Origin of the sequence: Pseudomonas sp. VI4.1 (assembly GCF_002029345.1) — a bacterium.
Lineage (GTDB): Bacteria > Pseudomonadota > Gammaproteobacteria > Pseudomonadales > Pseudomonadaceae > Aquipseudomonas.
In genome coordinates this window covers 1-54,507 of record NZ_MULM01000141.1, presented here as the reverse complement: position 1 = coordinate 54,507, position 54,507 = coordinate 1, and the positions used below count along the sequence as shown (strand labels likewise).

The window sequence follows — 54,507 nt, the reverse complement described above, 5'->3', positions numbered from 1 at the left end:
GGAGCTGGCTTGCCAGCGAAAGCGGTGTGTCAGTCGCCATTGATATTGAATGTGCCGCCGCCTTCGCTGGCAAGCCAGCTCCTACAGGGGGTTTGCATTCAACCGACAGATCCCGGCAGCAGGTCATTCCGTCCACCACCGCTACTGGACCCGCACTCCTTGGCATATGATGCCCGCCCAGGAACTGTAGGAGCGAGCTTGCTCGCGATGGACTTCAGAACACCGCGTATACCCGGTAAACACGCGTTTTCGTTGACGACCATCGCGAGCAAGCTCGGTCCTACAGTATTAGCGTCATCGCCCGCCTTCGGCGCGGTCAGGAGCCCAGATGCAGCTCAAACACAAAATCGTCGCGCTCGGTATCCTGCCGCTGGTCCTGGCGATCGCCGTCATCTGCGCCCTGGTCATCTCCCTGAACCGCCAACTGGGCGATCAACAGGCGCAACTGATCGAAGACAGCATCCTGGCCAGCAAGCGCGCCGAACTGAAAAACTACGTCGAAATGGCGCAGAGCCTGATCGAGCCGCTGTACGACGACGGCCATGGCGACGCCCGGGCCCAGCAGCAAGTGCTGGAAGAGCTGCGCAAGCTCAGCTTCGGCGTCAACGGCTATTTCTTCGTCTACGACCGCGAAGGTCGCAGCCTGATGCACGCGCGCCAGTCCGATCTGGTCGGCAAGGACTTGTGGGACATGAAAGACCCCCACGGCCTGCCGGTGATCCAGGCGCTGCTCAACAGTGCGCAATCGGGCGAAGGCTTCCAGCGCTACGCCTGGAACAAACCCTCCTCCGGCCAGGTCACCGACAAGCTCGCCTACGTAGTCATGCTCGATCGCTGGGGCTGGATGCTCGGCACCGGCATCTACCTGGAAGACGTCGAACGCGCCACCCAGCAAGCCCGCGACGAAGTGGCCATGGGCATCCGCAAGACCATGCTGGCCATTGCCGCCGTGGCCCTGGTGGCGGTGCTGTTGGTGTTCGCCAGCGGCATGACCCTCAACGTCAGCGAGCACCGACTGGCCGACAAGAAACTGCAGCGCCTGACCCAGCGCATCGTCAGCCTGCAGGAAGAAGAGCGATCCCGGGTGTCCCGTGAACTGCACGACGGCATCAGCCAGGTCCTGGTCTCCATCAAGTTCCAGTTCGAACTGGCCAGCCATGTGCTGGAGAATGGCCAGGGTGCCGACAAGGGCGTGGGTATTTTAAGAGAAGCCACGCAACGCCTGGGGGATGCGATCGGCGAAGTTCGCAGCCTGTCCCACGACCTGCGCTCATCCTTGCTCGACACCCTGGGCCTGCCGGCGGCGATCGGCCAGCTCGCCGCCGAATTCGAGCTGCGCAGCGGCCTGGTGGTGACCTACGACGACAACGAATTCGCCTGCGACCTGGTCGACGGCGCCGCGGTCTCGCTGTTTCGCATCGTCCAGGAAGGCCTGACCAACATCGAACGCCACGCCCGGGCCCGCAACGTATCCATTACCCTGCACGGCTCGGAAGACGGCGTGCGACTGACGGTGGTCGATGACGGTATCGGCTTCAACGTCGCCCAGGTCGAACGTCGCCACGCCGGCATCGGCCTGCGTAATATCCGCGAACGCGTCGAACATTTTGGCGGCCAGTTCGCCCTGACCTCGACGCCGGGAAGAAGCGAACTGGACGTCCTGCTACCGATGCAAATGCCCGGCACCCAACGCTGAGTCGTGCCCACAACAAGAGTGAATGCCTGCAATGAACCTGCCCTACCCGATCCGCGTCGCCCTGGTCGACGATCACTCCCTGGTCCGCGACGGGATCAAGGCGCTGCTGGCGGTGATGGCGCCCCTGGAAGTGGTGGGCGAAGCCGAGAACGGCGCGGACGCGATCGAAATGGTCGGCCGCTGCCGGCCGGACCTGCTGCTGGTCGACATCAGCCTCAAGGACATGAACGGGCTGGAACTGACGCGGGTGCTGCGCAGCCAGTACCCGGCGCTCAAAGTGCTGATGCTGAGCATGTACGACAATAATGAATACGTGAGCGAGTCCGTGCGCGCCGGGGCCAGCGGCTACGTGCTGAAGAACTCGCCGTCCCGGGAAATCATCGCGGCAATCGAAGCCATCGCCAGCGGCGGTACCTTCTACAGCGCCGAAATCGCCCAGCGGCTGATTGCCGACAAAAGCGCCGACAACGAACTGACGCCCCGTGAGAGCCAGGTGTTGTACAAAATGGTCCAAGGGCTGAACAACAAGGAAATGGCCCGGGAACTGGACATCAGCGTGCGCACCGTGGAAACCCATCGCCTGAGCATCCGGCGCAAACTCAACATTGATAAACCGGCGGCGCTGGTGAAGTACGCGATCGATCATGGAATCATTTCGCGCTAGAAGATCTCGCCGCAAAATCCGGATCGACGCACAAAAACTTGTAGGAGCGGGCTTGCCCGCGAAGCCGGCGGGAAGCCTAACGATGATCTCTCGGCCGCTATCGCCAGCAAGCCGGCTCTTATGGAACAAAGTTTATCTCATTGATTTTTTAGATAAATTATTTGCCGATTTAGCGGCATGTTCTCTGCGCGAAAGCGCAGCCTCTTCGCAGGCTGGGTGGCCTCCCACAGGGCAATGCGTCTGGCCACTATGTTGTGATCGACATAACTCCCTGTGGGAGCGGGCTTGCCCGCGAAGGCGGCACCAGTCAAAACCAATGTTGACTATGAAATTGCTTTCGCGAGCAAGCCCGCTCCGTACATTCACTAGCCGGGTTCTTATTCCCGGTGTGCGTCAACACCTGGCCGAGGGCGTTGTAGGTGAAGGATTCGGCGCTGCCGTCCGGTTGCTGGAGCGCAGCACTTCGCCGTCGGGTTTGCGTTCCAGGGTGGTGGTCTGGTTCAGGGCGTCGGTGACGGCGATCAGGTGGTGGCGGTCGTTGTAGAAATAATAATTTCGAGGTAAGAAGTCTTAATATTTTTCCAGCACCGTGTTTTTTTAAAACTACAACTTCAGTCCGCCACCAAACCTAGTCAATTGTTACCGGCGGCACAACGAACAAAACTAAGCATACATACTGTCGTTAAAGTCAGAATTTTCAAGAAAGATAGACATCCAAGTATCCATAACAGCCCACATATCTATATTTTTATCTGGAAACTCTGGTTTTTCATGCCACCAAATATAAGCCTCATTAGCCGATAATTTCAGCTCAAGAGCTAAATAGTCACCAGCACCGCTTGAAAAAAAGCCCACTAAGCTAGGTAAGCCAGGAATAGTCTCATCACAGAGATCCTCTATAAAGACAAAGTCTTCTGTGCGCGAAGGCCCCATTGTGCAACCGATGTAAAAACCAAAACCGTCGTGCAAATTACAATAAAACCGCTTCAAATCGCCATTCAAATAGGCAAGTTTACCACTCCAGATGCTATCTTCAATCGGAACGCCGCCGATATAAAAGTTAAGCTCATCATCCTCACAATAAACATACAACAAATAAGGCTTATCACTAACAGCCAAAAAGGTTCCCAAAACACATTTATCTAACCAAGAGGTTACCCACGGTAAGTGATCTGCAAATAAACCCCACGCATCGGGAATACGAGAATGTTTGCCATCTACAAAGCCAAAATTTTTCCAAACAACAGGAAAATTAATGTTTTTCGGAACACTCTCAGGAGAAAAATATATATTGTAATCTTCAAGTTCTGCAGCGATTCTTTTTTTAAGATCATCAATATTTTTCATTTAATGCATCCCATTAATAACCTGACAACAAATTGGTAATATGCTGCTGGATCTCAGGTTCCAGCTTGGCAGCTTTGTCAATCATACTAGATCTAAATGCCGGATCAACATCAATCCCACCTTTTTTGTAACTCACCCACTCGCTATTGGATTTAGCCCCCTTTGATGTATTCGCCACCTCATTTAACCCTTGGAAATTTTTTCATAGTTTAGAACCTTAACCTGGCCAGCAAAGGTTAGCTTAGAAAAACCACTCATCTCGATTATTTGCCTTCATTGGCACGATATCATCCGCGTGCGAAATTTAGTCACCTACAAACCTGGGAGGGCTGGATCCTTCATTGGAAGAACTACATCTTTATTTACTGCTTTTCGTATTGTTGCGCTGGGAGTCTTAGCTCTTAGATTTTTATAAAGCTCAGGAGATACTCGTCAGTCTTCGCAGAAAAAATTAGTTTTCTAACAATCTTCACAGCGTCGTCAAGTCACCAGCGTCGCATATCTACTCAACTCATCACAAACTTGTCCAAATGAACAAACCGCCCAACCTCCGGATCATAATACCGAAACATATTGTAGTGCAGCCCCGTCTCGTCGTCGAAATACTGCCCCTGAAACCGCAGGTTCTGCTCAACCTCGTTCACCGCCAGCGTTTCGATGGACCCCCACGCCTTGTACGTCGCCTGCCAGACAATCCGCCCCTCTCGGTCTGTCATCTCCAGCGGCGTACCAATCTGGTCGGTGTGGAAGTAGTAAAGCTTCTGCTCTTCCCCTTCGCTTTGATCAACGCGGGCCAGCGGCGCATAGCTGCCGGGCTCGTAGATGTACAGGTTGCTCTGCCCCGGCTGTTCTTCGCGCAGCATCCTCAGGCCTTGCCAGAGGAAGTTCTTGTGTTCGGTTTTGCCGCCTTTTACTGAGGTTTTACCTACCCGTCGGCCGAGGCTGTCATAGCGATACGTGCCGATACTTTCAAGCTTGCTATTGACCAGCGTCTCCGCTTTGACGAGGCGGTTTTCGCAGTCGTAGCTGAAGGTCTGTAGCGTGGTCAGACCGATGCGTTTCTCGATCAGATTGCCCCACGGGTCGTAGCTGTATTCCTGATCCCGCCACTGCTTGATCCGGTTGTCTTTGACGTGATCAAACTGACTGGTGTTGAAGTTCAGCCGGTTCGCCGCCGCGTCGTACCTGAACTCCTCACTGTCCACCAGCTTGCCCGTGTCACGGCTATGCAGTTGGCCATTGGCTTCGTAACCGTATTTGATCTCGCCGCGCAGTTTGTCCAGCGTGCGGATCAGTTCACCTGCCGGGTCGTATTGGTAACGGCGGTGGATCGGGTTGTAAGCGTGCTCCACCAGCAATTGTGGCGTTTCGCTGCCCAGCACGTGCGACAGCTTGTCAGCCGGAAGCGTTGAGGCAAACTGCCACGACTTGCGGCCCATGGCGTCATAGCCGAAGCAACTGGTAAGTGTGCCTTGTGTGCGATAGACCTCGCGGTGCAGGTCATCGCGTTCCATGTCGCTGATCAGCTGGCCGTCGAGGTTGAGCTGGTGCAGGTGGCCGCTGCCGTAGTACAGGTGGTTCAGGTGCTGGCCGGTGGGCAGGGTCAGCGTGGTCAGGTTGCTCAGTGGATCGTAGTCGTAGGACAGAGTGCCTTGCGGTGTGGTCTCCTTGATCAGGCGGCCCAGCGGGTCGTAGGAAAAATCGAGTTTTTCTGCGCTGACGCCGAGTTTTTTGCCGTTGGCGGTGGGCAGGCGCTCGATGGTGAGCAAGCGGTCTGCGTCGTCGTAGGTGTAGTCCTGGCGAGCGTCGGCGTTGAGCTTGCCCAGCAGTCGGCCGATTGGGTCGCGTTCGAATTCGGTATGCCGTTGTGGTCGTTCGCCGCGCTCGCCGTAGCCGATTTCATCCACCCGCGTCAGGTGCCCGCCGAGGTTGTAGCTGAACCGGCGGGTCAGTTCGCCGGCAGGATCGTATTTACGCAAGATCATCAAAACCAGAGGCCACTTCCCGGCCGACGATACCGCAACGAAACTGATCTGGCTGGCACTGCAAAACATCACTGCCAACTGGGTAGCGCAGCGCACGACTGGAGGATAGCAATGAATCAATTTGCAATTCTTTATGGAGATCGATTTACAAGGTTGAACTGGCTAAAGCGCTTGAACACCAACCCAGTGGTTCAACCCAACTCGTCGAGTTTGTCGCATAGCCATAGAGATTAAACCCACCTAGCAACCCAATCGGATCCAGTCGTAGGCAGCACCTGGAAAGCCCAAGGATCAGCCCACAAGATAAAAAATAGTAGGCAGCTGAGACAAGTTTGGCAGCCGCTCTGCAGCATGAGTTATTAAAGAGCTTAAAGCATGCATAGAAATCGCTGAAATTTATGCGATAGCGCTAATAATCCCGCAAACCTTATAAAATCACCAATCCGAGACAAGGCACTTATTACCTCACCATGACCATTTTCGGTTAACATATAGAATCATCTCGCACATTTTTAAAAACTCAATAGCCTCCCAAAAATAACGTTAGCGTCGCGACCGTCACAAAACTACAGACCAGACTCATACTCCAGTCCCTCAATAAAACCTTCGAAAGATGTCGCGATTATTTTTTGTGCAGCAACTTGATTCGCAGCCATGCTTACATCGGAACGAAAAGTATCAACCGCGTAAAACATGACGGCACCACTCAACAAATCCAAACAAAAGAAATTACCTCCATCATCGACCGCAAACGGAAGTAGCGTATGAGGAATTACTTGGCGCTCACACATAAGCTTGTAGCACCCACCAATGAACTGTGTGTCATCCGGATTTCCCGCCCCATCCGAATATACATTTTTAAAGTCAGCAACCTGCATCGGATCGTAACCATCGTCCGTGATAACCCAACTGCGATTAGGAACACCACCATTACTTACAAAGTAAAGAGCTTTAAATGAATTCGGCAAACTAAAGCCAATATCTTTTTCAAGCCGAGAAATATCTGCAGACTTCAACTGCATACCAGAATGCATCAGAGAAAAATCTTTCATAGAACCACCAATTTTTTAACAAGTTGAACTTGATGTGCTTGGGGCACGCCCCTTTAGCCAGCCTTTAGATTGTGAAATCCCTACTGCATCTTTGCCCCCATAAGCCCCAGATTGTAGACCAAAATGCTTTTCAAATTGAGCTACTGATCCGGTGTGAGGCAGAGAGGCCTCATGCGCAGACCTTGTGACTAGCTGCATAGTTGTTTTTCCTGTAGCTGGATCAAAATCGTCAAGGTGATGCCAAGTGAATTTCCCCTGCGCTTTCACGTCAGCCTCTTTCAACCCTGCCTGTCTATATGCTTCTGTAAAATCTCGTCCTCGAGATCCTTGCATTTGAATAGACACAATGTTTTTTTGATTTCCTGATACCGGAAATAACTCTTTTGAACCCTCAAAGTTAACGCTCTTGAAAGCTAAACCCCAAGGATCAATCCAACTGGTGGAGTTAGGAGCATATTGATATAGATTATCCCCTCCCAACAACCCAATCGGATCCTGCGTAACAAACCGCCCCACCCCCGGATCGTAATACCGAAACGTATTGTAGTGCAGCCCCGTCTCGTCGTCGAAGTACTGCCCCTGAAACCTCAGATTCTGCTCAACCTCGTTCACCGCCAGCGCTTCGATGGAACCCCACGCCTTGTACGTCGCCTGCCAGACAATCCGCCCCTCACGGTCCGTCATCTCCAGCGGCGTACCAATCTGGTCGGTATGGAAGTAATAGAGCTGTTGTTCCCCACCCTCAACCTGATCCACCCGCGCCAACGGCGCATAACTGCCCGGCTCGTAGAGGTACAGACTGCTCTGCCCCGGCGTTTCCTCGCGCAAAAGGCGCAGGCCTTGCCACAAAAAGTGCTTCTGCTCGGTGACGCCGTTGACCGCTGACACCTTGGCCACCCGCCGTCCCAGGCTGTCATAACGATAGGCACCGCTGCTTTCCAGCTTGCCATTCACCAAGGTCTCGGCCTTGACCAGCCGATTTTCGCCGTCATAACTGAACGTTTGCAGCCGGCTCAACCCGCTGCGTTTTTCAACCAGGTTACCCCACGCATCGTAGGTATATTCCTGATCTCGCCACTGCTTGATCCGGTTGTCCTTGACGTGATCAAACTGACTGGTGTTGAAGTTCAGCCGGTTCGCCGCCGCGTCGTAGCGGAATTCTTCGCTGTCCACCAGCTTGCCGGTGTCACGGCTGCGCAGTTGACCATTGGCTTCATAGTCGTACTTGATCTCACCCCGCAGCTTGTCGAGGGTGCGGGTCAGTTCGCCGGCGGGATCGTATTGGTGACGGCGGTGGATCGGGTTATAGGCGTGTTCTACCAATAGTTCAGGCTGGATGCCCGGGTTAAGAATCTGCGAGAGTTTTTCTGCCGGCAACGTCGAGGCGAATTGCCAGGCCTTGCGGCCCATCGCGTCATAGCCAAAACAACTGGTGAGCGTGCCTTGAGTGCGCAGCACTTCGCGGTGCAGGTCGTCGCGCTCCATGTCGCTGATGAGCTGGCCGTCGAGGTTGAGTTGATGCAGGTGGCCGCTGCCGTAGTACAGGTGGTTCAGGTGCTGGCCGGTGGGCAGGGTCAGCGTGGTCAGGTTGCTCAGCGGATCGTAGTCGTAGGACAGAGTGCCTTGCGGCGTGCTCTCCTTGATCAGGCGCCTGAGCAGGTCGTAGGCAAAATCGAGTTTCTCTTCGCTGACGCCGAGTTTCTTGCCGTTGGCGGTGGGCAGGCGCTCGATGGTGAGCAAGCGGTCTGCGTCGTCGTAGGTGTAGTCCTGGCGGGCGTCGGCGTTGAGTTTGGCCAGCAGGCGGCCAATCGCATCGCGCTCAAATTCGGTATGACGCTGTGGCCGTTCGCCGCGCTCGCCGTAACCGATTTCATCCACCCGCGTCAGGTGCCCACCCAGGTTGTAGCTGAACCGGCGGGTCAGGTTGTCGATGCGTTGTTCTTCGATCAACCGATCCGAGGCATCGTAGGCAAAGCGGTAGGCGGCGTTGTTTTCGTTGACCAGTGCGGTCAGGCGAAAGGCCTTGTCGTACTCGTAGCTGAATATGGGCTACGTTGCATAGAGAACTTAGGTGATCAGGAGATGACTGAGACAATGTTGGCAGCATCTCCCTTTATTCAGGCTGTTAAAGATCAACTACTATTTAAAAAACCTCAACCCGGACCAGGAAAATTCAATAGAAACCCAACCTAAAACAACAGAAAAACAACGAAATATTTAGATCGGTCTTATCCAGCAGAGCAGCCACAGCTAAAGAACTGAAGCCTGCCACTTACCAGATCTGTATGTGTCCTTTTTTTTAATTCTCCAAAGATTAGAATCCTTTACCAGCGTAAATCTAAAAACCGCCTCAAGCCCAACAGCCTGCGTTACTATGAAAGAAGCTGAGCTTTCTTTTTGTTGAAGCTCTTCAATGCTATCTCGCTCCGGGTCGTACATTGTAGGATCTCCGCAACCTGGATCATATAATCGGTCCCAACTTTTTCCGTTCTGTATAGAATATTTGCGTAAAAGCACTTCAAGTATTTTTTTATACTTCTCATTGCACTCCGACGTTGGCTGCGCGCTATCGACCAAGGACATCTTTTCTTCGAAAAAACCCTGCTCCCACGACTTCATTTCGGCGAAAAACTCTTCAAGCAGCGCGCGAGGTGTAGTTATTCCACTCATAAGCCCTCCTAGTTAGGGAAAATATTAAACAATACACGCTTACCCATTTGGGAGACCTCGTAAACTATCTCGTCCGGCCGAGTTAAAGACGTATTATAAACAAACTTAATATCTACATCGACAGGCCCTTTCGTGCGAACGAAATTCGCGACATCCTTTTCAAAATCTCTGAACAGCCCTCTATTAATACCTGGCAATTGTGGGAATACGCCGCCTTTCCCGCCGGAACCACCAAGAAGCTTACCTACGATATGACCCGCATCGTCATCAGCTTCACCAAGGCCGCGTGCCCACAACCTTGAGGATTTGTTGGTCGCGGTCCCAGTCCCTAAATCCTTTGCAGTGATAGTGGCGGTTGCTCGCAAAGGTTGGCCCGCGACCCCTCTCGTAACATTTGTAGTGATACACCAGCCAAGTGGATCTATCCACCCATTGGTATTCGGAGCGTAGGCATAAAGATTTTCCCCACCCAACAACCCAATCGGATCCTGCGTAATAAACCGTCCAACCTGCGGATCGTAATACCGAAAAGTATTGTAGTGCAGCCCCGTTTCGTCGTCGAAGTACTGCCCCTGAAACCTCAGATTCTGCTCAACCTCGTTCACCGCCAGCGTTTCGATGGAGCCCCACGCCTTGTACGTCGCTTGCCAGACAATACTTCCGTCAGCGTCGGTCATTTCCAACGGCGTGCCGATCTGGTCGGTATGAAAGTAGTAAAGCCTCTGCTCTTCCCCTTCGCTTTGATCAACGCGGGCCAACGGCGCATAACTGCCCGGCTCGTAGATGTACAGGCTGCTCTGCCCTGGCTGTTCTTCGCGCAGCATCCTCAGGCCTTGCCAGAGAAAGTTTTTGTGCTGGGTTTTGCCGTCGACTGTTGAGGTTTTACCTACCCGTCGGCCCAGGCTGTCGTAGCGATACGTGCCAACACTTTCAAGCTTGCTGTTAACCAGCGTCTCCGCTTTAACAAGGCGGTTTTCACAGTCGTAGCTGAAGGTCTGCAGCGTGGTCAGGCCGATGCGCTTCTCGATCAGATTGCCCCACGGGTCGTAGCTGTATTCCTGATCGCGCCACTGCTTGATGCGGTTGTCTTTGACGTGATCGAACTGACTGGTGCTGAAGTTCAAACGATTGGCCGCGGCGTCGTAGCGGAATTCTTCGCTGTCGACGAGCTGGCCGGTGTCGCGGCTGTGCAACTGGCCGTTGGCTTCGTATTCGTATTTGATTTCGCCGCGCAGTTTGTCGAGGGTGCGGGTCAGTTCGCCGGCCGGGTCGTATTGGTAGCGGCGGTGGATCGGGTTGTAGGCGTGCTCCACCAGCAGACTGGTGTTGATGCCGGGGTTGTGCACCTGCGAAAGCTTTTCTGCCGGTAGCGTCGAGGCGAACTGCCAGGCCTTGCGCCCCATGGCGTCATAGCCGAAGCAACTGGTGAGTTTGCCTTGGGTGCGTAACACCTCGCGGTGCAGGTCATCGCGTTCCATGTCGCTGATGAGCTGGCCGTCGAGGTTGAGTTGGTGCAGGTGGCCGCTGCCGTAGTACAGGTGATTCAGGTGCTGCCCGGTAGGCAACGTCAGCGTGGTCAAGTTGCTGAGCGGATCGTATTCGTAGGCCAGGGCGCCTTGTGGCGTCGTCTCTTTGATCAGGCGACCCAGGATGTCGTATTCGAAGTTCAGTGTTTCTCCGATGACGCCAAGAGTCTTGCCGATTGCACTCGGCAGGCGCTGAATGCTGAGCAGTCGGTCTGCCTCGTCGTAGGCGTAATCCTGACGGGCGTCGCTGTTGACCTTGGCCAGCAAGCGGCCGATGGTGTCGCGCTCAAACTCCGTCGTGCGCTGTGGCCGTTCGGCCCGTTCGCTGTAGCCGGTTTCCTCAACCTGAGTCAGATGCCCACCCACGTTGAAGGCGAAACGTCGGGTCAGGTTGTCGATGCGTTGTTCTTCGATCAACCGATCCGAGGCATCGTAGGCAAAGCGGTAGGCGGCGTTGTTTTCGTTGACCAACGCGGTCAGGCGGATGGCCTTGTCGTACTCGTAGCTGATCCGCTGGCCCTTGGCGTCCTGACGGCTGGCGGGCAGGCCTCGCGCGGTTCTCAACAGCCGCGTGGTCTGGCCTTTGCCGTCGGTGTGCGTCAGCACCTGGCCAAGGGCGTTGTAGGTAAAAGTCTCAGCCGTGCCGTCCGGATAGTCGATGCGCAGCACTTCGCCTTCGGGTTTGCGTTGCAGCGTGGTGGTCTGTTTCAGGGCATCGGTGACGGCCTCCAGATGATGGCGCTCGTCGTAGCGGTAATACGTGCTTTTGCCCGAGCAGTCCTGAAAGCGCTCGACCTGGGCCAGGGTGTTCCACCACAGGTATTTCGACTTTTGCGTGGCATCGATGATGGTGTGCGGCAGGCCGTCGTCGCTGTTGAGGTATTCGGTGGTATGTCCCAGTGCGTCAACCTCGGCAATTAGATTACCTTTGTTGTCGTACTGCGCTTTCCACTTACTACCGTCCGGGTATTCGACCTGCTTGACCAGCGTGGTCAGGTGATGATGCTGGTACCGGGTCTTCCGCCCGAGCGGGTCGGTCTCCTCCACCAGCCGAGAGTATTGGTCATATTTGAGCGTGATCACATTGCCGTCAGGCAACGTCAGCCCTGTCATGTTGCCGCTGGTATCTAGATCAATCCGGTAGCGCTCGCCGCCAAAGTCGGTACTGGCCACCACCCGAAAAAAGGCGTCGTAGTGCACCTCGGACTCACGCCCCAGCACGTCGGTCACCCACGTGGTGCGGGCGTTGAAGTCGTAGCGGAAATGGAAGTGCTCGCCATCGCTGGTCCAGTGTTCGACCACACGCGGCTGACCGTCGATGGTTTGCCAGCGATAGTTACAGCTCAGGCCCAAGGCATTGCTGTGGCGACTCATGACGCCATCGCTGTAGGCGAAACTGCGCACAGAATCGCCGTTACGATTGACCACTTCGATCAGTTGGCCGAATTCGTCGTAACGGTACTGCACCAATGTTTCCACGGCGACGTTGGCAACGATGCGCTTGACCTCGCTTAGACGACCTAGCGCAGGTTCGTAATGCAGGTGGACGCGCTGCTCGCCGGTGGCGGTAATATCAGTCAGCGTGCCGTCAACGGTGCGGGTGAAATGCAGGTAATGACCGAGGGCGTTTTCGATGCGTTGCAGCGGGACGTTGATGTTGTCGTCCGGCACTTCGCCGAAGTAGAAGAAGATGTTGTCGAGGGTTTGCAGAAGGTAGTGGCCACCTTCGGTACGCACCAGATACACCTGCTCGTGAGGATTATAAATTCGCTCGCCGGGTTCCAGCGTCACAAACGGCACACTGCGGCCCTGGTTATCCGTGAGGTAGAGAAAATCCCCACGCCGACGCAGGCTTTGCTCCCACGGCAGTACCCAGCCGCGGCCGAGTACGCTGTCGACAGTCAGGTCGCTGGCGTAGAAACGAGACCACTCGATGGGCATCAGGCCAGGTAAGGCAAAGTCGACTTCATCAATAAGGAGTTTGCGGCCCTTAGTGGTATCGACAGGGTTACCGTACAAACCACCCAAGACTTTGTCAGCAACGGGCGCGACTCCGAAGCGAATGATTGCATCGCCCGCAATCACGCCGCTCATGAATTGCAACGCGCAACGGGCAGAGCCAATCAGGCCCTTCTGAAGTCCCATTTTGTAGATATTGACGAGAGCCCGTGCGCCCCCGGCGACAGCCATCAGGATATCAACGGTATATCGCAGCCAGGCCGGAACTTCGTCATCGACCGGCAAGTAGGCATAGGTACCACCACCAATAATGACGTTATCGGAGCCAGATGCGATCTTTGCTCCACAGGTCAGCTTGTCGCCTTTACGTGCGGCACCAAACCCGTTGATGAACACATTGGCCGAGCCTTCAGCGACCTGAACGGTAGGTGAGTGTTTCTCACAGGCAGCAATGCTGCCATCAGCGTAAGCGGCGGCGCGGCTATTGATGAAGACGTTGGGCGATGCAGTTTCGATCTGCCCCGCTGGCGAGCTAAAGGCTTTGCCAAGTTTCTCCCCTAGCATGACGATACCTCCCCCCAGCAGGCCGGCAGCCATACCCAGCAGGAAACCGCCCACGCCGCACGTTGCAAAAGTAATTGCCACATACGCTACCAGAGCGATACCAACCACCGCCCCTAGCAGGAAGCCAGCCAAAGCGCTGGTGTGCTCAACTCCATCGTATAGCCGCGCCGCCTCGAACATGGTTTTTTACTCCTGTTCGCTGTCAGCAGTCGGGGCTGGCGTCACATTACGCGGTTCAAAACTGGCAAGCACATCGCTCCAGTTACGATTCTGTTCGGCAGTGAAATCTGCCTGGCTGGTACAGGCGAACACCAACACGCGCCCCGGGCCAATGATGAATGCCGCCTGGCGCTGATAAATGGGCCGTTTATCATTGAGGTAATACGCTTCGATCTGCACGCCGGGAATCGGCTGAGAGGCTGATAGCGATACTGTCTTCTGCTCGAGTACGGTATACCCCCGCAGTTTGGAAGCGAGCAGTTTCAACTGCCTTTTTAGGTAGGCGCTGAGGTCTTCGCCGGGCAGATGAGCGTCCCGGGACAATGTAATGCTGAGAGGGCCAGGCACCGTGTTGCCGAACACAAACATGTTCACGGTGCGGTCTTGAAAACCTTCTGGCAGCGTGAAACTTCCTTCTTGCAGGTGGTAGTCCATTGTCAAATTCTGTCCTGTCTTAAAATGAGAGCTGTCTTTAGCGCGGAGAAAGGCCGGAGAGCATGTCATCGAAATCCAGAAGCCACCCAGCCAGTGCGGGCTTATCTGGATCAATCACGCAGGACACACCCAGCCATTGCCGCTCATTTCTGCCGGCAAGTGGCACCATCGCGCCGATCAGTCGGCCATGACGCTCTTCATGGCCAACTCTAAAAGTGAAATCCAGGGTCATTGCCGGGTTGCCCGCCAGCGAACTTTCACGCTGACGGACGACGCGCATCTCGAGATAACGTTGCTGTAACTCCTCACAAGCCTCAGCGAAGCCCTGAGCCAGGGTCCGCTCTTCCGGCACAGAGCGACGCTGTACTGAAATGGCAATCTCTTCACCATCCAAATGGGCGATCGCAGAGATATCACTAAAAGCCAAGCCTTCCGGAAAGGCAAAATTGAAGCCGCCAAAATTGAAACTGCTGGGTATGTCCTGCAGCGGGGCTGGCGGTGCCACCTCGATCACTTCAATGACAGGCTCGGCTGCGGCCTGTTCGAGTGCAATGCGCTCAGCCTCTTCCTGCGCCAGACGCTTCTCTGAAATACGATCGTAAATACTGGTTCTTTTTATCATCCCGCTGCCTCAGTCATTGACTCTGACCGGCGCGCCGGTGATTTGAGTCGTGCCCGTACTCACTGTGGTGATGATGTTGCCTCTGATCTCAATACCGGCCGGCGTGATGGTGATGCTGCTTTCACCCACAGTTAGTGAGATCTTCTCCATGGCCGTAACTTGTACAAATTGCTTATCCACCTCGATGGTTAGCGATCCTTCCTTCACGGTCAGCAAAGTATCTTTGACGATGGTTTTGGTGTGCTTGCCATCGACCGTGATCGTCCGGTTATTGCCGACCTTGTGCGTCTCATCGAGCTCAATCTCGGTATCCATGTTGCGCTCGGCGTGCATGATCACTTGCTCAGCGCCGGCCTTGTCTTCGAAGCGGAAGAAGTTCGCCGTACCGCCATCGCCTTTCATCGACCGGGTCAAGAAACCACTCTGGGTCTTGTTCGCCGGCAACGACCACGGCGGCATGTTCTGGCTGTTGTAGAGGCTGCCCATGATCAGCGGGCGGTCGGGGTTGCCGTCGAGGAATACCACGACGACTTCGTCGCCTACACGAGGAATCTGCATGCTGCCGAAACCGCCGCTGGCACCGGATTGGGCGACGCGCACCCAGCAGGAGCTTTTATCGTTGAACTCGCCGTAGCGGTCCCAGTGGAACTGCACTTTCACGCGGCCCATTTCGTCGGTGTATATTTCTTCGCCGGGCGGGCCGACGATGATGGCGGTTTGTGGGCCGGAAATCGCAGGCTTGAGCAGGTCCATCTGTGGACGGAATTTGATCTTTTTCCGCACACAATAAAATTTATTACCGTAGCCAGCCTGACTTCCCGAGGTGTAATTGTTGCTGCCGCGGTGCTCGATGTTCAACACCAGGAACTGCCTGTCATCGGCAGAGCCAGCGTCATGCTCGTAATGCTGCGTCAGCTCAAACGTATGGCCTGGGCGCATAGCGCGACAGTTGCTTGAGCCGACAAATGTCTTGCCTTTGAGCTCCAGCGCCTCAATGCGGTTACGCACCAGAAGTTCGCCATCTCCATACGTGCCGTGGGTGTACTGCCCCATGTAATCGAAGATTTCATACGACGGAACATCGCCTTGTTGATTGAGGCTGTTCATCGTGACGGGAATCCGATTTCCCGGCTGTCGATAATCGAAGGTTTGCACCGAGATCTTTCCGGCCTGGAACTCCCGGGCGGAACTCCAGTGAGTGATGGAGTCAGAGTTTTCGGTCACTGATCCTGTGTGGAAGCGCACTTGCGGCTGCTCAGGCAGCGGCGTCAGAACGCTGGAGTCGTCCATGATGATGAGCGTGTGGCTGTCGGCCGTGTGCTCGAAGTAGAAGAACAACCCTTCTTGCTCAAGCAGCCGCATGACGAAGTGACTGTCGCTTTCGCGGTACTGAGTGATATAGCTGTGTGGCTTGAGTGTACGGCTGACGCGGAACTCGTATTTCGCGAGACCTTCATAGCGACCAAAGACCTTCCTGATCACCTGCTCTACGGTTTGATCCTGATAGATTTGAGAGTCATACCGCTGCGCAATCAAGCTCAACCATGAACCCACATAGGCTGAGTAGCGCGACATGCCGCCATTGCTGCAGTTGTTCCCGAAGCTCAGCACATGGCCGTTGATATAACGGCTACCGCCGGTGGCGAGTTCGATTTCAATCGTCGCAGCCTGCCCGATGGCGGACTTGAGTTTTACGCTTGCGTCCTCGGAAATCAGATCCAGCTGAAACCCGAAATCAGTCGATAAACCTTCACTCCCGGCAAAGGATTCAAGCAGCAACTCCTGGCCGCCCTTGAGGGCCATGGTCAGCTTGAACAGGCGCCTGTTCTGCGCCGACTACAGTGAGGAAAGATCCATCGCTTCAACTACTCCTTAAACCGGTAACACGTCATCAGGCTTGGGCGGCCTGCACGTAGTGATCATCGAAAATCAGACACCCGGCGACTTGCACCAGGAAGCGACCCACTTGAACAATCTGCTCAACCACCAACGACTGCGCGCTTCGCGAATTTCGTCGATTTGCATGAAGGTGTAGGGGGTGGGCATGGTTTTTTCTTGGATGCGGAGGGTGCGCAGGCCTCTGATTATGTGGCGTGCGTAGAATAATATTGTGACGGAAACAGCTAGCATCCCAAACAGGCCAACCATACCGGTAGTGAGGAAGCCGGCTGTTTTGGTAAAAATACTCGCCGCCAAGGTGGTTGCGCCAGCCACCAAAAGAGGGCTATATGCGGCCGATGTTTTTTGCTTGTTTTGCGGACGTGGCTGCACCTTGATTCCATCATATTCGAATGGATGAAATGACGATTTGCCATTTGCCAAGACCAAATATGTTAGCAATGTGACGCCCATTGGAAAAAGCCCTACCATGAGGGCAGCAATACTTGTCTTTCCCCAGAAACTTGCACCAATCACATAAGCTGCCGTACAGGCCATATAGGAAAATGCGCTTACGACCGCAACAAGTATCGAAGTCAAATAAAAAGTAATTCTCTCACATACATAGACAAGATATATAGTACACATGAATGCAAGCAACGACATGATAAAAAATGCCTGCCAAAAATACTTTAAATTTGAAGGCCCAAATACCATAAAAAAAACCAAGAACCCAAAAAAACCCCAACTAATTCTCTTAATATTCTGGGAGTCGATCATTAATTATCCTCAATCTTCAACGCGTCGCCGACCGTCTTCATCGATTGCCTTCCTGCTGAGCTGACAAAATCAGGCACCCGTCGACTTGCGCCAGGAAGCGACCCACTTGAACAATCTGCTTAACCACCAACGACTGCGCGCTTCGCGAATTTCGTCGATTTGCATGAAGGTGTAGGGGGTGGGCATGGTTTTTTCTTGGATGCGGAGGGTGCGCAGGCCTCTGATTATATGGCGTGCGTGGAACAATAACGCGACCGAGAAAGCCAGCAGCCCAAACATCGCAACCATCCCAGCAGTGAGGGTGCCGGCTGCTTTGGTAAAAATACTTGCTGCCAAAGTGGTTGCGCCAGCCACCAAGAGAGGGCTATACGCGGTCGATGGTTTTTGCTTTTCTTGCGGACGGGGCTGCACCTTGATTCCATCATATTCGAATGGATGAAAGGACGATTTGCCATTTGCCAGGACCAAATACGTCAACGACACGATTCCTATTGGAACAGGCCACATCATGAGGGTAGCAATACTTGTCTTACCCCAGAACCTCGCAGCGACCAAATAAGCCGAGGTGGAGGCTAACAAACAGAAGAGGCTTACGACCGTAATGAGTATCGAAGTCATGTACAGAGTAAATTTTTCACACGCATAGACAAGATACAAGGTCCATATAAATGCAGATAAAGACACGACGAAATATGCAGGCCAAAAATACTTAAACCCGGAAGGACCAAAGGCGAACAACAAAACAAAAAGACCGAATAAAAACCATGTAAATTTTTTGAGCTTATCTGAGTCAATCATTATGGATTCTCAATCTTCATCGCGTTGCCAATCACATTATCCACCCCGAACTCAACCATCGCCCACGGCACCACCAAACCTGCAACGAATCCAACGGATACTACCACAACTAATGGCGCTGCTGGAACCGCAAACAGAGCAGCGGCGCCTGCCAAGGCGTACCCGGAACCGACGCCTACAGCAGCCGATACGATATTAGTGGGCTGGCTGTAAACAGACTTATTATAGAACTCTGTACCCGTAGTTGAACTTGAATAATCCAGAAATGCTTGCGGACCTACAGCCAGAGCAGCACCAACAGAATCCCCCCCCATGAACTTCAACATGCCGGTAGCGCCATTCGCATGCAGATGTGCACGTTGAGTCAATGCCGCCTTGGTATTTCCGACAGAGATATGAGCGACAGACGGCCCAACCTCACCAAGTATCTTATAGTGTCGCGCTACAGCAGTTACAGGAATCTCGAAAAACAACTGACCTTTCTTGGAGATTATTCTAATACTGCCTTTGAACGTTTTACTAGCTGACTGAGCGCCGGGAGCTCCTCTACTATTGGCCCAAGCATTTAGCTTTGATTTCTGCTCAGCAGTTAGATCTAGTAGATCAGTTACCTTTCTGGCCCTGGCTGCTGCCATAACGCCGCCTGCAGCAGTTGCAGTAGTCCCTGGCAAGTTACCTCCCGAAAACATCAGAGGTCCAATTACTGGAATTTTTGCGGCGGCCTGTTGCAGGGCTTGCAGCGCTTCAACCGATACATTAGTGGCGGACTTCAGTTTCTGCAGGAGCTCGCGGAGCAGCAAAGCAGCACTTCTGAATTCATCAGGGCTCATCTGCTCGTCGCGAGATGACAGTTGATGCACCAGATACACAGCAGCTGTGTAATTATCAGTCGGGTATTCTCCGGCGAGGCGGCCTGGCTGCATGTAAAAATCCATGGCCGACCCGCCTGCACACCCCTGTTGACCGCTCCCGAGCAAGCCGGGCTGCCTGCGTTCACACCGCAGGCTGGCTGAGGTGGGAGGTGTCAGAAAGTTACTCATGCGTGCTCCTTCACTGTCTGCCTGCTCAGATTCTGAACCGCGGCATTAATCGAACCAGTCGTGCTCCATAATTCGCACCCACGACACAGATCGGTATCTTGCAACAGCCTATATTACTGATACCGCGCTACGATACTTGCGAAACAGCATCAATTAGATACCACTGCCAAAATTTTCGACGTAACTCAGCATCACCATCCTCTGCCAAGCCTCCAGCGAACGCCGATGCGACCAAATAACTAGGTTCAAAAGCGGCGGGATCTAGGTCGCGATCATTTCGCCCGTCGGCTGGATCAAAATCATACTTACTTGCTGCTGTGATCACTGTGTTGGCAGCTGCATGCCCCACAAACATTGCTGGGTATTCATCAAGTTCATAATCTTGATCCTCAACTACTGCCACATAAAATTCATCCCGCACACTCATCGCCTTTTCTTCGGATAGCGCTCCTTTTGCCAGAGCAAGAGCCATAGACAATATACTAGCTACTTCTTCAACCCCCCCAAACTTTCGAACCCAAAAAAGTGAACCATGCTCTACACAAAGAGCATCAAGCCTGGTGAGAGTGAAACGTCGTTCCTCTTCAACCTGGCCTTCAGTGATTGTCTCCCACAACAGCTTTCTTAGCGGTAACAATAATTCACCAGATAGAGACCCTCTCACCTCATCTAAAAGAACTTTAATCAACATCTCAGATTTTTCGTTCATTCCGACCTCAAAATTGTCTCAACAGTACCGTCAGGTTTAAAAATTCGAATGGCTTTTGGATCAGCAACCGTTTGCTCGGCATTTTTAAACTGTGCCAGCTTTGAAAAATAACCTTGGCAGCCATTACACATAGGCTTGGATACTCCTACCGGATGATCCGGGCTCGCTAGAGACATTTGCTTTTCTGCATGAGAGGAAAAATACTGGCCTTCATAGTCTCTATCATATGGATGAGATTTAACCTCATGGCCAATTTCTACGGATTTAGCTTTTACTTGTTCTGCAGAAACCTTTTCATACCCTTTCGGCTTCTTGTTACCCCAGCCGCTTAGAGTTTTTTTATCATTAGAGGATACAGTCTTTACCTTATATTCTTTACCCTGCGGTAGTTCTGCTTTGGCTTGAGACGCACGGCCTAATGCACCCTCTGATTCGGCAATGTTAGCAACTCTAGTCGCACCTGTCGGAACAATCTTCACATTTCCAAGATTCGACCCCACCCACTGAACCTTAATCTCATACCGCGCATCCAACCATTTACCGCCCTTCGCCCCCAGGCCGCCCCCAAGCAACGCACCACCAAACGCCATCAACTTCTGCTCATCAGAGCCTTCACCATACAGCTTGCCGCCAGCCCAATTACCTACGAGACCACCTGCAACACCGCCTACAAGCCCGGCAACTACAATGACCGGACTGGCCAGCACAAACGCACTAGCCAAACCCACCACCAATACCGCCCGCTCAAGCCAGGCTGGCACTTCTGGGCTAATGGCGCCTGTTGTCTCAGTACCTCCTCCGATAAACACGTTACCGGATCCGGCGCTGATCTTGGCATCGCAAACAGTTTTGTCACCCACCCGTGCAGCGGGCAGGCCGTTGATATAAACCGAGTCACTGCCCTGGGCCAGAATCTGAGGGGCAGACCCATGCTGATCACACGTCGCAGTATCAACATGCGCCCTGGCCGCCGGCTTGCCATTGTTAAAGACATTCGCGGAGCCCGTCTTGATCTGGCCGGTGTCATGACAGGCAAATGAAAGACTTCCGAACAACTGGCCTATCCCTGCCCCGGTGGCGGCCCCCCGCTCCAACCATCGCACACAATGCCACGGCACCAAGCCCGCCGGTCCCGACAATGGCAATCCCCACCAACACCGCACCTGCGCCGATTGCAAGACCGGCCAGCAAGCCCCCTAGCGCGCGGGAGTGCTCAATCGGGTCATCCAGGCGCGCTGCCGCCTGGCTCATGAAAGCACAACCCCGTCGACGACCTCCTCCTTATCGCCGTCAGGTGGATAACGCAACTCAAGCGTCTGCACCAATGCATCAAACTGCCGGCGCTCTTCGGAAGTCATGCCTTTAGGGTTGTTACTGGTACCGGTGATCTGCATGAGCAACGGTTGTTGATGTTCATCTTGATGCAAGAAGATCAGTTGCAGTTGGTGAACAGGTTGACCTTGTTGCCGCCAGCGAAATTCTACGCGACGCGCATCTACGCCCGCGACCTTGACAGGTGTGACCGGCTCGATCCATTCGACATGCGACAAAGACTTTTTCAGTTCACCCAGTAATTGTTGGGCCATGGTTTCAAGATCGGAGCCTGATTCAACTTGTGAACGCCCAACCACCAAGGAAAAAGGGCTTGGCCCTATGTCCGTCAGAGTGAATACGTGAAAAGTTTTGTCTTTGAGGGTGGACGGTCGAACAAAACTCAGCTCATTGGTATGAAAGCGCTCTGGCGGCGGTGGCACCGCATCAGCAATCTCCTGCTCGACACGCGCCTGCTCTTGCTCTCGAATACGCCGCTCGGAGAGGCGGTCGTAAATATTCCGTCGCATACGGGAATTCCTTGTCCGTTGGCTGATTAGTTAAGGTTGATTTTCGTGCTGCCTATAACGTCGATGTTCACGCCAGATAGCGTGATCGTGCCGTCCGCCTTCATGACCAATTTGCTGGCACCCACTTCAAGCGTGATCGATGTTGCTGCATTGATCTTCACTTCGCCGCTATCAACGGTGACGTAATAAGACCCCTCCGTAACCCCGATACTGGTTTCTAGCTTGATCGTTTCGGTGTGTTTCCCGTCGACTTTGATTTCGCGATTGCCGCCGACCATGTGGCTTTCATCAGCCTCAATTTCGGTGTCGAGGTTACGTTCGGCGTGGAGGCTAATTTGCTCGGCACCTGTCTTGTCTTCAAAGCGGAAGAAGTTGGCATTGTTGCCCTTCCCTTTAATCGACCGAGTCAAAAATCCACTCTGCGTCTTGTTCGCCGGCAACGACCAGGGCGGAGTGTTCTTGCTGTTGTACAAACTGCCCATGATCAACGGCCGATCAGGATTGCCGTCGAGGAACACCACCGTCCCCCAAGCCTTATACGTCGCCTGCCAGACAATCTGCCCCTCGCGGTCCGTCATCTCCAGCGGCGTACCAATCTGGTCGGTATGGAAGTAATAAAGCGTCTGCACCCACCCTCTTCCTGCTCCACCCGAGCAAGTGGCGCATAACTCCCCGGCTCATACACATAAAGGCTGCTCTGCCCCGGCGTTTCCTCACGCAACATGCGCAAGCCCTGCCACAGGACATGCTTCTACTCGGTGACCCCGTTGACCTCCGACACCTTGGCAACACGTCGTCCCAAGCTGTCATAACGATAAGCCCCGGTACTTTCCAGCTTGCCGCCCACCAAGGTCTCAGCTTTAACCAACCGATTTTCACAGTCGTAACTGAACGTCTGCAGCCGGCTCATCCCACTACGCTTTTCAATCAGGTTGCCCCAAGCATCGTAGGTATATTCCTGATCCCGCCACTGCTTGATCCGATTGTCTTTGACGTGATCAAACTGACTGGTATTGAAGTTCAGCCGGTTTGCCGCCGCGTCGTATCGGAACTCCTCACTAAAGCGATTTATTTTTCAGACCTAGGTATAATCCCAATCATTACACACACCCGAGCACTGCCATCTACTGCTAACACAATCCCTTAAACCGCATACAAATGACTCATTGCTCAACCGTAGAAATAGTCGAAAAAATTCTGATAGTTCCTCTCCCCTAATATTGGAGCGATTTCCACATCAAGACGCGCCACAAACGAAGGGTTAACTCCGTCATCATCTGAGATATCAAAAATATTGAACTCCCCATAGACGACCTCGATGAGTTTGGCTAACGCACTGAGAAACTCAGCTAAAGAATCTGCGATTTGGAATGGGGCAACGGGACCGTAGCTCGCGAATATCGGCGTATTCTCGATATCAGTTAACGCGACTATAGGTTTACCTCCCCCTAAGTCATCCATAAAAACAACATAGTTCTCATTCCAGTCTTGATTTATTTTTTTACCGCCATCTCCATTTATCCATTTATATCCAATCTGCGCCTTTTCAAGCGCGTCTAGGCTCACAAACTTCAAGGGTGTAAATCCTGTCTCTATTTTAACGCCGATCGGTTCGTAGCAATTGAAAAAATCATCTAGCTGCGCAGAACGACGAAGACTTGACGGCCATTTTGAAACCACCTGATTAAGCCGCTGAAAACTTCCGTCCAGTTTATATTTAATGTGAGCCTTGGTTAGCTCTGCCATTGCATCATCAATTTTATTCATACCGCCTCCTAATATTTTATTACCCGCAGGGTCCCGATTTCACAGTACTATTGTTACGATCGATCAAACGCCCCTTTCCTGCATTTGTATAGTTGCCCCTATGACCCTGCGGGCTGTTCAGATGTTCATCAATACCACTTGGGTGCTTAGCGTTCTGCAAGAATACGATGTTCCGCGGGTCGCCTTTCCATGCAGGCCCAAGGCCACCGTTTCCTTCAACGCTGTTTATGTGATGACCTGTATACCCAGCTTCGGACATAACTGACGAAAGCTGAGCATTATTTCGAGTGTTCAAGATCGTCTGACGTTCTGCGGACGTCCAATCGCGAGAACCTCCTCCTCTTCCAACCAGCGCTCTCTCTTCACCCCAGGCTCGGCTGATGGCTGTTCCCCGGGAGCCAGGTTGCGGAGTTACCGAAGCCCGTGGTTTATACCTGACTAGATCCTCTGAGCTTAGCCCGGTTGGATCGACCCAACCAATAGAGTTTGGAGCATAGTCATACAGGTTGAAACTACCAACTAGCCCAATCGGATCCTGCGTAATAAACCGCCCCACCTCCGGATCGTAATACCGAAAAGTATTATAGTGCAGCCCCGTCTCATCATCGAAATACTGCCCCTGAAACCGCAAATTCTGTTCGACTGCACTGACGTCCAGACGCTCCACCGCACCCCACGCCTTGTACGTCGCCTGCCAGACAATCTGCCCCTTGTGGTCAGTCATCTCCAGCGGCGTACCAATCTGGTCGGTATGGAAGTAGTAAAGCGTCTGCTCCCCGCCCTCTTCCTGATCTACCCGCGCCAACGGCGCGTAACTTCCTGGCTCGTAAATATAGAGGCTACTCTGCCCCGGCGTCTCCTCGCGCAACATCCGCAAGCCTTGCCACAGAAAATGCTTCTGTTCAGTGACCCCGTTGACCTCCGACACCTTGGCCACACGGCGCCCGAGACTGTCGTAGCGATAAGCCCCGGTGCTTTCCAGCTTGCCGCCCACCAACGTCTCAGCCCTGACCAGCCGATTTTCACAGTCGTAACTGAACGTCTGCAGCCGGCTCATCCCGCTGCGCTTTTCAATCAGGTTACCCCACGCATCGTAGGCATACTCCTGATCCCGCCACTGTTTGATCCGATTGTCTTTGACGTGATCAAACTGACTGGTATTGAAGTTCAGCCGGTTTGCCGCCGCGTCGTACCTGAACTCTTCACTGTCCACCAACTTGCCGGTATCACGGCTATGCAGTTGACCGTTGGCTTCGTACTCGTACTTGATCTCGCCGCGCAGTTTGTCGAGGGTGCGAATGAGTTCGCCGGCCGGGTCGTATTGGTGACGGCGGTGAATCGGGTTGTAGGCGTGCCCCACCAACAGCTCGGGTTGAATACCTGGATTGTGGATTTGCGAGAGTTTCTCAGCCGACAGGGTTGAGGCGAATTGCCAAGCCTTACGGCCCATGGCGTCGTAGCCGAAACAACTGGTGAGTTTGCCTTGAGTGCGCAGCACCTCGCGGTGCAGGTCATCGCGCTCCATGTCGCTGATGAGCTGGCCGTCAAGGTTGAGTTGGTGCAGGTGGCCGCTGCCGTAATACAGGTGGTTCAGGTGTTGGCCCGTGGGCAGGGTCAGCGTGGTCAGGTTGCTCAGTGGATCGTAGTCGTAGGACAAGGCGCCTTGTGGTGTGGTCTCTTTGATCAGGCGACCCAGCAAGTCGTAGGAGAATTCCAGTGTTTCTTCGCTGACGCCGAGTTTCTTACCGTTGGCGGTAGGCAAACGCGCTATGGAGAGCAAGCGATCGGCGTCGTCGTAGGCATAATCCTGGCGGGCATCGGCATTGAGTTTGGCCAGCAGTCGGCCGATGGAATCGCGTTCGAATTCGGTATGACGCTGTGGCCGTTCGCCGCGCTCGCCGTAGCCGATTTCATCCACCCGTGTCAGGTGTCCACCCAGGTTGTAGCTGAACTGGCGGGTCAGGTTGTCGATGCGTTTTTCTTCAACCAGACGGTCGGACGCGTCATAGGCAAACTGGTAAGCCGCATTGTTTTCGTTGACCAGCGCGGTCAGGCGGATGGCCTGGTCGTATTCGTAGCGGATGCGCTGGCCCTTGGCGTCCTGACGGCTGCTCGGCAGGCCGCGGGCGGTGCGCAACAGGCGCGTGGTCTGGCCTTTGCCGTCGGTGTGCGTCAGCACCTGGCCGAGGGCGTTGTAGGTGAAGGATTCGGCGCTGCCGTCCGGTTGCTGGATGCGCAGCACTTCGCCGTCGGGTTTGCGCTCAAGGGTTGTCGTCTGATTCAGCGCATCCGTAACGGCGACCAAATGCTGACGCTCGTCATAGCGGTAATACGTATTTTTGCCGGAGCAATCCTGAAACCGCTCGACCTGGGCCAACGCGTTCCACCACAGGTATTTGGATTTGTGGGTAGCGTCGATGATGGTGTGCGGCAAGCCGTCATCGCTGTTCAGGTATTCGGTTTTGTGGCCCAGCGCGTCGACTTCGGCGATGAGGTTGCCCTTGGCGTCGTAGCGGGCTTTCCAGGTGCTGCCGTCCATGAAAGTCGTCTCAGTGACCAGCGTGGTACTGAGGTGATATTTGTATTTGATTTTGCGACCCAGTGGATCGGTCTCTTCGATCAGGCGTGAAAAGTCGTCGTATTTGAACGCGAGCTTGTTGCCATCGGGCAGATTCAAACCCGTCATGTTGCCGGCTTCGTCCAGGGCAATACCGTAGCATTCGCCGCCGTAATCACGACTGGCAATCACGCGACGGTCCTCGTTGTACTGAATTTCCAACTCACGCCCCAGCACGTCAGTAGCCCAGGAAACGCGCTGGTTGAAGTCGTAGCGGTAGTGAAAATGTTCGCCATCGCTGGTCCAGTGCTCCACCACGCGAGGCTGATCGCCGAGGGTCTGCCAGCGGTAATTGCAGGTCAGGCCGAGGGCGTTACTGTGACTGGCCATGACGCCATCGGCGTAGCTGAAACGTCGAACGGAATCGTTGTTGCGATTGATCACTTCGATCAGTTGACCATTTTCGTCGTAACGGTACTGCACCAGGGTTTCGACGGCGAGGTTGTCGACCACACGCTTGACGTCGGTCAGGCGACCCAGAGGATTGTCGTAATGCAGGTGAACACGGACACCGCCCGGGGCGCTGATGTCGGTAAGCGTATTGTCGGCCGAATAGGTGAAGTGCAGGTAATGGCCCAGGGCATTTTCAATGCGCTGCAACTGAACAGCAGTATCGTCGTCCGGCACTTCGCCGAAATAGAAGAAAGTGTTGTCGAGTGTCTGTAGGAGGTAGTGACCGCCCTCAGTGCGAACCAGATGGATTTGCTCATAAGGGTTGTAGGTGCGATCGCCAGGTTCGACGTCAACAAAAGGCACACTGCGCCCCTGGTTATCAGTGAGGTAGACGAAGCTGCCACTTCTGCGCAGACTTTGTTCCCACGGCAGCACCCACCCTCTACCCAGCACGCTTTCAACGTTCAAATCACTTGCGTAGAAACGAGACCATTCAATGGGCATTAGCCCAGGGAGCGCAAAGTCGGTTTCACCCGACTCGAACAACACTTTGCGCCCCGTTGTAAGATCAACCGGATTGCCGCTTAAGCCGCCGATCGCGCGCTCTACGGCCGGTCCGATTATGAAACGACCGGCCAGATAGCTACCTGCGATTGTTGCCCCAAACTTCAATGCGCACGGACCGGCAGCTTTCAGCCCCTGTGTCAGTCCGAGCCGGAAGATCGGACCTACCGCGCGCCCCATGGAAGCGACGATCATCAACACATCGACGGTAACGCGTAGCCAGGCCGGTACCTCTTCGTCTACGTCGAGATAGCGTTCTGTTCCGCCACCAATGAACACGTTATTCGAGCCACTGGATATTTTCGCACCACAGGTAAGTTTGTCACCCTTGCGCGCAGCCGCCACGTTGTTGATGAATACGTTGGACGAACCTTCCGCAACTAGCACCGGCGCTGGGTGTTTATCACACGCGCCTTGACTCAGAGTTGCATGGGCAGCATTACGGTTGTTGATGAACACATCCGCAGAGCACCCTTCCAGCTTTATTCCTCCGGCTGGAGAACTTCGTGCCGCTCCCATGCTCTCCCCAATCGCCGGAATGAAGCTGGCACCCACGCCTGCTGCAATACTCAGCAGGATTCCACCCAAACCAGCCGTACAAATCGTGAATGCGGCAGCAGTTGCTATCGCAAGCCCAATCACTGCACCAACGAGGAACCCGCCAAGAGCACTGGTGTGCTCAATTTCATCACCCCAACGAGCTGCTTCGAACATGAGTTACTCCTGTTCGACGTCAGTGGGCACGGTGTCCTGGCGCGGTTGGAAGCTGGTCAGCAGTTGCAGCCAGTTCTCATTTTGAGTGGCGCTAAAATCAGCTTGACTGGTCGTTGAGAACACTAGAATACGACCTTGCTCGATCTCAAAAGCCGCCTGACGCTGATAAACAGGACGACCATCGTTCATGTAGTAAGCATCCACTTGGATGCCTGAGCGCGGTTGCTCGCTCGATAACGTCGCAGGTTTCTTGCTGAGCAATGTGTAGCCGCGCAGCTTGGCAGCTATAAGCTTCACCTGACGCTCGATGTACGTTTTCAGGTCCTCGGCGGGCAGCATATTGTCACGCGATATCGTAATGTTGAGCGGCGCCGGGATGCTGTTACCGAGTACAAACATATTTACCGTACGGTCCTGAAAACCTTCCGGCAATGCGATAGATCCTTCCTGAAGCTGATAGTCCATTGGAGGTGTGTTCCGTGAATACGTAAAAGGGAAATGTTCAGTTGGCAGCAATAGCGTCGAGCATGGCATCGAACTCGATCAGCCAATCGGCAAGCTCTGCGTGAGCGGGATTGATAATCGTCGAAATGCTGAACCACTGGCGCTCGTCACCATCGACCGCATTGATAAGCGCGCTGGTCGCTCTGCCGTGACGACGTTCTTGCCCGGCAGTGAAAATGTAATCCAAGGCAATCGCCGGGCTACCCGCCAACAGGCGATCACTCTGGCGCACAATCGTGACGTCGGGATAATTTTTGCGCAGGTTCTCCACGTACAACTCTACCGAACGCTGCAGCGTCAGCTCGTCAGGTGCAGGACGACGCTTCGCGCAAAACGTGACGGGATGGCCATGCTTTTCCAGCGTGGTATCAATGTCGCGGAAGTTGAAACCCTGCGGCATCACCAGATGCAGCCCCGCGACGGTCAGTTCATTCCGGGCAGGCTGAAGTGAAACAACCGCTACCGGCTCAGGCTCGATGACAGCGGGTGGAGCGTCGAGTGCTTCCTGCAGCTTCTGCCGCGCAAGCGCCTCGGCCGCGATTCGCTTTTCGGAAATACGATCGTAGAAACACGTCCTGACCATGGTCTGGTTCCTCACTTGTTGATATCGACACGATCACCGTGGACATAGGTGTTCTTGCCAAGAATATCGATGGCATCACCCTTTATTTCGATTCCTTCAGGTGTCAGCTTGATACTGCTGCCGCCCACTTGAAGAATGATGTGCTGCTTGGCATTGACCTGAATGAACTGGTTGTCGACCTGAATCGTCAGCGAGCCTTCCTGGACATTCATCACCGTATCTTTCTTGATCGTTTCAGTGTGCGTGCCACCCACTGTGATCGTGCGATTGCTGCCAACGCTATGGATCTCGTCGACCTCGATCTCGGTGTCCATGTTGCGTTCGGCATGCACGATAACCTGCTCGGCGCCGGCCTTGTCTTCAAAGCGGAAAAAGTTCGCCGTGCCGCCATCGCCCTTCATCGACCGGGTCAAAAACCCGCTCTGCGTCTTGTTCGCCGGCAACGACCACGGCGGCATGTTCTGGCTGTTGTACAAACTGCCCATGATCAACGGCCGATCAGGATTGCCGTCGAGGAACACCACCACCACTTCATCGCCAACCCGCGGAATCAGGATGCTGCCAAAGCCACCGCTGGCACTGGACTGGGCGACGCGAACCCAGCAGGAGCTTTTGTCGTTGTGCTCGCCGTAGCGGTCCCAGTGGAACTGTACTTTTACGCGCCCGAGCTCATCGGTGTAGATCTCCTCGCCCGGAGGACCGACGACGATGGCGGTTTGGGGGCCTGAGATCGATGGCGTCAGCGTTTCGAGTTGAGGCCGGTATTTGATTTTCTTGCGTACGCATTCAATGCTGTTGGCGTAACCGGCCTGGCCGCCAGACAGGTAATTATTGCTGCCTCGGTGTTTGATGAACATCAACAGAAACTGTCGATCTTCAACCGAGCCATTATCGTGTTCATAGTGTTGTGTGAGTTCGAACGTGTAGCCAGGACGCATCGCACGGCAGTTACTCGCACCTGAAAAGATCTTGCCGTTGAGTTCCAGCGCCTCGATGCGATTGCGCACCAGCACTTCGCCGTCTTCGTAGGTTCCATGGGTGTACTGGCCCATGAAATCGTAGATCTCGTACGCAGGTACATCGCCTTGCTGATTGAGGCTGTTCATACTGACTGGAATGCGATTACCAGGTTGGCGGTAGTCGAAGGTCTGGACGGATATCTTGCTGGACTGCAACTCCCTGGTTGCGCTCCAGTGGGTGATCGAATCAGCCGTTTCAGTAATGGAAGCCGTATGAAAACGCACTTGCGGCTGTTCGGGCAGAGCAGGCAGTGCGGATGAGTCATCCAGGATGATCAGGGTGTGACTATCAGCGGTGTGCTCGAAGTAGAAGAAAAGCCCTTCGTGCTCCAGCAGGCGCATCACAAAATGGCGGTCACTTTCCCGATACTGAGTGATATAGCTGTGTAGTTTGAGTGTACGTTGGACACGAAACTCATACTTGGCAAGCCCTTCATAGCGACTGAAAACCTGTGAAATAACTTGTTCGACCGTTTGATCCTGGTAGATCCGTGAGTCGAACCGCTGTTCCAGCAAGTTAAGCCAGGAACCGATGACCGCCGAATAGCGGCACATGCCACCGTCGCTACCATTACTGCCAAAACTCAATACATGCCCGTTGATAAATCGACTGGAACCTGTAGCGAGCTCGATCTCGATCGTCGCCGACTGTCCCATGGCGGTTTTGAGTTTTACGGCAGAGTCGTCCGAAAGCAGCTCCAGCTGGAAGCCGAAGCCTGCCGACAACCCCTCATACCCCGAAAAGGACTCAAGCAGCAGTTCTTGCCCGCCCTTGAGCGCCAATGTCAGTTTGAACAAGCGCCGGTTCTGCGCCGTAAACAGGGATGAAAGGTCCATCGTCATGTACAACTCCTGGAATCAATATTCGGGTATCCGGCCTGTCCAGACACCACTAACGGTTGGTTTATCAGGCGCCTGGGGAGTGACGCGGGGATGCCAGCCGCTTAAACAATCTGCCGAGCCACCAGCGACTGCGAGCCTCGCGTATTTGGTCGATTTGCATGAAGGTGTAATGAGCAGACATGCTTCGTTCCTGGACCTGGAGGGTGCGCAGGCCTCGAATACTGTGGCGCAACAGGATCAATATGGCGATTGAACATCCTGTACAGCCTACGATCGCAACGACATTGCTGGTCAATGCGTCAACTGACTTTAGAAATATTCCGCCGGTGAGGGTCGACGCTCCCGCAATTAATCCAATGCGGTAGTTTTTCTTGCCCGGCTCTTTGCGCCGGACAGTCACTCGATTGCCTTTGCACTCGAAGGGAAAATACGATGGCTTAGTCAATAGAATGATGGTAAGTACCGCACCCACCGCCAAAATCGGCGCCAACCCACCCACAATGGAAATCATGTTCGCTCCCGCTGTATAGCTTGAAACGGACACATACGCCAAACTACTTGCCAGGAACGAGAATATGGCAACACCCACCAAAATCATCGTCGCCAAAAACAAAACATATCGCTCACACCCATATATCAAATACAAAGTCCAAGCAAAAAACAACACAAAGAATACTGAATAAAACCACCAGTAATAACTCAAACCAGACGGCCCAAAAAGACCAAAAAAAGACGCCACCAGAAATAATACCCAAGCGTTCTTTTTCATATTTTCGACATCAATCATAATTTACTTTCACTTTGTAAGGTAATCCCCGACCATCTTATCCGCGCCTGTACCGGCCATCAGTGCCTGTACGCCCAACCCTGCCAGCCAACCGACAGCCACAATCAGAACCAAAGGGGCGGCTCCCGCTCCAACGCCAACAGAAATGATTCCGACAGCTACACTTCCGGCAAACCCGCCAGCGAATGCCGCAACGTTAGTAGGCTGACTATAGGCAGACTTGCGATAAAACTCGTCCATCGTCGTTGAACTTGTGTAGTCAATATAAGCCTGTGGCCCGATAGCCAACGCAACGCCCACTACGTTACCCGTCATCATCTTGAGTCCACGAGGCGCGCCTTCGGCATGCAGCATTGCACGCTCGTTAAGTGCAGCCCGGGTCCCGTACGCAGGGATATGAGCAACCTGCCGCCCAACCTGGCCGAGCACTTTGTAACTTTGCGCCTGGGCGGTAATCGGCACTTCGAAATGAAGCTGGCCTCCTACACGGATCAGCTTGATTTTTCCCTTGAATGTCTGCTTGGCCGACCTCGATGTCGACGTGCCTCGGCTATTCGCCCATTTGATCAATTTTTTCTTGTCGGCTGCTGTCATGTCCAATAAGTCGACAACCGACTTGGACTTGGACATCGCTGCCACGCTGGTACCGGCGCTGACTAAAGTGCCAGGCAAGTTGGCTGGCGAAAACAACAGGGACCCTATTCCTGGAATGCTTTCCGCCTGTGCCTGCAAGTTCTTCAGCGCTTCGACGGAAACATCCTTGGCCGTTCTCAACCGCCTTAACAAAGAGCGCAGCAACTGCACATACTCTTGCGCTTCGCCTGATGAAATGTCGGTGTCAGGCGAAGCTAATTCATGGACCAGATACATCGCAGCGTTGTAATCGCTGGTCGCGTAGTAACCGGCAAAATTCTGAGCGGGAAAGGCTCGGGAAGCGATTTCACTGGGAAACGACGAATTTCCGCTACCCATCAGCCCCGCTTGCCTGCGTGCACCACGTGGATTTGCCACGGTGCAGGGAAAAAACATTTCGTCCATGCATCCTTCTCCTTTTGTCCGCACGAATCAGATAGACAATGCGGTAACAGTCACGCAGTCACGACAAGAACTCAACACCTTCGCACGGAAGGTACGACCACGACTTTTTTGAAAAGTACCTGAGACATTTTAAAAACCAGAGTACGCCACGTTTTTTGGATCCAACGAACGATGCCGCGCAAAAGGAGACACCCCTGGATCGCCAATGTCAAGCGCAGAGACGCCGCACAATATCGTGCTGAAGTCAGCGGACCCTGCTGCGGCGAGGCTGTCTGTGCAAATGGCCAACGCCCTCTTGCACAGCCTCTGCTTTGCCATTACTTGCGACATATAAACCTGCCTGCACCAACTCTTTTATTTTCTCAGCGGTTCAAAAGACCCGTTTGGTGAACCGGTTCACCTTTTTTCAATTTATTTCACATAGAAAATTGGATCCATTTACCCCCTGAAACTATTGAATTCATTGGGTCTCAGAATATTCCTACAGCATTTTGCAGCGCGTGATGGCTCGAAGACATCATTGCGACATGTATCAAAAACGAGAAAAAATCCGCTTCCGTGTGAACTTTTCGATACGAAACGGTGCCCTATACGACGCTGGTGGCTATTCGATACCGATATGCCAGCATTCACTTCCAATTATTCCTGGCAGTGCGATTTTGCGATGTAAACATCGGCAAACGCACTGTGTGCCCAGGTGTTGTTTTGAGCAATTCGTTCTTCCCGCTCTCCCGTATTTGTTCGGGCAGCCGGCGTGAAGATTCAAGGACGATGTACCAATGACTCAAGCGTTTGATGTTGAAGCACTGATCAGATTGCGTAGCCAGACCCGGGCCATTTCCGATGCGCTCAAGGCGCAGGCTTCGGACTATCTGGCGACCCTGGCATTGCTGATTCGTCCGCAGACGTTTTTCGGTGAGTACCTGCAAGGCGCGCAGCGCAGCAGCGGCCGCGAGACCCAACACCATTTCAAGGAGCTCAAGGAACTGTACGACCGCATCGGTTCGGCCTCGCCGTTCCAGCTGGTCAATGAGCTTGAAGTCCCCCTGCACCTGATCGGTACGACGCCGGAACTGTTCCCGCTGGAGTACGACAAGGTGCTGTCCCAAAGCGGGCAATCCATTCGCATCACCAGCCCCGTGCGCTGGGTGGTGGGTTTCAGTTCGTTTGACCTGGCCCGCTTTCGCACAGTGATCAAGGACCCCAATCGCAGCAGCGCCGAACTGCACCGCTTTGTCGTGCACTACCTGGTGTTGTTCTACTGCCTGAGCCAATCGCCGGGCGTGGGCCGGGTGCTTGAAGGCCTGCGTTTTCCCCTGAGTTTCGAGCGGCTCAAGGACTTTGGCGACCTGCCCTTTTGCGTGATCGGCTCACCGGTGCGCGCCCAATTGCCTGATGAATCGGTGATCCGCAGCAGCACCCAGATCGCCGGCAACACCAGCTTCGAAGAGCTGGTCGGCCACGAGAATATTGTGGAAATGAACGATGAGATCCGTCAGCGCCTTCTGCTGACGATCGAAGGAATGTAACGCGCCAGGCCAACAGTTGAGCCGACACGCAAACGACTTGCAGCGAATGTGTTCGCACCAGGAGATCACGATGGCGAAGAAGGAAAGTACCCAGCACAAACTCGACCGCGTTCGCGCGCCTCGGGTCCATATCACCTATGACGTGGATATCGGTGACGCTCAGGAAAAGAAAGAGCTGCCCTTTGTCGTCGGTGTGCTGGGCGATTTCTCCGGCAACCCGCTGGAGCCGCTGCCGAAGCTCAAGGACCGCAAGTTCATCTTCATCGACCGCGACAACTTCAACGGCGTGCTCAAGGGCATCAAGCCGCGCCTGGCTTACCGGGTCGACAACACCCTGGTCAGCAATGGCACGCAGCTGGGTGTGGAGCTCAACTTCAGCGCCCTCGAAGACTTCGAACCGCAGAACGTGGTGAAGCAGGTCGAGCCGCTGCGCAAGTTGCTGGAAGTGCGCAACAAGCTGGCGGACCTGCGCAACAAGATGGGCGGCAACGACAAGCTCGAAGAGCTGCTCATGGACGTGTTGCAGAACACTGAAAAGTTGAAAACGCTGGGCAAGGAATTCGGCCGCGAAGCCGCCGTTCCAGCCACCGATGGTAAAGAGTAGGAGCCTGACGATGAACGACAAGCAAACCGTGACTCAACAGGACAGCGATCTGGTTGAAGTGGAAAACTTCGCCCCGCCCTCCTCGCTGCTCGACAGCATCATTTCCCAGAGCCGTGTGGCGCGTTCCGAGACCGAGCGCACCCGCACCCGGGACCTGATCGGCGAGCTGGTCAGCCAGGTGCTGGAAGGCGAGATGACGCCGAGCAAGGACCTGATTGCCGTGCTCGACGCGCGCATCGCCGAAATCGACGCGATGCTCTCCGAGCAGATGAACGAAATCATGCACGCCCGGGAGTTCCAGCAGCTGGAAGCGTCCTGGCGCGGCCTGAAGTATCAGGTCGACCAGACCGAGACCAGCACCACCCTGAAGATCCAGCTGCTCAATGCGTCGAAGAAAGACCTGGTGCGCGACCTCAAGTCGGCGTCCGAATTCGACCAGAGCGCGCTGTTCAAGAAGATCTACGAAGAAGAATACGGCACCTTCGGTGGTGCTCCGTTCGGCATGTTGCTGGGGGATTACGAGTTCAACCGCAGCCCGGAAGACATGTACCTGCTCGAAGAGATTTCCCATGTCGCCGCAGCGGCCCATGCGCCATTCATCTCGGCGGCCTCACCAGAGCTGTTCGGCTGGGATTCGTTTACCGACATGTCCGGCCCGCGGGACCTGGCGAAGATTTTCGACACCGTCGAATACGCCAAGTGGAAGTCGTTCCGCGCCTCCGAAGACTCGCGTTATGTCGGCCTGACCCTGCCCCACGTGCTGGGTCGCCTGCCTTACGGGCCGGATACCACGCCGGTCGAGGAATTCAACTTCGTTGAAAGCGTCGATGGTCGCGATCACAACAAGTACCTGTGGATGAACGCCGCCTATGCCCTGGGCACCCGGGTCACCGACGCGTTTTCGCGCTACGGCTGGTGCGTGGCGATTCGCGGGGTCGAAGGTGGCGGTCTGGTCGAAGGCCTGCCGACCCACACCTTCAAGACCGATGACGGCGAAATCGCCCTCAAGTGCCCGACCGAGATCGCCATCACCGACCGCCGTGAAAAAGAGCTGTCGGACCTGGGCTTCATTCCGCTGGTGCACTGCAAGGGCACCGACTACGCCGCGTTCTTCGGCACCCAGTCGACGCAGAAGCAGAAGCACTACAACACCGACATCGCCAATGCCAACGCCCGGTTGTCCGCGCAGTTGCAGTACATCTTCGCCACCTCGCGCATCGCGCACTACATGAAGGCGATCATGCGCGACAAGATCGGCAGCTTTGCCTCGCGCAAGGACGTCGAGCTGTTCCTCAACAAGTGGCTGTCGAGCTACGTGCTGCTGGACGACACCGCCAGCCAGGAAGCCAAGGCCAAGTTCCCGTTGCGTGAAGCGCGGGCCGAAGTGTTCGAGGTTCCGGGCAAGCCGGGGGTGTACAAGGCCGTGACCTATCTGCGCCCGCACTATCAACTGGACGAACTGACCGCTTCGTTGCGCCTGGTCGCCGAATTGCCGCAATCGACCCGCGGCTGATCAACACCACTGCCAGGGAGGCAACATGAGTAGTCAACACAGGCTGTTGCCATCGCTGCTGGATCGCTTGCTGGACGATCTGCCCCATCAGTCCATGGAAGCGTCATCGCAACGCTTGTGTTCGCTGGCCGATTACAAGGCCAGCATCGTTCGCGACCTCGAGGTGCTGGTCAACACGCGCCAGTCCCTGGTCGCCAACGAACTGGAGGGTTTCGTCAATCTGGGCGGAACCATCCTCGACTACGGCATGCCGGACTTCACCAGCCGCAGCGTGCTGGATCCCCAGGACCGCCTGTTGATTCAACGCCAGCTGGAAAAGGCGATCAGCGTCGGCGACCGGCGGTTTCGCAACGTCAAAGTCCAGCTGCTCGCGCAACAGACCGGCCAACGCATGCTGACCTTCCGCGTCGACGCCGTACTGCGTCTGCAAGACATCACCCGTCAGGTGTCCTTCGACGCGGTGCTGCAGGTCAATACCCAGGAATACAAAGTGCAGAACCTCAACTGATGCTCGACGATCTGCTGCCCTATTACGAAAAGGAACTGTCGCACCTGCGCTTTTTGGGCCAGGAGTTCGCCAGCCAGTACCCGAAGATCGCTTCGCGGTTGCTCATCGAGGGCGATAACTGCGAAGACCCGCATACCGAGCGCCTGATCGAGGCCTTCTCGTTCCTGTCGGCCCGGGTGCACAAGAAGCTCGATGATGAACTGCCGGAAATCGTCGAGTCGTTTCTCGAAGTGCTGTACCCGCATTACCTGCGCCCGACCCCGTCGATGTCGATTGTCGAGTTCAACCTGGGCAAGCGGGAGAAAGTCACCGAAGCCTTCCGTGTCCCCCGGCACACTGAACTCAGTGCCAACCCGATCGATGGCGTGGTGTGCAAATTCCGCACCTGCTACCCGGTCGAACTCTGGCCGGTGGCGGTGCATCAAGCCTCGTTCATCGAAATGGAGCGCTCGGCGTTCAACGGTCACAGCGCCGACCTGGTCGCGCGGCTGCGCATCGGCCTGAGGGCAACGTCCGATGTGTTGTTCGGCAAGATGGAACTGGACCGCCTGCGCTTTTTCCTCGACGGCGAAAGCACCCTGATGCTGCAGCTCTACGAGTTGCTGTTCAACAACCTGGCCAAGGCGACGGTGAGCTTCGACGATCAGGGCCGCACGCGCGAGGTCGCATTGCCGGCTAACGCGTTGAAAGCCGTTGGTTATGGCCTGGACGAAGGCCTGGTGGATTACTCGGAGCGCTCGTTCCTGGGTTATCGCTTGCTCCACGAGTACTTCACCTTCCCGGACAAGTTCATGTTCTTCGACCTGTCGGGGTTTGCGCGGCTGTTGGCGGGCCAGAACCTCGAGAACATCGAGATCAACTTCTATTTCTCGGATTACGACCTGAGCGATCGCCTGGCACGCCTGACGCAGAACATCGGACGCAATAACTTCAAGCTCAACTGCACCCCGATCATCAACCTGTTCCGCCAGCAGGCCGAGCCGATCAAGTTGACCCATGCCCAGCATGAGTACGCGGTGACGCCGGATGTGCGCCTGCAAAGCTCGGCCGAAGTGGTGTCCATCGATCGCGTACGCCGGGTGCGCAAGGTCGGCGGCCTCGATCAGGTCGACACCTGCCACCCGTTTTTCGAACCGCGCGGCGACCAGGGACCCGGCCAAAGCTTCTGGATTGCCCGGCGGCGCCCCGTGCAGACCCGTCAACGGGATGGCTCGAACATGGTCATCCGGGTGGTGGATCGCGAGCTGGAGCTGCTCGACTCGAACAACGATACGTTGAGCATCCGCCTGACCTGCAGCAACCGCGACCTGCCGCTGATGCTGCCGTTCGGTGGCGAGCGCGGCGACTTCAATATTCCCGGCAACTCGGTGATCAACGACATCCGCTGCTTGCGCAAACCCACCGCAACGGCCCGCGTGCCATTGGGCAATGGCGTGATCTGGCGCCTGATCTCGCACCTGTCGCTCAACCATATGTCCCTGGTGTCCCGGGGGCGCGACGTGCTGCTGGAGCTGTTGTCGCTCTACAACTACCGCAACGTCTCGGCGATCCGCAAGCAGATCAACGGCATCGTTTCGCTGAGCAGCGAACCGGTGGTGGCGCGTATCGGCCACCCGCGGCCGAACTTCGTGCGCGGCGTCGGCATCACCCTGAATTTCGATGAAAGCCAGTACACCGGCAGCGGTGTGTTTTTGTTCGGCATGGTGCTGGACCACTTCTTTGGCCAGTACTGCAGCATGAACAGTTTTACCCAATTAACCCTTCGCACCTTGCAGCGCGAAAAGAGAGTCGTCCAATGGCCACCACGAACCGGCGATCAACCCCTGGTCTGATCGACCAGGCACGGGCTGAGCCGCACCGATTCGAATTTTTCCAATTGGTGCGCTTGCTCCGCCTGCATTACAGCAGAACCGGGCGCATGGACCTGGACACTCGACCGCACGAAGACCCTTTGCGTTTTCGCTCGCAGCTGTCGCTCAACTTCCCCGCCAGTGAAGTCAGCGACCTGCAGTTCGAGCGCGAGGGCAAGGTGTCCGCGGCCGGCTTGCCGCTGTCCGAAGTGCAAGTCACGTTCATGGGCCTGGTCGGGCCTTCGGGTGTGCTGCCGCGCCCCTACACCGAGCTGTTGATCGAGCGGCACATCCAGTACCGGGATGACGCGGCCCATGCGTTCCTCGATATTTTCTCGCACCGCATGACCACGCTGTTTTACGAGGCCTGGCAGAAATACAAGTTCTACATCGAGTACGAACGCAACGGCACCTCGGACTTCGATCGCTACCTGCTCAACCTGGTGGGTTTCGGCCCCGAGGCGCAGAAGCAGAAATTCGACAGGCAAGGCTCACCGTTGCGGCGCGAATTGTTCAGCTACTTCTCCGGCCTGTTCGCCCAGAAGCCACGCAACGCGATGAACCTCGAAGCGATGCTGGGTTTCTATTTTTCGCTGCCGTTCAAGGTCAAGCCGTTTGCCGGCCGCTGGCTGAAACTCGATGCCGGCCAGTGCACGCAGTTGGGTCGCAAGAACGCCGTGCTCGGGCAAAGCGCCGTGGCGGGCAATCGGGTCTGGGACTATCAATCCTGCGTGCAAATCGAGATCGGCCCGCTGGACCTGGTCGACTATCAACGCTTCCAGCCCGGCACCGTGGACTACCAGAAACTGGTGGAACTGGTGCGCTTCTACGTTGTCGCCGAACTGGACTTCCAGTTGGCGCCCAGGCTCAAGCCCGCAGCCGTGCCCGTGGCCCGCCTCGGGCGCCAGGGCAATGTGTCACTGGGCTGGCTGGGCTGGCTCAAACGCCCGGGCGTCGACGTGGAACCGTCCCGTTGCGCCCTCTTCCACATTCCATTCGATGGGGTCTCCCTGTGAACCTGAAGTCCCTGTTTGCCAAGTTGAACGACACCAGCCGCACCGCCACCGAAAGCGCCGCGGCGCTGTGCCTGTCGGAACAGCACTACGACGTCGAGATCGAGCACCTGTTGTTGCAGTTGCTGGATAGCCTCGACAACGACCTGCCGGCCATCCTGCGTCACTACGACGTGGTGCCCGAGCGCCTGCAGGCGCAGTTGCTGACGGCGCTGGGCACGTTCAAGAAAGGCAATACCCGCACCCCGGCACTGTCGCCGCACATCACGCGGATGATCGAGCAAGCCTGGGTGCTGGCCTCCATCGAATTCGGCCAGGGGCAGATTCGCACCGGTTATCTGTTGCAGGCGTTGCTGGATGACAACGAGCTGCGTCGGGTGGTGATCGCCTCCGCCCCCGAGCTGGAAAAAATCAATGCCGACGACCTGCGGGTCAACCTCGGCGCGCTGGTCGAAGGCAGCGCCGAATCGCAACAGGCCAAGCCCCTGGCCGGTGCGGACGTCACGGCCCGCGGCACGGTCAAAGGCAACGGCAAGACCCCGGCCCTCGATCAGTACACCATCAACCTGACGCAAAGCGCCCGCGAAGGCCGGATCGATCCGGTGCTCGGCCGCGAGTTCGTGGTGCGGCAGATGTCGACATCCTGACCCGTCGTCGCCAGAACAATCCGATCCTGACCGGTGAAGCCGGCGTGGGTAAAACCGCCGTGGTCGAAGGCCTGGCGCTGCGCATCATCCAGGGTGACGTGCCGTCGGTGCTTAAAGACGTCGCCATCCACACCCTCGACCTGGGCTTGCTGCAGGCCGGTGCCGGGGTCAAGGGCGAGTTTGAAAACCGCCTCAAGTCGGTCATCGAGGAAACCAAGCGCAGCCTGCACCCGATCATTCTGTTCATCGACGAAGCGCACACCTTGATCGGTTCGGGTGGCCAGGCCGGGCAGAACGATGCCGCCAACCTGCTCAAGCCGGCCCTCGCCCGGGGCGAACTGCGCACCATCGCCGCGACCACCTGGGCCGAGTACAAGAAGTATTTCGAGAAAGACGCGGCGTTGGCCCGGCGCTTCCAGGTGGTCAAGGTCGAAGAGCCGGACGAAGACAAGGCGATCCACATGCTGCGCGGCCTGCTGGGCAAGATGCAGGATCACCACAAGGTCACGGTGATGGACGAAGCGCTGGTGCAGGCCGTGCGCCTGTCCAGTCGCTACATCACCGGGCGCCAGTTGCCGGACAAGGCCGTCAGCGTGCTGGACACCGCCTGCGCCCGTGTCGCCCTGGGCCAATCGGCGCAGCCGGGGCCGCTGGAAGACTGCAAAAAAACCCTCGACAACCTCCAGGCAGAAATCGCGGTGCTGCAGCAGGAAGCGGCCAAAGGCAGCGACCATGCCCAGCGCCTGGCCACCCTGCAGACCGAATTGCAGGCCGGGCAGCAGACCCGCGAAACCCTGGAGCAACAGTGGCAGCGCGAACTGCAACTGGTGGAAAAACTCGGCGCGCTCAGCCATCCGGACAACCAGGCGCCCGATGTGCGCGAGATTGCCGCCGTACGTGCCGAGCTGGCCAGCGTCCAGGGCGAACAACCGCTGGTGCATGCCCTGGTGGATGGCGGCACCATCGGCGAAGTGATCTCCGGCTGGACCGGCATCCCCCTGGGCAAGATGCTGCGCGACGAGATCGACACCGTCCAGCGCCTGCCCGCCCTGTTGGGCGAACGGGTGCTGGGCCAGGACCACGCACTGCAGGAAATCGGCAAGCGCATCAAGGTGTCCCGCGCGCGCATGGAAGACCCGAACAAACCGATCGGCGTGTTCCTGTTGCTCGGCCCGAGTGGCGTCGGCAAGACCGAAACCGCCCTGGCCCTGGCCGACACCCTGTACGGCGGCGAGCGTAACCTGATCACCATCAATATGTCCGAGTACCAGGAAGCCCATACGGTATCGAGCCTCAAGGGCTCGCCACCGGGTTACGTCGGCTACGGCGAAGGCGGCGTGCTGACCGAAGCCGTGCGGCGCAAACCGTATAGCGTGGTGCTGCTGGATGAAGTGGAAAAAGCCCACCCGGATGTGCTCGAACTGTTCTTCCAGGTATTCGATAAAGGCGTGCTGGATGACGGCGAAGGCCGCGAGATCAACTTCCGCAACACCGTGATCATTCTCACGTCCAACACCGGCACCGAGCACATCATGCAGGCGTGCCTGAATGCCGGGCAGCAGCCGACGCCGGATGAAATCGTCGAAGGCTTGCGCGAGGAGTTGAACCAGGTGTTCAAGCCGGCGTTCCTCGGCCGCCTGACCGTCGTCCCCTACTACCCGGTCAAGGACGCGATCCTGGAGCGCATCGTCGCGCTCAAGCTCGAGCGCATCCGCCAGCGCTTCGAGCGTAACCATCAAGCCGTACTGAGCTACGACGCCGCGCTGGTCAAGGCCATTGCCGCACGCTGCACCGAAGTCGACAGCGGCGCGCGCAACATCGACAACATTCTGTCCAAGACCCTGATGCCGGAACTGGCCCAGCAGGTCCTGGAGCGAATGGCGCAGGACACACCGATTCAGAGTTTGCACATCGAGATGGACAGCGACGGCGATTTCGCCTGTCGCCTGAGCTGATCGAGCACTTACAGGTAACCGTGATGGATAACAGACAGACAGGGAAGCGTGCAGCGCAGCCAGCATTGGCAAAGTGCCTGGTCGCGGTGGCAATGATGATGGCACTGACCGCCTGTGGCGTCACCGACCGTGTCGGCAAGCGGGTCGACGATACCTGGGCCGGCGACATGCTGTTCGACGACAACGAGAAGGTCATCCTGACCTCCGACGGCGGCAATCAGCTCAATCCCGACGAGTCCGGCAAACCGCTGTCGGTGGTGATTCGCGTGTACCAGCTGACTTCGCTGGAGCGCTTTTCCTCGATCGACGCCGACACGCTGTGGGACGACCCGCAAAAGGCCTTGGGCAACACGTTGCTGGAAAACCGCGAAATCACCCTGCTGCCGGGCATGGGACAAGTCGACAAGTGGCCTTTGAACAAGGCCGCGGGCTATGTCGGCGTCGCCGCTTTTTTCCGCTCGGAAGAAAACAGCCGCTGGAAGGTCGCCTTTGACGCCGAATCGCTGCGCAAGGAAGGCATCTGGTTTTCCTCCGATGGCCTGCGGGTGCTGGTGGACAACAACACCGTCTCCGCCATGGGCGGCGTCGACGTACTGAACAAACCCAAGACCGAAGCGCAGCTCGCCAAGGCGTCTGCGCCGCTTTCACAGGCTACCGCCCAGGCCGACCAGCCAACTGAAGGCAGCCTCACCCAGCGCGTCCAGGACGCGGTCGTGCAACAGGCCGAAGACACGGCCACCAGCTCCGCGCAACAGGCGACGGAGTCGAAATTAAACTCTTTACTGGAAGGCGTTCATGAGTAAGCAAAGCCGGGTGATGTGGTCGGAAGGCATGTTCCTTTTGCCACAACATTTCCAATACCAGGATGAGTTCCACCAGCATCAGCTGGCGGAATCGACGCTGCGCAGCACGCCCTTCCATTGGGGCGTGCAGATGCTGCAGGTCGATGAAGAAGCCCTCGCCACCGGCTCCTTGCAGCTCAAACGGCTGAAACTGGTGTTTCCCGACGGCAGCTTGTATGACGCGCCGCAGCATGACCCGCTGCCAGCGGCCCGTGACTTGAAAGACTTGCTCAAGAGCAACGACCTGAAGGTCTACGCCGCGCTGAAACTGCCTGAGCCCTTCGGCATGAATTATGTCGAAGACGGCCAGGAACAAAAAAGCGCACGGCGTTTTCGCAAGCAGTTCGACACCTTGCCGGACCTCAACGAAGGCGACCTCGAGAACGAAATCACCAGCCTGCGCCTGAACGTGGTGATGCTGATCGACGGCGACAACCTGGATGGCTACAGCTGGTGCCCGATCGCCCGGCTGTCGCGCAATAACATCGGGGGGTTCAACCTCGACGCGCACTTCGTGCACCCGACCCTGCATGTCGGCACCCACGAAACCCTGATCGGGCTTGGCAAACGCTTGCTCGGTGCCTTGCAATCCAAGAGCAAGGCGCTGTCGGGCCGTCGTCGCGAACGCGCGGACCAGATTGCCGAGTTCGGCTCCAGCGATGTGACCCTGTTCTGGCTGTTGAACACGGTGAACCGGGCACACCCGGGCCTGGCGCACCTGCTTGCCCACCCGCGCCTGCACCCCGAGCGCCTGTATCTGTTTCTCGCCGAGCTCGCGGGCGGCCTGCTGACGTTTTCCCTGGACACCCAGCTCAACGACATCCCCGAGTATGACCATCACGACCCGGCGGCCTCGCTGGTCAAGCTCGACGAGATGATTCGGGTGCTGCTCGACAACGTGGTGCCTAACCAGTGCGTGGTGATCAACCTGACCCAGACCAAGCCGTCGTACTGGCAGGGACAGTTGCTCGACCCGCGCCTGGCCGAGGCCGATTTCTATATTTCCGTGCACGCCGACATGCCGGGTTCCAGCCTGCTGGAACTGGTGCCGCGCGCGTTCAAGGTCGGTTCGCCCGAAGACATTGAAGTGGTGGTCAACAGCGCCATGCCCGGGGTCACGCTCAATCACGCGAGCCGCTTGCCCAATGCGATTCCGGTGCGCCTGGACAATCACTACTTCTCCATCGAGCCCCATGGCCGGGTGTACGAACGCATGATGAGTGCCCAGGCCATCTCGTTCTACGCGCCCAGCGCCTTTACCAATCTCAAGCTTGAACTGATGGCGGTACTCAAATGACTGAAGCCGTAATGCAAGGCGCCGTGGCGACCGCCAGCGAAAAACCGCTGATGAAAGACCTGGTGCAAGACTTCATCAGCATGGCGCTGATCGTGCGCAAAGGCCGGCAAGTGACCTCGGTCAGCGCTTTCGAGGCGAGCATCGATGCCTTCTTTTCGACCCTGGAACGCGAAGCCCGCAGCGCCAACTACAGCGTCGAACAAGTGAAGGACACGCAATACGCCCTGTGTGCGTTCCTCGACGAAAGCGTGTTGCGCTCCGGCGTCCCGGGGGCTGTCGATAACCCGTTGCGCAGTCACTTCGAACTGCAGCCGTTGCAGTTCCGCTATTTCGGCGTGCACCTGGCCGGCGAAGGCTTCTTCGAGAAAATCGATTCGTTGCGCAGCGACGTCAAGCAGAACCTGGACGTGCTCGAGGTGTACCACCTGTGCCTGGCGCTGGGTTTCGAAGGCAAGTTCAGCCTCGGCCAGAAAGACCAGTTGCGCTACCTGGCCAACACCCTGGGCCAGGACATCGCGCGTTACCGCAAGACGCCCAAGGCGCTGTCGCCCGATTGGGCCCTGCCCGACCAGGTCTCGCAGATGCTGCGCCATGAAGTGCCCGTCTGGCTCTACCTGGCGCTGATTGCGCTGGTCTGCGTGGGGGTTTACCTGACGCTGGACTGGCTGTTGGCCAAGGACGTCGCCGCGTTGTCCGAACAAATCAGCCAGCTGTTCAGTGCCTGAGCACAGGTCAGGTAATCGAGTCAGGAAGACATGAAGACATTATTGCGTTTGTTGAAAAGTTTTTGGTTGGTCATCCCCGTGTTGTGGCTGGCGAGCCTGGCGGTGTGCTGGTTCGTCGCGCCGCACGTCAGCTGGTTGCGCGGCTATGCGCTGGAGGCGATGGCGATCATCAGCGCCTTCTATTTGCTGATCATTGTGCTGCGTCAGTACAAGCGGATCCGTGCGGAACACAACCTTGAGCATCTGGTGCAGATCGAAGTCGATCGATCGCTCAAGTCCACCGGTGAGTTCCGCGACCAGCAAGTGCTGCGCGAACGCCTCAAGCACGCCATCGCGATGCTGCGCACCGATCGCTCGGCCGGTGGCGGTGGCTCGTCGGCGCTGTATGACCTGCCGTGGTACCTGGTCATCGGCATGTCCGGCGCCGGCAAGACTTCGTTGCTGACCCGTTCCGGCCTGTCCGCGAGCATCGCCAACAGCGCCAATGACACCCAGAGCGGCACTCAACACTGCGACTGGTACTTCAGCCCCGAGGCCGTGATGATCGACACGGCCGGCCGTTACCTGCGCGACGACCAGTCGGCCAGCGAGTTCGCCGCGTTCCTGCGGATGCTGAAAAAGCAACGCAACAAGGCGGCAGTCAACGGCCTGGTGCTGGTGGTCAGCCTGCCCGAGTTGCTGGCGGCCAGCGCTGCCGAACGCAACGAACTCGCGGCGCAACTGGTGTCGCGCATCGAGGAATACACCGACTGCCTGGATGCCAACCCGCCGATCTACCTGATGTTGAGCAAGACCGACCAACTGCCGGGCTTCAGCCAGGCATTCGAAGGCCTGGACCTCAATGAACGCCAGCAACCGCTGGGCATGACCTTCGGCCTGTCGGAAATCCGCAACCAGGGTCTGCGCCCGGTGCTGGATGCCAAGCTGGCCAACCTGCACAGTCATATCCGCCGGCATGTCGACGCACAGATGATTGCGTTGGGGGCGGATGCCAACAGCGCGCTGCTGAATTTCCCGAACTACTTTTCCGAACTGTCGGTGGTGCTGGAGCAGTTCCTCCAGCACTTCGCCCACACCGGGCAGGCGGGCGCGCCGCTGTTGCTGCGCGGCCTGTATTTCACCAGCGCCCTGCAGACCGATCAGCAGCTGAGCCAGGTCTATGAAGATGACCTCGCCGAGTCGTTCGCGCTGCAGCCACAACCCGAGCACGCCCCGCACGCGTCCGGCAGCGGCCAGAAAATCAGCGATCGCAGCTATTTCATTACCGATACCTTCCGCCGGGTGATTTTCCCGGACCGCGACCTGACGCTCTATCAGTCGCGTTTCGGCCAAAACAAATCCTTCAGCCCTGCCCTGCTGGGCGTGGCGGTGCTTGCCGGGCTGGTGTTCATTGGCTGGCAAACCCTGTCATTCCAGAACAACCGCCAGTGGCTGGACGCGTTGCGTGAGCAACTGACCGCGCTGCAGCAATCACCGGATCGCGCCCAGTTGCTCGCCTCGGGCCAGGGCCTGGAATTGCTGCGCGATCAACTCGCCGCCATCGAAAAATACCGTGCCCAAGGCGTGCCGCTGCAACTCGGCGCCGGCCTTTATCGGGGTGAGGACATCTACCTCCTCGCCCAGAATGCCTATTTGCAGCAACTGCGCACCCAGGCGCTGGAACCGGTGGCCCTGCACCTGCAATTGCAGATGCGCGCGTTCAACGAATTCGCCAAAACCATGGACCCGCAGAACAACTTTGCGCCCGCGTCCGCCAAGGCCGGTAGCCCCTCCGCCAAGGCCCGTGCCCAAGGGCTGAAATTGCCGACCCGCTTGAGCAGCGTGCCGCGCAGCGCCGGTGATGTCAGCAACCGCTTGAGCGGTGCGGCCAAGGGTGCCGCCAGCAATGCTCGCGCAGAGGCATGACCGCGCTGCGCAATCGGCCACGGCGAGCGACGCTGCCGATCTGTCGGCGACCACCGGTGGGCTCTCGTTGTCCGAGGAAATGCTGGGCCGGCTGGACGAGCGCCAGGTCGAGTCCATCATCGAGTCCTATAACGCGCTGAAGCTGTACCTGATGCTGACCCAGCCCGATGCGCATCCCGAGCCGGAATTCGTCGGGGCGGCGTTGCCGGTGGCCTGGGCCAGTACCGCCAGTGCCGACAAACCGGTCAGCGCTGACGTCATAGCGGACAACTCGCCGGTCTACGTGCAACTGCTCAAGAACGGCCAGGCGCCGTCCCTGCCACGCAACGAGCAGTTGATCAGCGAAACCCGCAACAGCCTGAAGTCGTTCATGATTTCCAGCTCGCTGGTGGATCGCGAATATTTGCGCCTGCAATTGGAGTCCAGCCGCCAGTTTCCGGCCCTGGGCCTGAGCGATCTGGTGCCGTTGCCGGGGCGTCAGCTGTTGTACGGCACCGAAGCGGTGCCGGCGATTTTCACCCGCCAGGGCTGGGAGCAGTTCGTCAAGCCGGAGCTGATCAAGCTGGTGTCGGGCAACCTGCGCAACGAATCGGACTGGGTGCTCGACGGCGAAGGCGGCGACAGCCTGGTGCAGAAAGCCAACTTCATCCGTGAGTTCATGACCCGCTACAAGCGCGACTACACCCAGGCCTGGTATGGCTTCATCGACAGTGTCGGCGTGCGCCATTTCACCGACATGGCCAACGCGACCCAACAACTGTCGCTGCTCAGCGACGTGCAGAACTCGCCGGTGAAAAACCTGCTGGCGGCGGTCAACGACAACACCCAATGGGATGTACCTGCACCCCGTGAAACACTGCAACAGGGGATCAAGCGCGATGACGGGTTCTGGGGCAAGGTCACCGGTATCTTCGATGGCCAGGACACCTCGCCAAACGCGTTGATTTCGCCGCTGCCCGCCGTGGATGACGGCAGCCTGGCCAAGCGCTTCGAGCCGGTGTCTCGAGTGTTCGCGGTGCAGAACGCCGAGGGTGCCGACAGCACCATCATGGATCGCTACCTGGCGGCGTTGCGCAAGCTCAAGGTGCGGATGAACAACATCCAGCGCTCGCAAAACGTCGGCAAAAGCAGCAAGCAACTGATCAGCGAGACCCTGGAAGGCCAGCCGAGCGAAGTCACCAGCGTGCGCAACTATGTCGAGACTACCGTCGACACCAGCCAGGGCGGCCTGTCCACCTCGCTGCAAGGTCTGTTCAGCCTGCCGATCCAGTTTGCCTGGGAAACCCTGCGCGATCCGGCCGGCGAGCAGATCGCCAAGGCCTGGGCGCAACAGATCGCCAAGCCCTGGGAACAGGTGATGGCGCACCGTTACCCGATCGCGGCGGGCAGTCGCAACGAAGCTTCGGTCAAGGACCTGCAGCGTTTCGTCGACCCGGAGTCCGGCCTGCTGCCGAACTTCAAGCGCAACGAAATCGGCAACCTGTCCGGCGGCGAAGGCCTGGGCATGAGCAGCGCCAGCAAGGCCACGCCACTGGTCAATCCGGGCATGGTCAACAGCATCGACAAGGCCAGCTCCCTGGGCCAGGTGATCGCCAGCCTGTCGGACCGGGAAAACGGCTTCGAGATCATGCTCGAGCCTTCGGCCCACTTCACCGACATCATCTTCACCCTCGATGGCCAGGTGCAGCATTACCGCAACGGCAAGACCAGTTGGAGCCGCTTCTCCTGGCCGGGCACCACCACCGCTCCCGGCGCGCGCATGGACGTGGTGACCCTGACCGGCGAGCGCATCACCGTGTTCGATTACCCGGGTCGCTGGGGCCTGTTGCGCATGAATGACAGTGCCCGGGTCAGTGACCTGGACGGTATCCAGCAACGTTTCAGCTGGAACACCGCCAGTGGCCAGGTCAGCCTCGCCGTGCGCAACTATGGCGGCGTCAAGCTGACCGACCTGGCCAACGTCAAGGCCCTGAGCGCACTCAACTCGACAGGCGGACGGCCACAGTGATCATGCTCGTGTTGCATCAGGGACCCGGCCGATGATCGGCTGTTTCGGCAAAGTGCCCGCGAGCCCGGACTTCGTCAGCCTGCACGGTGCAGCCGACGACGTCTGTGAGTTCGATGCCTGGCTGCAAGGCGCATTGGCCGCCCTGCAGCCTCGTGAGGACTGGCGTGAATTGTTCGACGCGTTGCCGCTGTGCTTTTTCTGCTATCGCGCCCGCAGCGGCAACTGGGTGCTGGGCGGGCTGATCAGTTCGCGGGATTCAAGCCAGCGCCGCTATCCGTTCTTCATTTTCCAAAGCATCAAAGCCAGCGAAGCCGGGCCCTTGGTCAACCCTTTCACCCTCGGCGAGCTGTTCAGCGGGCAGATCCGGCCCTTGTTGCACATGGCCGCCCAGGGCGAAAGCACCTCGGTGCTGTTCGAACGCATCAAGGCCTTGCGCCCCTTGCAGGGCCAGGACTTCGAATTGTTCCGGCGCGTGCACGACAAGTTCCTGGTGAACTTCAACCTGCGCGACATCGCCACCGCGCTGGAAGGCGCCTACCCGGAGTTCGTCACCAACGCGGTGCTCACCCGCTTGCAGGCCTTGAACCGGCATCTGCACCACGGGACGCCGATCGGTATCGCCCTGCCCTTGCCGGCGGAACGCGGGTTGAAAAATCCGACCGCCGATTTGTGGGTCACCTGGTTGACGCGCATGACACCCGGCAACGCCGTGCCGCAGATCAGCCTGCTGGCGACGACTTCATGCGTCCCCGGCTGATCTGCTTCGCCTCGCGCACCACCAGCGACGCCTATCGCGTGCTGACCGGCACCGCCGAGCGCTCGCAAAGCTATGACGTGCTGGGTTCATTCGAGGCGTTTGACGAGCACCACCCTGCCGGCGTCTTTCCCGAAATCGATCGCCCTCTTGATGACGTCATCGACCGTTTTGTCGCTGCCCTGGATTCGAAGTCCGTATGAACAAGATCAAGTATTACTGCTTGCGCTACCAACCCTACATTCTGGGGGTGGTGTTTTTCCTCACGATCTTCCTGGTGTGGGGCATCGGGCGCGCGTTTGACTTCAGCTCGTTGAACAGCCTGCTGACGGGCATCGGCGTGTTCCTGCTGCTCGCCTGCGGCTACGTGCTGCTGCTGTATCGCGGGGTGTCGCGGCACCACAATCTCGAAGGGCTGCTGCGCGAGGATGCCGACCAGGCAGTGCTGAACGCCAGCCCGGCGGACCGCGAGGAAGTCAGCCTGTTGCGCGAGCGCCTGTTGCAGAGCATCGAGCGCCTGCACAGCAACAAGCCCCGGGGCGGCAATTCCAAGGATGCCTTGTATGCCCTGCCCTGGTACCTGGTGATCGGCCAGCCGGCCGCGGGCAAAAGCACGATGCTCTATCAATCGGGTCTCAACTTCCCTTATGCCGAGCGCGAAGGTGCGCGCGTCGCCGGCCTGGGCGGCACCCGCAATTGCGACTGGTTTTTCAGTTCCGAGGCGGTGCTGCTGGATACCGCCGGGCGCTACATGAACAACCAGGAGGAAGCCGGCAAATGGCGGGCCTTCCTCCAGCTGCTGCGCCAGCACCGCCAGCGCCGGCCGCTCAATGGCTTGATCGTCACCGTCAGCATCCATGACATTCTGCAAGCCTCGCTCGAGGACCAGGAGCGGATTGCCAAGCGCCTGCGCGAGCGCATCCAGGAAACCCATGCGCTGCTGGAAGTGCGCCTGCCGGTCTACCTGGTGTTCACCAAGTGCGACCTGGTGCCGGGATTCGCCCCCTTCTATCGCCAACTGGATGACGTTGCCCGGGGCGAAGTCATGGGCAAGACATTCCCCCATAAAGGTTATGAGCAGGCCGACTGGGGCCGGCAGTTCGGCGTGGCGATGGACGAGCTGGTCAGCTATTGGCAACAGGTGGCGAGCCAGCAGTTGGTCCTGCAGGACATTCAGATCACCCGCCAGGATTCGGCGGTGTATCGCTTCCCGCTGGAACTGGCAGCACTGAAACCGCGGCTCCAGCTGTTCGTCGATGCCCTGTTGCGCGCCAACCCGTATCAAAAGGCCGAACTGCTGCGCGGTTTCTATTTCACCAGCGCCCTGGATGCCGACCAGCCGGAACTGGGCGGGCACACCCGCCAGGTCACCGAGCGTTTCTCCCTGGGTTCTGACCAGGCGCTCGCCAGCGGCACCGCGCAAGCGCGCCCGTTGTTCATCAGCAGCCTGTTTCGCAAGGTCATCATCCCTGACCAGCACCTGGTGGCGTTGTACACCACCAATCATCGCGAACGTCGGCGCAAAGCCGCCTGGATTGGCGGCGCCGGCCTGTTGGCGCTGCTGCTGTGTGGACTGTTGGGCTGGTCTTATGTGAACAACAGAAACACGGTGCAGGCGATCTCGACGGAACTGGCCCAGGCGGCCGCCACTGATGCGGCGGCGACGGGTCAATACACCGAGTGGCAAACCCTGGACCGCATGCGCTTCTGGACCGCCCATTACTACGCGCAACATCACGACCAGGGTGTGCCACTGCGCATGCGTCTGGGGCTGTACCAGGGCTACAAGGTCGAGCCGCTGCTGCGCAGCCGGTATTTCGCCCGGCTGGAAAGCGTGATGCTCAAGCCGACGGCCGACAACCTGACCCGCTCGCTGTACCTGCTGACCACCCTCAAGGTGTATCAGCGCAACAGCAAGGAACTGCTGCCCGTGACCGGCATCGACAGCGTCGAACCCAAGGCCTTGCCGAGCGACAACCGGGCCCAGTCGATCGCGGCCTTCGGCAAGACGACGCTGGACACCTACGTCATGCTCTCCCGTGCCCAGCGCGAAAAGGCTGACCCCGCGTTTCTGAAGGCAAAGATCCCGGACTACTGGTACCCGGCGATCGCCCGCCAGACAGGAAAGACCATCGGTGCCGGCAATGACGGCTCGGGCGCGAATCTGGATTACGAGTTTGCCAGCCGGCAGATCAATTTCTACAGCGACCAGATCCACGAGGAAGACGTGCCGCGGATCCTCGACAACGCGTTCCTGACGTCCAGTTCGCGCAATTACATCAACAGCCTGTTGACCCAGTCGCTGCGCTCGATCGAGACCATCACCCTGGAGTCGGACACCTTGTTCGCCTTTGGCCGCGCCGATTTCCAGAGCCTGAAAACCGAAGGCCAGGGCCAGCTCAGCGCGATCGCCGGCAAGCTGTTGAGCACCCCTGACATCGGCAAGATCATCATCGCCGGGCATGCCGATCAACTGGGCGACCCACAGGGCAATATGCAGGTGTCCAGACAGCGCGCGCAGACCATCAAGACCTACCTGGTGGGCAAAGGCGTGCCCGGCGAGTTGGTCGAAGCCATCGGCGAAGGCAGCACCCGGCCCCTGGTCAAATGCGACATGCAGCAGCCCCGGGCCCGGCTGATCCAGTGCCTGGAGCCGAACCGGCGGGTAGAAATCGAAGTGCGGGCGCTCAACTGAGAGCGTCTCGCGCTTGCAGAAACACCGGTGCCCGGGTCGTCTCGACGCAAAGGCCCAGGCCGGTAACACACCTCTGTTGATCGTTTCAAAGAGGTTAATACGAAGGGTTCGTGACCTGTTCGCAGGTCAGTCCTTAAATGAAGGTAAGGAGCAATTAAAAATGGCATTTGACGCATATATCCAGATCGAAGGCATTCCAGGTGAAGTGCTGGACGACAAGCACAAGGACTGGATCGAAGTGCTGGGCTACGAGTTCAGCGCAACCCAGGCAACTTCCGCGACGGCCAGTTCTTCGGGCGGCGCTTCGTCGGAGCGTGTGGCGTTGAGCGACTTCAGCATCCGCAAGGCCGTGGACAAGGCTTCTGCCAAACTGTTCGAAGCCTGCTGCAAAGGCACGCACATCGCCAAGATCCAGCTGAACGTCAACCGCGCCGGCGGCGACAAGGTCACCTACCTGACCATCAACCTCGAAGAAGTCGTGGTTTCTTCGGTCAAGGCCGTTGCCGGTGGCAGTCAAGGCGGTGAAGACAAATCGGTCAGCGACTTGCCGATCGAGGAAATCAGCTTCAACTTCGCCCGCATCAAGACCACCTACACCCAGCAGAGCCGGGCCGATGGCCAGGGCGGCGGCAACGTGACCGGCGGTTGGGATCGCACGGCCAACAAGGTTTTCGCTTAAGTCTGCAGCGATGGCGGGCCGCGCAAGCGGTCCGTGTTCGGCACCGTGCCTGGCGATCAGGCACGGTGTTCTTTTATCTTGACCAGAGTTGCCTATGTCTGAATTTCTCAACGACCTTTCGCTGGCCGAACTGACAGCGCCCATCAATGAGGGAAGCGGCGAAGACTTGAGCTTTTCCACCTTGTTCGATCAGGTGAAGGAAGCGCGTCGAGCAGACCCCGATTACCTGACCCAGGGTGATTGGCAGACCGATCTGAAATCCTCGGATTGGGACCTGACCATCACCCTGGCTGCCCAAGGCCTGGCTCGACAGAGCAAGGACCTGATGCTGGTCGCCTGGCTCAGCGAGGGCCTGGCGCACCGCTACCACTTCGTCGGCATCACCTTCGGCCTGACCCTGGCCGAGCGCATTCTGCAGGCCTTCTGGGCGGACTTGTTCCCGTCCCTCGAGGACGGCGTCGATGAACGCGCCGCACGGCTGGCGTGGATGAAAACCTCGCTGGCGGACATTGTCGGCGCGCTGCCGATTACCCAGGGGCAGCAATACGGTTTGCTGCGTTATGACGAGTCCAGGCATGTGGAAAACCTGGCGCTGCAGAACCCCCAGGCCATGCGGGCCGCCCTCGACGAAGGCAAGATCAACGCGGAGATTTTCCAGCGTTCGGTGGTATTGACCGACTCGGACTATCTGCGTCTCAAGGCCGCCGAAATCGCCGCCAGCCTGAAAGCCTGCCAGCAGCTGCAGAGCACCGCGGACCAGCACTTCGGCGCCGAAGCGCCCAGTTTCGCCGGGCTCAATGACATCCTGTTCCGCGCCGGGCAACTGGTCGAGAAACTGCTGAAGGATCGGGGCATCGAACTGCACCCGGCCGTGGCCGTTGCGGCCGCCCCTGAAAACGCTGCTGAACAACCTGCAGGTCCTGCCATGACCCAGCCCCAAGACCTTTCGGCCACGCCGCTGCGCACCACACCGCTGACCCGCGACGAGGCCTTCACCCAGCTGGCGGGCATCGCCCAGTTCTTCAAACAGACCGAACCCCAGAGCCCCGTCCCCTACCTGATCGAACGCGCAATCAAATGGGGCAACATGCCGCTCGAGGGGTGGCTGAACGATGTGATCAAGGACAGCAATGTGGTGGACAGCATTCGCGATGTGCTGGGGACCAAAGAGTCGAAGTCCTGATTCACCGCCTTCGACTTGCTCGCGATAGCGGTCTGTCAGCCAACACCTCTATTGAATGTGCCACCGTCTTCGCCGGCAAGCCGGCTCCTACACGGGATCGCTGGTGTTCACCGATTTCTTGTTCACTGAAAATCCCCTGTAGGCGCTGGCTTGCCAGCGAAAGCGGTCTGCCAGCCAACTCCTCTA

General features: G+C 56.9%; 35 protein-coding genes and 9 pseudogenes. 18 read left to right on the top strand and 26 right to left on the bottom strand.

All coding sequences use genetic code 11. The annotated features are described in order from the left end of the window. Window positions 1–328 precede the first annotated feature (328 nt). Complete coding sequence (locus tag BZ163_RS12310; protein ID WP_128871130.1) at window positions 329–1,696, top strand: cache domain-containing protein; 1,368 nt, start codon at window positions 329–331, stop codon at window positions 1,694–1,696. A gap of 31 nt (window positions 1,697–1,727) precedes the next feature. After that, complete coding sequence (locus tag BZ163_RS12305; protein WP_128871129.1) at window positions 1,728–2,360, top strand: response regulator transcription factor; 633 nt, start codon at window positions 1,728–1,730, stop codon at window positions 2,358–2,360. A gap of 346 nt (window positions 2,361–2,706) precedes the next feature. Here BZ163_RS12305 and BZ163_RS36370 read toward each other — a convergent pair. The 3 genes and pseudogenes from BZ163_RS36370 to BZ163_RS12285 form a co-directional block, all read right to left on the bottom strand. Next, window positions 2,707–2,912 (bottom strand): annotated as a pseudogene (locus BZ163_RS36370) (RHS repeat protein); the annotation flags it as partial. Window positions 2,913–3,023: 111 nt separating this feature from the next. After that, window positions 3,024–3,707: a hypothetical protein gene (locus BZ163_RS12295; protein WP_128871128.1), complete on the bottom strand. Its 684-nt coding sequence runs from the start codon at window positions 3,705–3,707 to the stop codon at window positions 3,024–3,026. A 524-nt stretch (window positions 3,708–4,231) separates the two neighbouring features. After that, window positions 4,232–5,659: pseudogene (locus BZ163_RS12285) on the bottom strand (RHS domain-containing protein); the annotation flags it as partial. 19 nt (window positions 5,660–5,678) lie between these two features. Here BZ163_RS12285 and BZ163_RS12280 point away from each other — a divergent pair. Further along, window positions 5,679–5,845: pseudogene (locus BZ163_RS12280) on the top strand (IS256 family transposase); the annotation flags it as partial. Between the two features lie 413 nt (window positions 5,846–6,258). Here the strand turns inward: BZ163_RS12280 and BZ163_RS12275 are convergent. The 23 genes and pseudogenes from BZ163_RS12275 to BZ163_RS12175 all read right to left on the bottom strand — a co-directional run bounded on the left by BZ163_RS12275 (window position 6,259) and on the right by BZ163_RS12175 (window position 32,614). Then, complete coding sequence (locus tag BZ163_RS12275; RefSeq protein ID WP_128871127.1) at window positions 6,259–6,744, bottom strand: SMI1/KNR4 family protein; 486 nt, start codon at window positions 6,742–6,744, stop codon at window positions 6,259–6,261. Between the two features lie 15 nt (window positions 6,745–6,759). Then, a pseudogene (locus BZ163_RS36365) lies at window positions 6,760–6,984 on the bottom strand (HNH endonuclease); the annotation flags it as partial. Window positions 6,985–7,161: 177 nt separating this feature from the next. Further along, a pseudogene (locus BZ163_RS12270) lies at window positions 7,162–8,781 on the bottom strand (RHS repeat-associated core domain-containing protein); the annotation flags it as partial. A 213-nt stretch (window positions 8,782–8,994) separates the two neighbouring features. Next, window positions 8,995–9,414 (bottom strand): NTF2 fold immunity protein, encoded by a 420-nt coding sequence (locus tag BZ163_RS12265; protein ID WP_128871125.1) that lies wholly within the window; start codon window positions 9,412–9,414, stop codon window positions 8,995–8,997. An 8-nt stretch (window positions 9,415–9,422) separates the two neighbouring features. After that, complete coding sequence (locus BZ163_RS12260) at window positions 9,423–13,643, bottom strand: RHS repeat-associated core domain-containing protein (RefSeq protein WP_128871124.1); 4,221 nt, start codon at window positions 13,641–13,643, stop codon at window positions 9,423–9,425. A gap of 6 nt (window positions 13,644–13,649) precedes the next feature. Next, window positions 13,650–14,117: a DcrB-related protein gene (locus BZ163_RS12255; protein WP_128871123.1), complete on the bottom strand. Its 468-nt coding sequence runs from the start codon at window positions 14,115–14,117 to the stop codon at window positions 13,650–13,652. A 37-nt stretch (window positions 14,118–14,154) separates the two neighbouring features. Further along, complete coding sequence (locus BZ163_RS12250; protein WP_128871132.1) at window positions 14,155–14,736, bottom strand: hypothetical protein; 582 nt, start codon at window positions 14,734–14,736, stop codon at window positions 14,155–14,157. A gap of 12 nt (window positions 14,737–14,748) precedes the next feature. Beyond that, window positions 14,749–16,542 carry a type VI secretion system tip protein VgrG gene (locus tag BZ163_RS12245; RefSeq protein ID WP_128871122.1) on the bottom strand — a complete coding sequence of 598 codons (1,794 nt, stop codon included), beginning with the start codon at window positions 16,540–16,542 and terminating at the stop codon, window positions 14,749–14,751. 126 nt (window positions 16,543–16,668) lie between these two features. Continuing rightward, window positions 16,669–17,397, bottom strand: a complete 729-nt coding sequence (locus tag BZ163_RS12240; RefSeq protein ID WP_128871121.1) for a hypothetical protein — start codon at window positions 17,395–17,397, stop codon at window positions 16,669–16,671. Window positions 17,398–17,466: 69 nt separating this feature from the next. Further along, complete coding sequence (locus BZ163_RS12235; RefSeq protein ID WP_128871120.1) at window positions 17,467–18,195, bottom strand: hypothetical protein; 729 nt, start codon at window positions 18,193–18,195, stop codon at window positions 17,467–17,469. Continuing rightward, a complete protein-coding gene (locus BZ163_RS12230; RefSeq protein WP_256578990.1) occupies window positions 18,195–19,130 on the bottom strand; it encodes a hypothetical protein in 936 nt (311 codons plus the stop codon). The genes BZ163_RS12235 and BZ163_RS12230 overlap by 1 nt, the downstream gene beginning before the upstream one ends. A 232-nt stretch (window positions 19,131–19,362) precedes the next feature. After that, window positions 19,363–19,944: an Imm5 family immunity protein gene (locus BZ163_RS12225; protein WP_128871118.1), complete on the bottom strand. Its 582-nt coding sequence runs from the start codon at window positions 19,942–19,944 to the stop codon at window positions 19,363–19,365. After that, a pseudogene (locus tag BZ163_RS12220) lies at window positions 19,941–21,195 on the bottom strand (PAAR domain-containing protein). The gene BZ163_RS12225 and the pseudogene BZ163_RS12220 overlap by 4 nt, the downstream one beginning before the upstream one ends. Continuing rightward, window positions 21,192–21,785 carry a DcrB-related protein gene (locus BZ163_RS12215; protein WP_128871117.1) on the bottom strand — a complete coding sequence of 198 codons (594 nt, stop codon included), beginning with the start codon at window positions 21,783–21,785 and terminating at the stop codon, window positions 21,192–21,194. The pseudogene BZ163_RS12220 and the gene BZ163_RS12215 overlap by 4 nt, the downstream one beginning before the upstream one ends. 26 nt (window positions 21,786–21,811) lie before the next feature. Continuing rightward, entirely contained in the window at window positions 21,812–22,414 is a 603-nt protein-coding gene (locus BZ163_RS34810) for an RHS domain-containing protein (protein ID WP_256578989.1), read from the bottom strand. A gap of 122 nt (window positions 22,415–22,536) precedes the next feature. After that, on the bottom strand, window positions 22,537–22,764 hold the full coding sequence (locus tag BZ163_RS35570) for a hypothetical protein (RefSeq protein ID WP_224794078.1): 228 nt from the start codon (window positions 22,762–22,764) through the stop codon (window positions 22,537–22,539). A gap of 191 nt (window positions 22,765–22,955) precedes the next feature. Beyond that, window positions 22,956–23,552 carry a hypothetical protein gene (locus tag BZ163_RS12205; RefSeq protein WP_128871116.1) on the bottom strand — a complete coding sequence of 199 codons (597 nt, stop codon included), beginning with the start codon at window positions 23,550–23,552 and terminating at the stop codon, window positions 22,956–22,958. A 19-nt stretch (window positions 23,553–23,571) separates the two neighbouring features. Then, entirely contained in the window at window positions 23,572–27,840 is a 4,269-nt protein-coding gene (locus tag BZ163_RS12200) for an RHS repeat-associated core domain-containing protein (protein ID WP_168187352.1), read from the bottom strand. Window positions 27,841–27,843: 3 nt separating this feature from the next. Then, entirely contained in the window at window positions 27,844–28,305 is a 462-nt protein-coding gene (locus BZ163_RS12195; protein ID WP_128871115.1) for a DcrB-related protein, read from the bottom strand. Window positions 28,306–28,342: 37 nt separating this feature from the next. Continuing rightward, window positions 28,343–28,927: a hypothetical protein gene (locus BZ163_RS12190; protein ID WP_128871114.1), complete on the bottom strand. Its 585-nt coding sequence runs from the start codon at window positions 28,925–28,927 to the stop codon at window positions 28,343–28,345. A gap of 11 nt (window positions 28,928–28,938) precedes the next feature. Continuing rightward, the gene (tssI, locus tag BZ163_RS12185) at window positions 28,939–30,789 is read right to left on the bottom strand and encodes a type VI secretion system tip protein TssI/VgrG (protein ID WP_168187351.1); all 1,851 of its coding nucleotides are present in this window, start codon (window positions 30,787–30,789) and stop codon (window positions 28,939–28,941) included. Window positions 30,790–30,853: 64 nt separating this feature from the next. Next, complete coding sequence (locus tag BZ163_RS12180) at window positions 30,854–31,576, bottom strand: hypothetical protein (protein ID WP_128871113.1); 723 nt, start codon at window positions 31,574–31,576, stop codon at window positions 30,854–30,856. A gap of 9 nt (window positions 31,577–31,585) precedes the next feature. Further along, complete coding sequence (locus BZ163_RS12175) at window positions 31,586–32,614, bottom strand: hypothetical protein (protein ID WP_128871112.1); 1,029 nt, start codon at window positions 32,612–32,614, stop codon at window positions 31,586–31,588. Between the two features lie 779 nt (window positions 32,615–33,393). Between BZ163_RS12175 and BZ163_RS12170 the strand changes: the two genes are divergently transcribed. The 15 genes and pseudogenes from BZ163_RS12170 to tssA all read left to right on the top strand — a co-directional run bounded on the left by BZ163_RS12170 (window position 33,394) and on the right by tssA (window position 54,321). Then, complete coding sequence (locus BZ163_RS12170) at window positions 33,394–34,143, top strand: hypothetical protein (protein WP_128871111.1); 750 nt, start codon at window positions 33,394–33,396, stop codon at window positions 34,141–34,143. Between the two features lie 70 nt (window positions 34,144–34,213). Further along, window positions 34,214–34,747, top strand: coding sequence for a type VI secretion system contractile sheath small subunit (tssB, locus tag BZ163_RS12165; RefSeq protein WP_128871110.1), 534 nt, complete (start codon window positions 34,214–34,216; stop codon window positions 34,745–34,747). A gap of 10 nt (window positions 34,748–34,757) precedes the next feature. Continuing rightward, the gene (gene tssC, locus BZ163_RS12160; protein ID WP_064677236.1) at window positions 34,758–36,260 is read left to right on the top strand and encodes a type VI secretion system contractile sheath large subunit; all 1,503 of its coding nucleotides are present in this window, start codon (window positions 34,758–34,760) and stop codon (window positions 36,258–36,260) included. 25 nt (window positions 36,261–36,285) lie between these two features. Then, on the top strand, window positions 36,286–36,768 hold the full coding sequence (tssE, locus tag BZ163_RS12155; RefSeq protein WP_128871109.1) for a type VI secretion system baseplate subunit TssE: 483 nt from the start codon (window positions 36,286–36,288) through the stop codon (window positions 36,766–36,768). Further along, the gene (gene tssF / locus BZ163_RS12150) at window positions 36,768–38,600 is read left to right on the top strand and encodes a type VI secretion system baseplate subunit TssF (protein ID WP_128871108.1); all 1,833 of its coding nucleotides are present in this window, start codon (window positions 36,768–36,770) and stop codon (window positions 38,598–38,600) included. Before tssE ends, tssF begins: the two co-directional genes overlap by 1 nt. Continuing rightward, on the top strand, window positions 38,564–39,634 hold the full coding sequence (gene tssG / locus BZ163_RS12145) for a type VI secretion system baseplate subunit TssG (protein ID WP_128871107.1): 1,071 nt from the start codon (window positions 38,564–38,566) through the stop codon (window positions 39,632–39,634). The genes tssF and tssG overlap by 37 nt, the downstream gene beginning before the upstream one ends. Next, window positions 39,631–42,233 (top strand): annotated as a pseudogene (gene tssH, locus BZ163_RS12140) (type VI secretion system ATPase TssH). Before tssG ends, tssH begins: the two are co-directional and overlap by 4 nt. Before the next feature lie 23 nt (window positions 42,234–42,256). After that, on the top strand, window positions 42,257–43,036 hold the full coding sequence (gene tssJ / locus BZ163_RS12135; protein WP_128871106.1) for a type VI secretion system lipoprotein TssJ: 780 nt from the start codon (window positions 42,257–42,259) through the stop codon (window positions 43,034–43,036). Beyond that, window positions 43,029–44,372 carry a type VI secretion system baseplate subunit TssK gene (tssK, locus tag BZ163_RS12130; RefSeq protein ID WP_128871105.1) on the top strand — a complete coding sequence of 448 codons (1,344 nt, stop codon included), beginning with the start codon at window positions 43,029–43,031 and terminating at the stop codon, window positions 44,370–44,372. Before tssJ ends, tssK begins: the two co-directional genes overlap by 8 nt. Continuing rightward, window positions 44,369–45,097, top strand: coding sequence for a type IVB secretion system protein IcmH/DotU (gene icmH, locus BZ163_RS12125; protein WP_128871104.1), 729 nt, complete (start codon window positions 44,369–44,371; stop codon window positions 45,095–45,097). Before tssK ends, icmH begins: the two co-directional genes overlap by 4 nt. A gap of 30 nt (window positions 45,098–45,127) precedes the next feature. Further along, window positions 45,128–49,010, top strand: a pseudogene (locus BZ163_RS12120) (type VI secretion protein IcmF/TssM N-terminal domain-containing protein). 31 nt (window positions 49,011–49,041) lie between these two features. Then, window positions 49,042–49,967, top strand: a pseudogene (gene tagF / locus BZ163_RS12115) (type VI secretion system-associated protein TagF). Beyond that, the gene (gene tssM / locus BZ163_RS12110; RefSeq protein WP_128871103.1) at window positions 49,964–52,459 is read left to right on the top strand and encodes a type VI secretion system membrane subunit TssM; all 2,496 of its coding nucleotides are present in this window, start codon (window positions 49,964–49,966) and stop codon (window positions 52,457–52,459) included. Before tagF ends, tssM begins: the two are co-directional and overlap by 4 nt. A 160-nt stretch (window positions 52,460–52,619) precedes the next feature. Beyond that, the gene (locus BZ163_RS12105) at window positions 52,620–53,138 is read left to right on the top strand and encodes a type VI secretion system tube protein Hcp (RefSeq protein WP_064677225.1); all 519 of its coding nucleotides are present in this window, start codon (window positions 52,620–52,622) and stop codon (window positions 53,136–53,138) included. Between the two features lie 94 nt (window positions 53,139–53,232). Then, the gene (gene tssA / locus BZ163_RS12100; protein WP_128871102.1) at window positions 53,233–54,321 is read left to right on the top strand and encodes a type VI secretion system protein TssA; all 1,089 of its coding nucleotides are present in this window, start codon (window positions 53,233–53,235) and stop codon (window positions 54,319–54,321) included. Window positions 54,322–54,507 lie beyond the last annotated feature (186 nt).

What these genes read in the sequence shown, in the direction of transcription:
- BZ163_RS12310 (WP_128871130.1), top strand. Translation starts at nt 329, where the DNA reads ATGCAGCTCAAACACAAAATCGTCGCGCTCGGTATCCTGCCGCTGGTC.
- BZ163_RS12305 (WP_128871129.1), top strand. Translation starts at nt 1,728, where the DNA reads ATGAACCTGCCCTACCCGATCCGCGTCGCCCTGGTCGACGATCACTCC.
- BZ163_RS12295 (WP_128871128.1), bottom strand. Translation starts at nt 3,707, where the DNA reads ATGAAAAATATTGATGATCTTAAAAAAAGAATCGCTGCAGAACTTGAA.
- BZ163_RS12275 (WP_128871127.1), bottom strand. Translation starts at nt 6,744, where the DNA reads ATGAAAGATTTTTCTCTGATGCATTCTGGTATGCAGTTGAAGTCTGCA.
- BZ163_RS12265 (WP_128871125.1), bottom strand. Translation starts at nt 9,414, where the DNA reads ATGAGTGGAATAACTACACCTCGCGCGCTGCTTGAAGAGTTTTTCGCC.
- BZ163_RS12260 (WP_128871124.1), bottom strand. Translation starts at nt 13,643, where the DNA reads ATGTTCGAGGCGGCGCGGCTATACGATGGAGTTGAGCACACCAGCGCT.
- BZ163_RS12255 (WP_128871123.1), bottom strand. Translation starts at nt 14,117, where the DNA reads ATGGACTACCACCTGCAAGAAGGAAGTTTCACGCTGCCAGAAGGTTTT.
- BZ163_RS12245 (WP_128871122.1), bottom strand. Translation starts at nt 16,542, where the DNA reads ATGGCCCTCAAGGGCGGCCAGGAGTTGCTGCTTGAATCCTTTGCCGGG.
- BZ163_RS12240 (WP_128871121.1), bottom strand. Translation starts at nt 17,397, where the DNA reads ATGATCGACTCCCAGAATATTAAGAGAATTAGTTGGGGTTTTTTTGGG.
- BZ163_RS12235 (WP_128871120.1), bottom strand. Translation starts at nt 18,195, where the DNA reads ATGATTGACTCAGATAAGCTCAAAAAATTTACATGGTTTTTATTCGGT.
- BZ163_RS12230 (WP_256578990.1), bottom strand. Translation starts at nt 19,130, where the DNA reads ATGGATTTTTACATGCAGCCAGGCCGCCTCGCCGGAGAATACCCGACT.
- BZ163_RS12225 (WP_128871118.1), bottom strand. Translation starts at nt 19,944, where the DNA reads ATGAACGAAAAATCTGAGATGTTGATTAAAGTTCTTTTAGATGAGGTG.
- BZ163_RS12215 (WP_128871117.1), bottom strand. Translation starts at nt 21,785, where the DNA reads ATGCGACGGAATATTTACGACCGCCTCTCCGAGCGGCGTATTCGAGAG.
- BZ163_RS12205 (WP_128871116.1), bottom strand. Translation starts at nt 23,552, where the DNA reads ATGAATAAAATTGATGATGCAATGGCAGAGCTAACCAAGGCTCACATT.
- BZ163_RS12200 (WP_168187352.1), bottom strand. Translation starts at nt 27,840, where the DNA reads ATGTTCGAAGCAGCTCGTTGGGGTGATGAAATTGAGCACACCAGTGCT.
- BZ163_RS12195 (WP_128871115.1), bottom strand. Translation starts at nt 28,305, where the DNA reads ATGGACTATCAGCTTCAGGAAGGATCTATCGCATTGCCGGAAGGTTTT.
- BZ163_RS12190 (WP_128871114.1), bottom strand. Translation starts at nt 28,927, where the DNA reads ATGGTCAGGACGTGTTTCTACGATCGTATTTCCGAAAAGCGAATCGCG.
- tssI (WP_168187351.1), bottom strand. Translation starts at nt 30,789, where the DNA reads ATGACGATGGACCTTTCATCCCTGTTTACGGCGCAGAACCGGCGCTTG.
- BZ163_RS12180 (WP_128871113.1), bottom strand. Translation starts at nt 31,576, where the DNA reads ATGATTGATGTCGAAAATATGAAAAAGAACGCTTGGGTATTATTTCTG.
- BZ163_RS12175 (WP_128871112.1), bottom strand. Translation starts at nt 32,614, where the DNA reads ATGGACGAAATGTTTTTTCCCTGCACCGTGGCAAATCCACGTGGTGCA.
- BZ163_RS12170 (WP_128871111.1), top strand. Translation starts at nt 33,394, where the DNA reads ATGACTCAAGCGTTTGATGTTGAAGCACTGATCAGATTGCGTAGCCAG.
- tssB (WP_128871110.1), top strand. Translation starts at nt 34,214, where the DNA reads ATGGCGAAGAAGGAAAGTACCCAGCACAAACTCGACCGCGTTCGCGCG.
- tssC (WP_064677236.1), top strand. Translation starts at nt 34,758, where the DNA reads ATGAACGACAAGCAAACCGTGACTCAACAGGACAGCGATCTGGTTGAA.
- tssE (WP_128871109.1), top strand. Translation starts at nt 36,286, where the DNA reads ATGAGTAGTCAACACAGGCTGTTGCCATCGCTGCTGGATCGCTTGCTG.
- tssF (WP_128871108.1), top strand. Translation starts at nt 36,768, where the DNA reads ATGCTCGACGATCTGCTGCCCTATTACGAAAAGGAACTGTCGCACCTG.
- tssG (WP_128871107.1), top strand. Translation starts at nt 38,564, where the DNA reads ATGGCCACCACGAACCGGCGATCAACCCCTGGTCTGATCGACCAGGCA.
- tssJ (WP_128871106.1), top strand. Translation starts at nt 42,257, where the DNA reads ATGGATAACAGACAGACAGGGAAGCGTGCAGCGCAGCCAGCATTGGCA.
- tssK (WP_128871105.1), top strand. Translation starts at nt 43,029, where the DNA reads ATGAGTAAGCAAAGCCGGGTGATGTGGTCGGAAGGCATGTTCCTTTTG.
- icmH (WP_128871104.1), top strand. Translation starts at nt 44,369, where the DNA reads ATGACTGAAGCCGTAATGCAAGGCGCCGTGGCGACCGCCAGCGAAAAA.
- tssM (WP_128871103.1), top strand. Translation starts at nt 49,964, where the DNA reads ATGAACAAGATCAAGTATTACTGCTTGCGCTACCAACCCTACATTCTG.
- BZ163_RS12105 (WP_064677225.1), top strand. Translation starts at nt 52,620, where the DNA reads ATGGCATTTGACGCATATATCCAGATCGAAGGCATTCCAGGTGAAGTG.
- tssA (WP_128871102.1), top strand. Translation starts at nt 53,233, where the DNA reads ATGTCTGAATTTCTCAACGACCTTTCGCTGGCCGAACTGACAGCGCCC.